47 protein-coding genes and 2 pseudogenes (1 of these 49 running past the window's edge) are annotated in these 57,671 nt (G+C 67.7%); 24 read left to right on the forward strand and 25 right to left on the reverse strand.

The features are described 5' to 3' along the window. Both ACI3KY_RS10385 and ACI3KY_RS10390 read right to left on the reverse strand, forming a co-directional pair. Window positions 1-228, reverse strand: a pseudogene (locus ACI3KY_RS10385) (phospho-sugar mutase); the annotation flags it as partial. Between the two features lie 56 nt (window positions 229-284). Next, a complete protein-coding gene (locus tag ACI3KY_RS10390; RefSeq protein WP_404930096.1) occupies window positions 285-1,118 on the reverse strand; it encodes a purine-nucleoside phosphorylase in 834 nt (277 codons plus the stop codon). Window positions 1,119-1,224: 106 nt separating this feature from the next. Between ACI3KY_RS10390 and ACI3KY_RS10395 the strand changes: the two genes are divergently transcribed. Further along, a complete protein-coding gene (locus ACI3KY_RS10395; RefSeq protein ID WP_404930097.1) occupies window positions 1,225-2,682 on the forward strand; it encodes an NAD(P)H-quinone dehydrogenase in 1,458 nt (485 codons plus the stop codon). Between the two features lie 66 nt (window positions 2,683-2,748). Here the strand turns inward: ACI3KY_RS10395 and ACI3KY_RS10400 are convergent, their stop codons facing one another. From ACI3KY_RS10400 to ACI3KY_RS10410, 3 genes are all read right to left on the reverse strand, one after another. Next, window positions 2,749-3,075: a hypothetical protein gene (locus ACI3KY_RS10400; RefSeq protein ID WP_404930098.1), complete on the reverse strand. Its 327-nt coding sequence runs from the start codon at window positions 3,073-3,075 to the stop codon at window positions 2,749-2,751. A 41-nt stretch (window positions 3,076-3,116) separates the two neighbouring features. Then, window positions 3,117-4,883: an acetyl/propionyl/methylcrotonyl-CoA carboxylase subunit alpha gene (locus ACI3KY_RS10405; protein WP_404930099.1), complete on the reverse strand. Its 1,767-nt coding sequence runs from the start codon at window positions 4,881-4,883 to the stop codon at window positions 3,117-3,119. A gap of 111 nt (window positions 4,884-4,994) precedes the next feature. Next, window positions 4,995-5,684 (reverse strand): Maf family protein, encoded by a 690-nt coding sequence (locus ACI3KY_RS10410; RefSeq protein WP_404930100.1) that lies wholly within the window; start codon window positions 5,682-5,684, stop codon window positions 4,995-4,997. A 37-nt stretch (window positions 5,685-5,721) separates the two neighbouring features. On the opposite strand from ACI3KY_RS10410, the gene ACI3KY_RS10415 reads away from it, so the two are divergent. The 4 genes from ACI3KY_RS10415 to ACI3KY_RS10430 are packed head-to-tail and all read left to right on the forward strand — an operon-like array spanning window position 5,722 to window position 10,126. Then, window positions 5,722-7,089, forward strand: coding sequence for a class I SAM-dependent RNA methyltransferase (locus tag ACI3KY_RS10415; protein WP_404930101.1), 1,368 nt, complete (start codon window positions 5,722-5,724; stop codon window positions 7,087-7,089). Between the two features lie 22 nt (window positions 7,090-7,111). Further along, window positions 7,112-7,789: a response regulator transcription factor gene (locus ACI3KY_RS10420; RefSeq protein WP_404930102.1), complete on the forward strand. Its 678-nt coding sequence runs from the start codon at window positions 7,112-7,114 to the stop codon at window positions 7,787-7,789. Next, complete coding sequence (locus ACI3KY_RS10425; protein WP_404930103.1) at window positions 7,779-9,029, forward strand: ATP-binding protein; 1,251 nt, start codon at window positions 7,779-7,781, stop codon at window positions 9,027-9,029. The genes ACI3KY_RS10420 and ACI3KY_RS10425 overlap by 11 nt, the downstream gene beginning before the upstream one ends. Continuing rightward, window positions 9,026-10,126 (forward strand): hypothetical protein, encoded by a 1,101-nt coding sequence (locus ACI3KY_RS10430; RefSeq protein WP_404930104.1) that lies wholly within the window; start codon window positions 9,026-9,028, stop codon window positions 10,124-10,126. Before ACI3KY_RS10425 ends, ACI3KY_RS10430 begins: the two co-directional genes overlap by 4 nt. 437 nt (window positions 10,127-10,563) lie before the next feature. Here the strand turns inward: ACI3KY_RS10430 and ACI3KY_RS10435 are convergent, their stop codons facing one another. Together ACI3KY_RS10435 and ACI3KY_RS10440 are read right to left on the reverse strand one after the other, a co-directional pair. After that, entirely contained in the window at window positions 10,564-10,851 is a 288-nt protein-coding gene (locus tag ACI3KY_RS10435; protein ID WP_404930105.1) for an acyl-CoA carboxylase subunit epsilon, read from the reverse strand. Then, a complete protein-coding gene (locus ACI3KY_RS10440; RefSeq protein WP_404930106.1) occupies window positions 10,848-12,437 on the reverse strand; it encodes an acyl-CoA carboxylase subunit beta in 1,590 nt (529 codons plus the stop codon). The genes ACI3KY_RS10435 and ACI3KY_RS10440 overlap by 4 nt, the downstream gene beginning before the upstream one ends. Before the next feature lie 116 nt (window positions 12,438-12,553). Here ACI3KY_RS10440 and ACI3KY_RS10445 point away from each other — a divergent pair, with 116 nt between their 5' ends. The 7 genes from ACI3KY_RS10445 to ACI3KY_RS10475 all read left to right on the forward strand — a co-directional run bounded on the left by ACI3KY_RS10445 (window position 12,554) and on the right by ACI3KY_RS10475 (window position 21,173). Next, window positions 12,554-13,393 (forward strand): biotin--[acetyl-CoA-carboxylase] ligase, encoded by an 840-nt coding sequence (locus ACI3KY_RS10445; protein WP_404930107.1) that lies wholly within the window; start codon window positions 12,554-12,556, stop codon window positions 13,391-13,393. A gap of 187 nt (window positions 13,394-13,580) precedes the next feature. Continuing rightward, on the forward strand, window positions 13,581-14,165 hold the full coding sequence (locus ACI3KY_RS10450) for a PH domain-containing protein (RefSeq protein ID WP_404930108.1): 585 nt from the start codon (window positions 13,581-13,583) through the stop codon (window positions 14,163-14,165). Window positions 14,166-14,232: 67 nt separating this feature from the next. Continuing rightward, on the forward strand, window positions 14,233-15,369 hold the full coding sequence (locus tag ACI3KY_RS10455; protein WP_404930109.1) for a 5-(carboxyamino)imidazole ribonucleotide synthase: 1,137 nt from the start codon (window positions 14,233-14,235) through the stop codon (window positions 15,367-15,369). 198 nt (window positions 15,370-15,567) lie between these two features. Then, window positions 15,568-16,035, forward strand: coding sequence for a 5-(carboxyamino)imidazole ribonucleotide mutase (purE, locus tag ACI3KY_RS10460; RefSeq protein WP_404930144.1), 468 nt, complete (start codon window positions 15,568-15,570; stop codon window positions 16,033-16,035). After that, window positions 16,032-17,504 carry an LCP family protein gene (locus ACI3KY_RS10465; protein ID WP_404930110.1) on the forward strand — a complete coding sequence of 491 codons (1,473 nt, stop codon included), beginning with the start codon at window positions 16,032-16,034 and terminating at the stop codon, window positions 17,502-17,504. Before purE ends, ACI3KY_RS10465 begins: the two co-directional genes overlap by 4 nt. Before the next feature lie 3 nt (window positions 17,505-17,507). Continuing rightward, window positions 17,508-18,635 carry a glycosyltransferase gene (locus tag ACI3KY_RS10470; RefSeq protein ID WP_404930111.1) on the forward strand — a complete coding sequence of 376 codons (1,128 nt, stop codon included), beginning with the start codon at window positions 17,508-17,510 and terminating at the stop codon, window positions 18,633-18,635. Between the two features lie 120 nt (window positions 18,636-18,755). After that, on the forward strand, window positions 18,756-21,173 hold the full coding sequence (locus tag ACI3KY_RS10475) for an SH3 domain-containing protein (protein ID WP_404930112.1): 2,418 nt from the start codon (window positions 18,756-18,758) through the stop codon (window positions 21,171-21,173). A gap of 28 nt (window positions 21,174-21,201) precedes the next feature. Here ACI3KY_RS10475 and ACI3KY_RS10480 read toward each other — a convergent pair. Both ACI3KY_RS10480 and rfbB read right to left on the reverse strand, forming a co-directional pair. Further along, window positions 21,202-21,756: pseudogene (locus ACI3KY_RS10480) on the reverse strand (dTDP-4-dehydrorhamnose 3,5-epimerase family protein); the annotation flags it as partial. Next, complete coding sequence (gene rfbB, locus ACI3KY_RS10485) at window positions 21,753-22,751, reverse strand: dTDP-glucose 4,6-dehydratase (protein ID WP_404930113.1); 999 nt, start codon at window positions 22,749-22,751, stop codon at window positions 21,753-21,755. The gene rfbB and the pseudogene ACI3KY_RS10480, both read right to left, overlap by 4 nt. Before the next feature lie 70 nt (window positions 22,752-22,821). On the opposite strand from rfbB, the gene rfbA reads away from it, so the two are divergent. The 3 genes from rfbA (at window position 22,822) to ACI3KY_RS10500 (ending at window position 27,159) form a co-directional block, all read left to right on the forward strand. Further along, complete coding sequence (gene rfbA, locus ACI3KY_RS10490) at window positions 22,822-23,697, forward strand: glucose-1-phosphate thymidylyltransferase RfbA (protein ID WP_404930114.1); 876 nt, start codon at window positions 22,822-22,824, stop codon at window positions 23,695-23,697. Between the two features lie 88 nt (window positions 23,698-23,785). After that, a complete protein-coding gene (locus ACI3KY_RS10495) occupies window positions 23,786-25,813 on the forward strand; it encodes a rhamnan synthesis F family protein (protein WP_404930115.1) in 2,028 nt (675 codons plus the stop codon). Then, window positions 25,810-27,159 carry a hypothetical protein gene (locus tag ACI3KY_RS10500; RefSeq protein WP_404930116.1) on the forward strand — a complete coding sequence of 450 codons (1,350 nt, stop codon included), beginning with the start codon at window positions 25,810-25,812 and terminating at the stop codon, window positions 27,157-27,159. The genes ACI3KY_RS10495 and ACI3KY_RS10500 overlap by 4 nt, the downstream gene beginning before the upstream one ends. 12 nt (window positions 27,160-27,171) lie before the next feature. On the opposite strand, the gene ACI3KY_RS10505 is transcribed toward ACI3KY_RS10500, so the two are convergent. After that, the gene (locus ACI3KY_RS10505) at window positions 27,172-29,094 is read right to left on the reverse strand and encodes a hypothetical protein (protein WP_404930117.1); all 1,923 of its coding nucleotides are present in this window, start codon (window positions 29,092-29,094) and stop codon (window positions 27,172-27,174) included. Window positions 29,095-29,129: 35 nt separating this feature from the next. Beyond that, a complete protein-coding gene (locus tag ACI3KY_RS10510; protein ID WP_404930118.1) occupies window positions 29,130-29,981 on the reverse strand; it encodes an NAD-dependent epimerase/dehydratase family protein in 852 nt (283 codons plus the stop codon). A 182-nt stretch (window positions 29,982-30,163) separates the two neighbouring features. Between ACI3KY_RS10510 and ACI3KY_RS10515 the strand changes: the two genes are divergently transcribed. Then, window positions 30,164-31,075, forward strand: a complete 912-nt coding sequence (locus tag ACI3KY_RS10515; protein ID WP_404930119.1) for an ABC transporter permease — start codon at window positions 30,164-30,166, stop codon at window positions 31,073-31,075. Then, entirely contained in the window at window positions 31,075-32,268 is a 1,194-nt protein-coding gene (locus tag ACI3KY_RS10520; RefSeq protein WP_404930120.1) for an ABC transporter ATP-binding protein, read from the forward strand. The genes ACI3KY_RS10515 and ACI3KY_RS10520 overlap by 1 nt, the downstream gene beginning before the upstream one ends. A 40-nt stretch (window positions 32,269-32,308) precedes the next feature. Here the strand turns inward: ACI3KY_RS10520 and ACI3KY_RS10525 are convergent, their stop codons facing one another. After that, window positions 32,309-33,241, reverse strand: coding sequence for a glycosyltransferase (locus ACI3KY_RS10525; protein WP_404930121.1), 933 nt, complete (start codon window positions 33,239-33,241; stop codon window positions 32,309-32,311). A gap of 100 nt (window positions 33,242-33,341) precedes the next feature. Here ACI3KY_RS10525 and ACI3KY_RS10530 point away from each other — a divergent pair, with 100 nt between their 5' ends. Next, complete coding sequence (locus tag ACI3KY_RS10530; protein WP_404930122.1) at window positions 33,342-33,818, forward strand: GtrA family protein; 477 nt, start codon at window positions 33,342-33,344, stop codon at window positions 33,816-33,818. Between the two features lie 19 nt (window positions 33,819-33,837). Here the strand turns inward: ACI3KY_RS10530 and ACI3KY_RS10535 are convergent, their stop codons facing one another. The 3 genes from ACI3KY_RS10535 to ACI3KY_RS10545 all read right to left on the reverse strand — a co-directional run bounded on the left by ACI3KY_RS10535 (window position 33,838) and on the right by ACI3KY_RS10545 (window position 38,017). Beyond that, window positions 33,838-34,584: a polyprenol monophosphomannose synthase gene (locus ACI3KY_RS10535; RefSeq protein WP_404930123.1), complete on the reverse strand. Its 747-nt coding sequence runs from the start codon at window positions 34,582-34,584 to the stop codon at window positions 33,838-33,840. Window positions 34,585-34,801: 217 nt separating this feature from the next. Further along, window positions 34,802-35,842, reverse strand: a complete 1,041-nt coding sequence (locus tag ACI3KY_RS10540; protein ID WP_404930124.1) for a YbhN family protein — start codon at window positions 35,840-35,842, stop codon at window positions 34,802-34,804. A gap of 9 nt (window positions 35,843-35,851) precedes the next feature. Then, window positions 35,852-38,017 (reverse strand): hypothetical protein, encoded by a 2,166-nt coding sequence (locus ACI3KY_RS10545; protein WP_404930125.1) that lies wholly within the window; start codon window positions 38,015-38,017, stop codon window positions 35,852-35,854. 76 nt (window positions 38,018-38,093) lie between these two features. Here ACI3KY_RS10545 and ACI3KY_RS10550 point away from each other — a divergent pair, with 76 nt between their 5' ends. Genes ACI3KY_RS10550 through ACI3KY_RS10565 form a run of 4 tightly spaced genes read left to right on the forward strand, consistent with a single transcriptional unit; the run spans window position 38,094 to window position 44,023 of the window. Continuing rightward, entirely contained in the window at window positions 38,094-39,002 is a 909-nt protein-coding gene (locus ACI3KY_RS10550) for a glycosyltransferase family 2 protein (RefSeq protein ID WP_404930126.1), read from the forward strand. Window positions 39,003-39,010: 8 nt separating this feature from the next. Beyond that, window positions 39,011-40,825, forward strand: coding sequence for a glycosyltransferase (locus tag ACI3KY_RS10555; protein WP_404930127.1), 1,815 nt, complete (start codon window positions 39,011-39,013; stop codon window positions 40,823-40,825). Between the two features lie 41 nt (window positions 40,826-40,866). Then, window positions 40,867-42,003, forward strand: coding sequence for a UDP-galactopyranose mutase (glf, locus tag ACI3KY_RS10560; RefSeq protein WP_404930128.1), 1,137 nt, complete (start codon window positions 40,867-40,869; stop codon window positions 42,001-42,003). 1 nt (window position 42,004) lies between these two features. Next, window positions 42,005-44,023, forward strand: a complete 2,019-nt coding sequence (locus tag ACI3KY_RS10565; RefSeq protein WP_404930129.1) for a DUF6541 family protein — start codon at window positions 42,005-42,007, stop codon at window positions 44,021-44,023. 39 nt (window positions 44,024-44,062) lie between these two features. Here ACI3KY_RS10565 and ACI3KY_RS10570 read toward each other — a convergent pair whose 3' ends face one another. From ACI3KY_RS10570 to ACI3KY_RS10600, 7 genes are all read right to left on the reverse strand, one after another. Further along, the gene (locus ACI3KY_RS10570; protein ID WP_404930130.1) at window positions 44,063-45,199 is read right to left on the reverse strand and encodes an NAD-dependent epimerase/dehydratase family protein; all 1,137 of its coding nucleotides are present in this window, start codon (window positions 45,197-45,199) and stop codon (window positions 44,063-44,065) included. A gap of 154 nt (window positions 45,200-45,353) precedes the next feature. Then, window positions 45,354-45,869 (reverse strand): GtrA family protein, encoded by a 516-nt coding sequence (locus ACI3KY_RS10575; RefSeq protein WP_404930131.1) that lies wholly within the window; start codon window positions 45,867-45,869, stop codon window positions 45,354-45,356. After that, window positions 45,866-47,473 carry a hypothetical protein gene (locus ACI3KY_RS10580; protein WP_404930132.1) on the reverse strand — a complete coding sequence of 536 codons (1,608 nt, stop codon included), beginning with the start codon at window positions 47,471-47,473 and terminating at the stop codon, window positions 45,866-45,868. Before ACI3KY_RS10580 ends, ACI3KY_RS10575 begins: the two co-directional genes overlap by 4 nt. Window positions 47,474-47,479: 6 nt before the next feature. Continuing rightward, entirely contained in the window at window positions 47,480-48,508 is a 1,029-nt protein-coding gene (locus ACI3KY_RS10585; RefSeq protein ID WP_404930133.1) for an NAD-dependent epimerase/dehydratase family protein, read from the reverse strand. Beyond that, complete coding sequence (locus ACI3KY_RS10590; protein ID WP_404930134.1) at window positions 48,508-49,245, reverse strand: glycosyltransferase family 2 protein; 738 nt, start codon at window positions 49,243-49,245, stop codon at window positions 48,508-48,510. The genes ACI3KY_RS10585 and ACI3KY_RS10590 overlap by 1 nt, the downstream gene beginning before the upstream one ends. A gap of 14 nt (window positions 49,246-49,259) precedes the next feature. Beyond that, window positions 49,260-50,633 carry a nucleotide sugar dehydrogenase gene (locus ACI3KY_RS10595; RefSeq protein ID WP_404930135.1) on the reverse strand — a complete coding sequence of 458 codons (1,374 nt, stop codon included), beginning with the start codon at window positions 50,631-50,633 and terminating at the stop codon, window positions 49,260-49,262. A 161-nt stretch (window positions 50,634-50,794) separates the two neighbouring features. Continuing rightward, window positions 50,795-52,849 carry an acyltransferase family protein gene (locus tag ACI3KY_RS10600; RefSeq protein WP_404930136.1) on the reverse strand — a complete coding sequence of 685 codons (2,055 nt, stop codon included), beginning with the start codon at window positions 52,847-52,849 and terminating at the stop codon, window positions 50,795-50,797. Window positions 52,850-53,154: 305 nt separating this feature from the next. Between ACI3KY_RS10600 and ACI3KY_RS10605 the strand changes: the two genes are divergently transcribed. After that, window positions 53,155-53,961 (forward strand): ABC transporter permease, encoded by an 807-nt coding sequence (locus ACI3KY_RS10605; protein ID WP_404930137.1) that lies wholly within the window; start codon window positions 53,155-53,157, stop codon window positions 53,959-53,961. After that, window positions 53,961-54,710, forward strand: a complete 750-nt coding sequence (locus tag ACI3KY_RS10610) for an ABC transporter ATP-binding protein (protein ID WP_404930138.1) — start codon at window positions 53,961-53,963, stop codon at window positions 54,708-54,710. Before ACI3KY_RS10605 ends, ACI3KY_RS10610 begins: the two co-directional genes overlap by 1 nt. A 2-nt stretch (window positions 54,711-54,712) precedes the next feature. On the opposite strand, the gene ACI3KY_RS10615 is transcribed toward ACI3KY_RS10610, so the two are convergent. The 3 genes in view from ACI3KY_RS10615 to ACI3KY_RS10625 are tightly spaced (at most 57 nt apart) and all read right to left on the reverse strand, a layout consistent with a single transcriptional unit that may run on beyond the window. Further along, window positions 54,713-55,702, reverse strand: coding sequence for a glycosyltransferase family 2 protein (locus tag ACI3KY_RS10615; protein ID WP_404930139.1), 990 nt, complete (start codon window positions 55,700-55,702; stop codon window positions 54,713-54,715). A gap of 57 nt (window positions 55,703-55,759) precedes the next feature. After that, window positions 55,760-57,115: an O-antigen ligase family protein gene (locus tag ACI3KY_RS10620; RefSeq protein WP_404930140.1), complete on the reverse strand. Its 1,356-nt coding sequence runs from the start codon at window positions 57,113-57,115 to the stop codon at window positions 55,760-55,762. Further along, window positions 57,112-57,671: the 3' portion of an O-antigen ligase family protein gene (locus tag ACI3KY_RS10625; RefSeq protein ID WP_404930141.1), read on the reverse strand. 1,015 nt of this gene lie beyond the right edge of the window; only the last 560 of its 1,575 coding nucleotides appear in the window; the start codon falls outside the window, past its right edge; the stop codon is at window positions 57,112-57,114. Before ACI3KY_RS10625 ends, ACI3KY_RS10620 begins: the two co-directional genes overlap by 4 nt.

Genomic DNA, 57,671 nt, shown 5'->3' on the forward strand with positions numbered 1-57,671 from the left:
GTTCATGCGGTTGCTGCCCGCGCCCAGCGCGCCACGGAGGCCCGCGGTGCCGAACGCGAGCCGCGTCGAGAAGCGGTCGGCGAGCTCCGCCGCCGCTGCCGTGTCGCCGGACTCCGCGCCCTCGATGAGCGCGCGCAGCTCGCTGCGCGTCACGCCGTCCGGGTCCTGCGCCAGCCACGAGTGTGCGCGCGCGAGCACGTCGGCTGCCGCGTCCGCGCCGGTCGGCACCTTGTCCGGTGCCGGCTCCTGTGTGTCCGGGCGGGCGGCCGGCACCTCCGCGCCGCTCACAGTGCGCCGATCACGCGGGCGAGGAGCGAGGAGATGACCGGCTCGGCCTCGCGGCCGGCGTCGAGCACCTCCTGGTGGCTGAGCGGTGTCTTCTGGATGCCGGCGGCCATGTTGGTGATGAGCGAGAAGCCGAGGATCTCCATGCCCGCCTGACGCGCGGCGATCGCCTCGAGCGCCGTCGACATGCCGACGATGTGGCCGCCGATCGCCTTGGCCATCTGCACCTCGGCCGGAGTCTCGTACTGGGGGCCGCGGAACTGGCAGTACACGCCCTCATCGAGGCTGGGGTCGATCGAGCGCGCGAGGTCGCGCAGCCGCAGCGAGTAGAGGTCGGTGAGGTCGATGAACGTCGCGCCCTCGAGCGGCGAATCGCCGGTGAGGTTGATGTGGTCGCTGATCAGCACCGGTCGGCCAGGCGTCCAGGTGTGCTTGATGCCGCCGGCTCCGTTGGTGAGCACCATCGTGCGCGCTCCCGCCGCAGCGGCGGTGCGCACGCTGTGCACCACGCGCCGCACACCGTAGCCCTCGTAGTAGTGGGTGCGGGCGCCGATCACCAGCACGCGGCGGCCCTTGGGCGTGACGACGCTGCGGAGCGTCCCGACGTGACCGCTCAGCGCCGGCGCGCTGAAGCCCGTCACCTGGGTCGCGGGGAAGGTCGCCGTCGTCTCGCCGAGGAGCTCCGCGGCCTTGCCCCAGCCGCTGCCGAGGGTCAGCGCGATGTCGTGACGCTCGACGCGGGTGATGCGGGCGATGTCCTCCGCGGCGGCGGCGGCGACCTCGAAGGGGTCGGCCGTGGGGTCGTCGAGAGGATTGCCGGTGGTGTCTGACATGCCACCACTTTAGGAACCGCCGGGGCGCAGGGCCAGCGGGGGCGGTCCGCCGCGCTTTCGGGAGTGTCGCCGGATGTGTCGTGGTCGGCGCATCCGGCAGGGGAGAATGGAATCCATGTCGATCAGCTTCGAGACCACCCAGAGTGTCGCCATCCTCGGCGGCGGACCCGGAGGCTACGACGCGGCGCTGGCCGCCGCCCAGCTCGGAGCAGAGGTGACGGTGGTCGAGCGCGCGGGCATCGGAGGCTCGGCGGTGATCACCGACGTCGTCCCCTCGAAGTCCCTCATCGCCACAGCCGACGCTGCGGTGGCCATCGCGGGCGCCGGCGATCTCGGCGTGCAGCTGTTCGCGAAGGGCAAGGACGGCAAGCCGCTGAAGCCCGAGATCGCGATCAATCTGAGCGCCGTCAACAAGCGCCTGCTGACCCTGGCCCGGCAGCAGTCCGACGACATGCGCGCATCGCTGGTCGAGGCGGGCGTCCGCATCATCTCCGGGCACGGCCGGCTCGAGGGCGACCACGCGGTCGTCGTGTCGACCGGCCCGGGCGGAACGGACTTCGACCGCATCGAGGCCGACACGCTCGTCGTCTCGACCGGCTCGTCCCCGCGCGAGCTGGCGAGTGCCAAGCCCGACGGTGTCCGCATCCTGACCTGGACACAGCTCTACAACATGAGCGCCCTTCCGGTGCACCTCATCGTCGTGGGCTCGGGCGTGACCGGCGCCGAGTTCGCCGGCGCCTACATGAACCTGGGGGCGAAGGTCACGCTGGTCTCCAGCCGTGACCAGGTGCTGCCGGGGGAGGACAAGGATGCCGCCGCCGTCCTCGAGCGCGTCTTCAAGCGCGGCGGCATGAAGGTGCTGTCGAAGTCGCGGGCCGAGAAGGTCGAGAACACCGGCGACGGCGTCGTCGTGACGATGTCGGATGGCCGCACCGTCGAAGGAAGCCACTGCCTCATGGCCGTCGGCTCCATCCCGAACACCGCGGGCATCGGACTCGAAGAGGCCGGAATCCAGATGACGGAGGCCGGCAACATCCAGGTCAACCGCGTCGCCCGTACCTCCGTGCCGAACATCTACGCCGCCGGGGACTGCACCACCTTCGTGCCGCTCGCATCGGTCGCCTCGATGCAGGGCCGCACCGCCATCTTCCACGCGCTGGGCGACATCGTCATCCCGCTCGAGCGCCGCCGCATCACCTCGAACATCTTCACCGCGCCCGAGATCGCGACGATCGGCTGGCAGGAGAAGGACATCGAGGACGGCCACATCAACGGCGTCGTGCACAAGCTGCCGCTGGCGGCCAACCCGCGCGCCAAGATGATGGGCATCAAGGACGGCTTCGTGAAGATCATCGCCCGGGAGGGCAGCGGCACCGTCATCGGCGGCGTGATCGTCGCCCCCCGTGCGTCGGAGCTCATCTACCCGATCGCGATCGCCGTCGAGCGCCGCCTCACCGTCGACCAGGTCTCGCGCGTGTTCGCGGTCTACCCGTCGCTGTCGGGCAGCATCACCGACGCGGCCCGGGCGATGCACGTCGTCGACCACAACGTCTACGGCGGCTGACCTCGAGCGGTCCCTGAGCCTGTCGATGAGCGGATGCCGCGGCCCGCGGCATCCGTCCTCGCATCGCTAACCGAGCCCGGTGTGGGCGCCCCACAGCTCCGCCGCACGGTCGGCCGCGGCGTCGACGAGGGCGCGCAGCTCGGGGCGGTCGGGCATCGCGAACGAGACGTAGGCTCCGCGTCCGCCCGCGACCGGCCGGCCGTAGGCCTTCACCGCCAGGCTGCCGTCGGGCAGCAGCCGCACGGTCAGGGTCTGCAGCTCGAACTGCTCGCCGCGGCGGGTGTCGTGCCAGCGCAGCTCGGGCGGGATCACGACGTTGACCGCCGCCGCGGTCACGTCGGGAGCGGCGCCTCCGGCCGCTGACGTCTCGGACGGTGGCGGTGTCGCATCCATCCCGCCATCCTGCCGCGGGCCGCTGCCGGAGGGAACTGCCGTCAGGAGATCGTCAGCAGCTGGTGACCGGCCGACACCGTGGTGCCGGGGTTCGCGTTGATCGCGCCGATCACGCCGTCCTTGTGCGCCTGGATCGGCTGCTCCATCTTCATGGCCTCGAGCACGACGACCAGGTCGCCCTTGACGACCTGCTGGCCCTCCTCGACCGCGATCTTGACGATCGTGGCCTGCATCGGCGACTTCACCGCGTCACCCGACGCGCCGGCGACCACGGTCGGGGCGTGCGAGCGCCGCGACGGCGGCACGGCGGCGGGGCGACCGGCGACACCGGGTGCGGCGACCACGCGGTCGGGAAGGCTCACCTCGAGGCGCTTGCCCGCGACCTCGACCACGACGGTGTGGCGCGCTTCGGACGGTGCCGGCGCGTCGAGCTCGCCGTCCCACGGCGGGATGTCGTTCACGAACTCGGTCTCGATCCAGCGCGTGTAGACGCCGAACCGGCCGTCCGCCGCGACGAACGCGGGGTCGCGGACCACGGCGCGGTGGAACGGCAGGACGGTGGGGAGCCCCGACACCTCGAACTCGTCGAGAGCGCGACGCGAGCGCTCGAGCGCTTCGGCGCGGTCGCGGCCGGTGACGATGATCTTGGCGAGCAGCGAGTCGAACGCGCCCGACACGCTGTCGCCGGCGGTGACCCCGGAGTCGAGACGGATGCCGGGGCCGCCGAACGTCTTGAACACGTGGATCGGACCGGGCTGGGGGAGGAAGCCGCGCCCGGGGTCCTCCCCGTTGATGCGGAACTCGATCGAGTGGCCCTCGGGCTTCGGATCGTCGTACCCGAGCTCTCCGCCCTCGGCGAGACGGAACTGCTCGCGCACGAGGTCGATGCCGGTGACCTCCTCCGACACCGGGTGCTCGACCTGGAGGCGCGTGTTGACCTCGAGGAACGAGATCGTGCCGTCGGCGCCGATCAGGAACTCGCAGGTGCCCGCGCCGACGTAGCCGACCTCCTTGAGGATGGCCTTCGACGCGTCGTAGAGGATCCGGTTCTGCTGGTCCGAGAGGAACGGCGCCGGTGCCTCCTCCACCAGCTTCTGGTGGCGGCGCTGCAGCGAGCAGTCGCGCGTCGAGATCACGACGACGTTGCCCGCGGCATCCGCGAGGCACTGCGTCTCGACGTGGCGCGGCTTGTCGAGGTACTTCTCGACGAAGCACTCGCCGCGGCCGAAGGCGCTGATCGCCTCGCGCGTGGCCGACTCGAACATCTCGGGCACTTCGTCGATCGTGCGGGCGACCTTGAGGCCTCGCCCGCCGCCGCCGTACGCCGCCTTGATGGCGATGGGGAGACCCACCTGCTCGGCGAACGCGACGACCTCGTCGGCGCCCGCGACGGGGCCGGGGGTGCCCGGTGCGAGGGGGGCTCCGACCTTCTCCGCCACTGCGCGGGCGGTCACCTTGTCGCCGAGCGCCTCGATCGCCTCGGGCGACGGGCCGATCCAGACCAGTCCGGCCGCGATCACGGCGCGGGCGAAGTCGGCGTTCTCGGCGAGGAACCCGTAGCCCGGGTGGACGGCGTCGGCGCCCGAGCGGCGCGCGACCGAGAGGATCTTGTCGATCGACAGGTAGGTGTCGGCGCTGGTGACGCCCTCGAGCGCGTACGCCTCGTCGGCGAGGCGGGCGTGGAGGGCGTCGCGGTCCTGGTCGGCGTAGACGGCGACGGAGGCCTTCCCCGCATCCCGAGCGGCGCGTATGACGCGTACGGCGATCTCGCCGCGGTTGGCAATGAGAACCTTGGCGATCTGGGGCATGGATGCCAGCCTACCGACGGCATCCCGAGGGCTTTTGACCGGTTCATACAAGAACCGACGAGAAACGTGGGATTCCTACTACAAGCCCCGTCCACCCCGGCGATGCCTGCGCTACAGCGCGACGGGCTCGGTCTCCGATGACCCGAGCGACGGGTCCGTGGTGTTCCACAGTGCCGTCCACTCGACGCCCAGCTCGCGGACCAGCAGGCGCACCGTCGACACTGACATGCCGACGACAGTCGAAGGGTCGCCCTCCACGCGCTCGATGAAGGCGCCGCCCAGACTGTCGACGGTGAACGCTCCGGCCACGTGCAGCGGCTCGCCGGAGGCGACGTACGCCTCGATCTCGGCATCCGTCACGTCCTCGACGAAGGAGACGGATGCCGCGGCCGTCGCATGCACCTCGCGCGGCGCTTCGCCGGGCTCGATGCGCACGACGGCGTGGCCCGAGTGCAGCACGCCGGTGCGGCCGCGCATCGCGCGCCACCGCGCGATCGCGTTCTCGGGGGTGTAGGGCTTGCCGAGCACCTCGCCGTCGAGCTCGAACATCGAGTCACCGCCGATGACGATGCCGTCGAAGTCGGGGATGTCGTCGCGCAGCCGTGCCGCCACGTCCGCGGCCTTCCGGCGAGCGAGCAGGAGCACGTGCTCGTCGGGCGCCAGGGTGCGGCTCTCCGACGCCTCGACCGTCGCGATGACGGCCTCTTCGTCGACGTCCGGGGCGACGGTCAGGGGCCGGATGCCGAACTGTCCCAGCAGCATGAGCCGGGCGGGGGAGGTCGAGGCGAGGCAGACGCGCATGCTCCCACGGTACGCGGCCGAGCCGTAGGCTCGACGGATGAGCGGAACCGGCGACCTCCTCGACCTCGACATCACGGGCGTCGCCCACGGCGGCGTCTTCGTCGCGCGGCACGAGGGGCGGGTCGTGTTCGTGCCCGACACGATTCCGGGGGAGCGCGTCCGCGTGCGTCTCACCGACACGGCGAAGTCGTCGTTCTGGCGGGCCGAGACGCTCGAGGTGCTCGATGCGTCGCCGCACCGGCAGCTGCACGTGTGGCGCCAGGCCGACGTCGACGTGCCGCCCGAGCAGCGTCCCGGCGGGGCCGACTTCGGGCACATCTCTCTCGAGCATCAGCGCCGGCTCAAGCTCGAGGTGCTGCTCGATGCGCTGCACCGGTTCGGCGGCGTCTCCGACGCCACCGCGAGTATCGAGTCGGCGCTTCCGATCCTCGGTGAGTCCACCGACGCGCTCGCCGGCGACCCGGTCGCCGAGGAGACGTTCGACGGCACCGCCTGGCGCACGCGCGTCAGCCTGCACGTGGATGCCGATGGCAATATCGGCCAGTACGCCGCTCGCAGCCACCGGGTCGTGCCGCTCGAGGACCTGCCGCTCGCGACCGCGGAGGTCGAGCAGGCCGCCCTGGAACTCCGTGGCGGCGAGCCCGGGCGCCTGGACCTGGTGCAGCCGGCGGATGGGCGGGTTCGCGTGCTGCCGCGCCCGGAGCGCCGACCGGATGCCGGTGGCCGCCGCGGCAGCGGCCGCCGTGGTCGCCGCGCCCCCGAGGCGGAGACGGTCATCGAGCGCGTCGACGGGCGCGAGTTCCGCGTCGATGCGGGCGGCTTCTGGCAGGTGCACCGTCTCGCCGCCCACTCGCTCACCCGGACGGTGACGGAGGCCCTGCAGAGTCTGCGTGCCGACGGGCCGATCCGTCAGTCCGGTGGGCTCTGGATCGACCCCGAAGCCTCCCACCTCGATCTCTACGGCGGTGTCGGACTGTTCGCCGCGACGCTCGGAACGCTCGGCGGACCTTCGACGCGGGTGACCAGCGTCGAATCCGACCCACGCGCCACGGACCACGCCGGCGAGAACCTGGTCGACTGGGTCGGCGCGCGTGCCGAGACCGGGCGCGTCGACCGGTGGCTGGCGCGGCTGGAGGCCGAGGCATCCGCTATCGAGCGCGAGCGGCTGTCGCGGGGAGTCGTCCTGCTGGACCCGCCCCGCTCCGGGGCAGGACGCGAGGTCGTGGAGCACATCACGGCGCTCGCGCCCGCGACGGTGGTGTACGTGGCGTGCGATCCCGTCGCCCTGGCGCGGGACATCGCCACCTTCCGCGCCGGCGGCTACGACCTCGCCCGCGTCGATGCGCTGGATCTTTTCCCCAACTCGCATCACGTCGAAGCCGTGGCGGTTCTCACCCGCGGGTGACGCACGTGGCTAGGCTGGCCGAATGACACGGGTGGCCTTCATCGACGACCACGAGTCGGTTCGGCTCGGGCTCGAGGCGGCCTGCCTCCGTGCCGAGGCGATGAACGTCGCCTTCTCGGGAAGCACGGTGACGGAGTACGTGGACTGGCGCGCGTTCTCGCGCCACCCCCCGGCAGACGTCGTGGTGCTCGACCTCACGCTCGGCGACGGCACCACGGTGACCGAGAACGTGCGACGCCTGGTGCTCGACGGGTCGAGCGTGATCATCCACAGCGTCGCCGACCGGCCCGCGGCGGTGCGCGAGGCCCTCGCGGCCGGGGCGGCCGGCGTGGTGAGCAAGTCCTCGCCCATCGGCGACGTCATCGCGGCGGTGCGCACCGTGGCGCGGGGCGAGCCGCTCAACAACGTCGAGTGGGCCAGCGCCGTCGAGGGCGACCGTGCCTTCGCCGACGCCCAGCTGTCGGCCCGCGAGCGGGACGTGCTGCGGCTCTACGCCGCCGGCCTGCCGCTGAAGGTCGTCGCCGACCGGCTCGGAGTCGCCTACTCCACGGCGAAGGAGAACATCACGCGCATCCGCGTCAAATACGTCGAGGTCGGGCGCCCCGCGCCAACCAAGATCGACCTGCTGCACCGCGCCGTCGAGGACGGCATCCTCGTCGAACCGTCCGCCGACCCGGGAGACAGCACGCGTGGCCGTTGACGCGCAGACCGGCCTGCTCGACACGGCGTGGGGTCAGATCCCTCACTCCCCGCAGGTCACGGTCGGCATCGGGTCGTTCACGCGATCCCGCGTCGAGCGCATCATCTCGCTCGTCGGCGGCGCCTTCGGCTCGCTGATCCTGGGCCTCCAGGCCTTCCTGACCGCCCTCGGATCGACCGACGAGCGACCCGGCTGGCACGAGGCCCTGATGATCTCGGTGTTCGGCACGCTCGCCGTCATGATCCTCGCGTGCGTCATCGGGCGCGGCGTGCGGGTGGCGGCGGGCGTCTTCGCCCTCGTCTACGTGCTCGCGCTCGTCGCCTGGCCGATCGCCACCGACGGCGTCGTGTCGGCGTCCATCGACGAGCCGTGGATCTGGTACCTCCTGAACGTGGCCACGCTCGCCGCCGTCCTGGCCTTCCCCTTCCCGCTGCAGATCGGATGGACGATCCTCGCGCCCGTCCTCTTCGGCGTGGTCAGGCTCATGCAGGTCGGCTTCGCGAGCGAGTACTGGTTCACCGTCGGTCTCGACGTGTCATTCGCCCTGATCCTGGGCGGCGTCATCCTGACCCTCGGCTGGCTGTTCCGCTCGATGGCGGTGAACGTCGACGAGACGCGCGCTCGCGCGGTCGCCTCGTACGCCCGGGCGGCGGCGGCGGATGCGGCCGAACAGGAGCGCGTCGCCGTCGCCGCGCTGATGCACGACAGCGTGCTGGCTGCGCTCATCGCCGCCGAGCGGGCCAGCACGCCCCGTGAGCGGACGCTGGCCGCGTCGATGGCGCGAGAGGCGCTCACGCGGCTGGCCAACACCGAACAGGACGCGCACGAGGGAACAGACGAGCCGTGGGATGTCGCGGCGCTCGCGGCAGAGATCGACGCCGCGGCCGGTGAGCTCGGCGTGGATGTCGACATCCAGCGCGAGTTCGACGGTGCGGGACCGCCGATCCCCGGCCGGGTGGCGCGCGCGCTGGCGCTCGCCGCCACGCAGGCGGTGGCCAACGCCCTCCAGCACGCCGGGGGAGCGGGGCTCGGTATCGCCGTCATGGAGACGGGTGGGAGGGTGCGCGTCGAAGTGCACGACGCGGGCGAAGGCTTCGACCTCGACGCCGTCCCGGACGACCGGCTGGGCATCCGCGCGTCGATCATGGCCCGGGTCGCCGCGGTCGGCGGTCATGCGGATCTCGAGACCGGCCCGCACGGCACCGTCGTGCGACTCACCTGGCAGGAGTCCACGGCATGATCAGCGTGAAGAACGTGCTGCTCGTGCTGGCCGTGGCCTTCACGGCGTACCTCGCCGCGCGCGGTCTGTCGTGGGCCGGATCGGTTGCGCAGCCGCTCGTCGTCGTTGTCGCGCTGGCGTTCTACCTGGCGACCACGTGGCTCTGCATCTTCTGGGAGCCGGCGTCGACCCGCTCGACACCCGCGACGGATGCAGCGGCGGCCGCGACGGCAGCGGGTACGGAGGGCGATGCGAAGACGCTGGTCGACGGCATCCGTGGTCCTGTGCCGCTCCCCGCGATCGCTCAGATCCTGGCGCTCGCCTGCGCGGTGATCGTGCCCAGCGCGATCTCGGTCGCCGTGGGACCGGCGTCGCGGACCGAGCCGTTCGCGACGTGGTACCTCGGAGGAATCGGCGCGCTCATGACGATCGTCATGGTGCGGCGTCGGCCGTGGACCGCGTGGACCGGCATCGTCGCGCTCACAGTGGCCTCCATGGTCTGGATGGGTCCGCTCAACGCGCTCGCGCTCGGCCTCGTGGGTTCCATCGTGTGGGTGACGTGCGCGCAGCTGCTCGTGTTCTCGATGGACCGGGCCGCGCGCGACACCTCGCGCCTCACGCGGTTGCAGCGCGCCGCCAGCGGGTGGCAGACGTCGCAGGTCGTGCGCCAGCGCGAACGTCGGGTGCAGGTGCAGAAGGCGCTGGCGGTCGCCGGGCCGGTGCTGACGCGCACGGTCGCCCAGGCAGGCCGATTGACCGACGCCGACCGGCTGGAGGCGAGGATCGCCGAGGGCAAGCTCCGAGACGAGATGCGAGGGCCCAGGCTGCTCGACGATGCGGTGCGTGGCGAGCTCGAGCGCGCGCGGCGCCGGGGCGCCAATGTCACGGTTCTCGACGAGGGCGGGCTCGACGGCGTGGACGACGAGCAGCTCGGCGTGATCCGGGGCCAGCTTGCGGACGCACTGCGGTCGGCCGCCTCGGACCGGCTGTATATCCGCACCTCGCCTGATGAGCGGGTCGCGGTCACCGTCGTGGGACGCTCGCCGTCGACGGGCGGACCCAGCGACGAGGACTCCGTCGACCTGTGGCTGGAGATTCCGCACCCGGGCAGGGCCTGAGGAGCGTAGCGCACGACGCCGTCCGGAGTGAGACCGGGGTGCGCCTCGGTCCATGATCCCGGGCGTGCTCGCTCCCCGCCCGGAGGGGGAGGGGATACCAGGCGGGGAACGGGGATCGAAGGAGGCGAGGGGCGGCGAAGCCGCCCGCCCCTCGCCTGCGCGGACGGTTACCCGAAAACCGTCCGCATGGCCGGACCCGAAGCAGCCGCAAAGCGGAGTCGGATCGGCCGAACGCAGAAGCGTTCCAGCGAGTCAAGTATCTCTGGGCTGCAACACGTGTGTCTGTAGGTATTTCGGGGGACAAAACCGTCCGGTCCGTGAGCGAGCGAGGAACGAGCGAGACGAAAGGGCTCGAGGATGTCTCGCGCGTCGGGCGAGGGCGGGCGGTCGCGCTCCGCTCAACGATCCGTGCCGCGGCGCGCACGCGCGCGCATGACTTAGCCGAACCGGCCCCAGCCCAGGTCCCTGTTGAGCGGCTCGCGGAGCGAGCGCTGCGACAGCTCCCACGCGGTGCGGCGCGAGCGATCGTCGGCGACAGCCTCGGCCGCCTCACCCGTGTAGGCCTCGGTGACGACGGCGATCAGTGCCGCGAGCTCCTCCTCGGTGGCGGCGCCGCGCAGGATGTCGATCGTCACGCTGTCGCCCGACGGCTCCGAGTGCTCCGAGCCGGGCAGTGCCTGTCCACCGCCGCCGCCGGGCGGAGTCCGGCCGTCCGCGATGCTCACAGCGGGATGTTCCCGTGCTTCTTGGGCGGCAGGCTGGCACGCTTGCCCCGCAGCGCCCGCAGCGCCTTGGCGATCGACACGCGCGTCTGCGCCGGCTCGATGATGCCGTCGAGCTCGCCGCGCTCGGCGGCGAGGAACGGCGAAGCCACGTTGTAGGTGTACTCGTTGGCCAGGCGGGTGCGCACGGCCGCGACATCCTCTCCCGCCTCTTCTGCCCGCTTGATCTCGCCGCGGTAGAGGATGTTGACCGCCCCCTGGCCGCCCATGACGGCGATCTCGGCGGTCGGCCATGCGAGGTTCACGTCAGCACCCAGCTGCTTGGACCCCATGACGATGTAGGCGCCGCCGTACGCCTTGCGAAGGATGACCGTGACCAGGGGCACGGTCGCCTCGGCGTAGGCGTAGAGCAGCTTCGCGCCGCGTCGGATGACGCCGGTCCACTCCTGGTCGGTTCCCGGCAGGTAGCCCGGCACGTCGACCAGGGTGACGATCGGGATCGAGAACGCGTCGCAGAATCGCACGAAGCGGCTGGCCTTCTCGCCGGCCTCGATGTTCAGCGTGCCCGCCATCTGCGAGGGCTGGTTGGCGATGATGCCGACCGAGCGGCCCTCGATGCGGCCGAAGCCGATGACGATGTTCGGTGCGAACAGCGGCTGCACCTCGAGGAAGTCCTCGGCGTCGACGATGCCGCGGATCACCTGGTGGATGTCGTACGGCTGGTTCGGCGAGTCGGGGATGATCGCGTTCAGCGCGCGGTCGGCATCCGTCGTCTCGAACTCGAAGCCGCTCTCGTAGACGGGCAGCTCCGCCATGTTGTTGTCGGGGAGGAACCCGAGCATCGAGCGCACGTAGTCGATCGCGTCGTCCTCGTCCTCGGCGAGGTAGTGCGCGACGCCCGAGCGGGTGTTGTGCGTGTACGCGCCGCCCAGCTCCTCCATGCCGACGTCCTCGCCGGTCACGGTCTTGATGACGTCGGGACCGGTCACGAACATCTGACTCGTCTTGTCGACCATGACGACGAAGTCGGTGAGGGCGGGGGAGTAGACGGCACCGCCGGCCGCAGGGCCCATGATGATCGAGATCTGCGGGATCACCCCTGACGCACGGGTGTTGAGGCGGAAGATCTCGCCGTACTTGCCGAGGGCGACCACCCCCTCCTGGATGCGGGCGCCGCCGGAGTCCAGGATTCCGACGATGGGGATGCCGGAGCGCAGCGCGAACTCCATGACCTTGATGATCTTCTCGCCGGCGACCTCGCCGAGCGACCCGCCGAACGTCGAGAAGTCCTGCGAGTACACCGCCACCGTGCGGCCGTGGATCGTGCCGACGCCGCTGACGACCGAGTCACCGTAGGGGCGGGAGCGGTCCATGCCGAACGCGGTCGTGCGATGGCGCACGTACTCGTCGAGCTCGACGAAGCTGCCGGTGTCGAGGAGCATCTCGATGCGCTCGCGCGCGGTGCCCTTGCCCTTCGCGTGCTGCTTCTCCTTCGCGACCTCCTCGGGATCGAGGACGGCCTCCTGGAAGCGTGCGCGGAGGTCGGCGATCTTGCCGGCGGTCGTCGAGAGGTCGGGCTGATCGGTCACGGATTCCACCCTATCGGCGGGCTCGGGGGATCTGTTGGAGGGTTCGCACAAGGGGTCGCGGCATCCGCTGTGGGTCCTCGGGGTCCGCAGGCAGCGATGGGCGTAGCGTGAGCAGCATGACGCACTCATCGTCGTACTCGTTGTCTCACTCGCACCCGGGGTTCCCGCTCACCGCCGCCGTGAGCCCGCGCGTGCAGGTCGTGGAGACCACCGACTCCACCAACGCCGATGTCGTGCGCCACGTCGTCGACGCGCCGCACGAATGGCCCCACCTGTCGCTCCTGCTGACCACCGACCAGCGCGCCGGGCGCGGTCGCCTCGATCGCACCTGGGTGACGCCTCCGGGATCCGCGCTCGCCGCCTCGGTTGCCGTCGACGCGGCGGCTATTCCGGCGGCGGCGCGCGGCTGGATCCCGCTCCTGGCAGGCGCGGCCATGACACGTGCGATCGCCGCTCAGCTGGCCGGCAGCGTGCACACTGCCACGCTGAAGTGGCCGAACGATGTGCTCGTCGACGGCGGCAAGATCTGCGGCATCCTCGCCGAAGTCGTGCCTGGGCATCCCGACGTCGTCGTCATCGGATCGGGAGTGAACACGCGGATGCCGCAGGGCGACCTCCCCGTCGACACGGCGACGTCGTTCGCGGTCGTGGGTGTGACGTGCGACGAAGACCGCCTCCTCGCCGACTACCTCAGCGCCCTCGATGAGCAGCTCACGGCGCTCGCCGCTGCAGGAGGGGATGCCGCGGCGTCGGGCGTGCTCGCCGAGGTCGAAGCGCTTTGCAGCACGCTGGGCAGCGAGGTGGCGGTGTCGCTGCCGGACGGCCAGACCCTGTGGGGCCGTGCCCAGCGCATCGACCACGACGGGCGCCTGGTCGTGGAACAGGACGGCGAGTACGAGAGCGTCGTGTCGGCCGGCGACGTCGTCCACGTGAGGCCCCGCCCGTCGGGGTCCTGACGGGGAGGTATCTCGGCCCAACCCTTCGGGTTCGGGGCGCATCGTGAGCATTCGGGGCGCACCGCCTCCGCCCCGCGCGTGCGCGATGCGCCCCAAACCCCCGTCCACCGGGCCTTTGCGCGAGCCTGCATGACGGAAAACGGCGGGTGCACCGCGAACTGTCGGCGGCTCGCCGCACAATGGGTGCATGACGCAGCCGACGAGCTACGGCGGCAGACCGCTCACGCCGGCCCCCGGTGCTCCCACGCCGGAGCTGCTCGTCGCGCGCTTCCGCCCGCACGCCCGGCGGCTCGCCTGGTCGGCGCTGGTGCTCATCGTCGTCGCCGCCGCCTGCGGATACTTCTACGGCAACCTCCCGGCGCCGTTCGAGAATTGGATGCTGCTGGCCGCCGCCGCTGCCGTGGTGCTGCTGCTCGTGCTCCTTCCGTACCTGGCCTGGGCCGGCCACGTGTACACGATCACGACGCGTCGTGTGATGGAGCGTCGCGGGGTGTTCGCCGCGAAGCGACGGGAGCTGGCGCACGTGCGGGGGTACACCCTCAAGGTGCATCGCGGCGTGCTCCAGCGCATGTGGGGTGCCGGCACGATCACCCTCAGCAACGGGGTCGACGAGCCGCTGCGGCTCGCCAACATCCCGAGCGCCGAGCTCGTGCACGAGGCCCTGGTCGATCAGGTCGAGGTCAACCAGATCCTCGCGCATCGCGACGCGCAGCCCCTCCCACCCGGCCCGCCGCCGGCCGTTCCTCCCCGGCCGCCGCTTCCGCAGGCCTGACCCCGGCTCGTCCGTCTCCGCGCGGTGCGGGATGATGGAGGGGTCTTGAGGCAAGAGGGAGATGTGCATGGCGCTGCGAGTCGGAGTCGTCGGAGGGGGCCAGCTGGCCCGCATGATGATCGCGCCGGCGGTCGAGCTCGGTGTCGAGCTGCGCGTGCTCGCCGAGGACGAGGGGATGTCGGCATCCCTCGCCGCCACCGCCGTCGGCGACTACCGTGATGCGGCGACCGTGCTCGCGTTCGCGCGCGACGTCGACGTCGTCACCTTCGACCACGAGCACGTGCCGCAGGACGTCCTGGCGGGCCTCGTGGCCCAAGGCGTCGCGGTTCATCCCGGCCCCGACGCGCTGAGGTTCGCGCAGGACAAGCTGGTCATGCGCGCACGTCTGCAGGAGCTCGGGATGCCGCAGCCCGACTGGGCGGCCGTCACGAACACCGAGGAGCTGCAGGCCTTCATCGACGACCACGGGGGCCGCGCTGTCGTCAAGACGCCGCGCGGCGGGTACGACGGCAAGGGCGTGCGCGTGGTGTCGGCCGGCACCGAGGCCGAGGACTGGTTCGCGACGTTGGCCGAAGACGCCCACGGCGGTGCACTCCTCGTCGAGGAGCTCGTCGACTTCACACGAGAGCTCGCCCAGCAGGTCGCGCGGCGACCCTCCGGGGCGATGAGGGCGTACCCGGTCGTCGAGACGGTGCAGCGCGATGGTGTCTGCGCCGAGGTGATCGCGCCCGCCCCACACTCGAGCGGGCGGCTGCAGGAGGTCGCATCCGGCATCGGCGTGTCGATCGCCGAGGGCTTGGGTGTGACCGGGATGCTGGCGGTCGAGCTCTTCGAGACCACCGACGAACGGCTGCTCGTGAACGAGCTGGCCATGCGTCCGCACAACAGCGGCCACTGGAGCCAGGACGGCGCGGTGACGAGCCAGTTCGAGCAGCACCTGCGCGCCGTGCTCGATCTGCCTCTCGGCGGGACGGAACCGGTCGCGGAGTGGGCCGTCATGGTGAACATCCTGGGCGGACCGACGGAGGACTCGCTCGACGACCGCTTCCCCGCGGCGATGGCGGAGCATCCGCAGGCGAAGGTGCACACGTACGGCAAGACGCCCCGCCCCGGACGCAAGGTCGGTCACGTCAACGTCATCGGCGACGACCTCGACGACGTGGCGTACCGGGCGCGGGCCGCGGCATCCTTCTTCCTGGACTGAACGTCAGCCACGCCTCGACAGGCTCGGCGCCGGGGATCGCAGTGTCGATGGGCTGTCCCACCGGTCTCTGAGCTTGTCGAAGGGTCCGCGCCGTTGCGGGGATCTTCCAGCCTTCGCCCCTACCCTTGACGAGTGACTGCGCCCTCTGCTGATCCGCGGCCCCTCCATTCCTCCGAGGCGCCGCTCGTCGGCGTCGTGATGGGCTCCGATTCCGACTGGCGCGTCATGAGCGATGCCTCCCAGGCGCTCACGGACTTCGGAATTCCGCACGAGGTCGAGGTCGTCTCGGCGCACCGCACTCCCGACAAGCTCCTGCGCTACGGCCGCGAAGCTCGCTCCCGCGGTCTGCGAGCGATCATCGCCGGCGCCGGCGGAGCTGCCCATCTTCCCGGCATGCTGGCCTCGCTCACCGCGCTGCCGGTGATCGGCGTCCCCGTGCAGCTGGCCACCCTTGACGGGATGGACTCGCTGCTGAGCATCGTGCAGATGCCTGCCGGCATCCCGGTCGCCACCGTCTCGATCAACGGCGCCAAGAACGCCGGCCTCCTCGCCGCGCGGATCCTCGGCGCCTCCGACCCGGCCGTCGCGGACCGCATCGAGGCCTACGCCCGCGACCTCGAAGCGCAGGTCGAGCAGAAGAACCGGCGGCTCAAGGAGTCGCTGTGAGCGTCATGAGCCCACCCAGCGCGAAGGCTCGACCGATCAGGCCGAGCGTCGTCGAAGAGCGCCCGATGCGGTATCCGGATGCCTCGTCCCGCGCTGTCATGACCCGCCGCGGTTGGTGGCTGGTCGTGCTGAACTTCCTGATCCCCGGCTCGGCACAGGTGCTCGCCGGCAATCGCCGGCTCGGCCGTTTCGGCATCGGCGCGACGCTCGTGATGTGGGTGCTCCTCGTGATCGCGCTGCTGTTCGCGCTGCTCGCGCCGACCGCCGGACTCAGCATCGTGACGAGCGCGTGGCTGCCCGACTGGCTGGCGCTGCTGCGTCCCCTCCCGCTGCTGCTGGCGCAGGCACTGCTGATCGCATACGCCGTGCTCTGGGCCGTGCTCACGATCGACACGCTGCGGCTCGTGCGTCTCGTGAAGACCGGGCGCGGTGCCCGCTTCGCCATCGCCCTGGTCGCCGTCGGGCTGATGGTGGTCGCCAGCGGCACCGCCGCGTACGCATCGACCGCCGTGGGCGCCGTCCGCAGCACCATCAGCACGATCTTCGGGGCGAGCGGACCCACCGTCGAGCCGTCCGACGGGTACTACAACATCCTGCTGCTGGGCGCCGACAGCGGCGAGGGCCGTGACTCGATGAGATTCGACAGCATCTCGGTCGTGTCGGTCAACGCTCAGACGGGCGCGACCACGATCACCGGCATCCCTCGCGACATGCCCCATTTCCCGTTCGCGGAGGGGCCCATGCAGGACACCTACCCGAACGGACACGACGGGCACGCCGACCCCGACTGCGGGTGGGGGAGCGGCATCAATCAGCTGCGGACCGAGGTCGAGGTCTGCCAGGACGGTGCCACGCTGTATCCGGATGCCGAGGCCAACGGCTCCGAGCCGGGCATCGAGGCGACGAAGGATGCCGCCGAGGGGATCCTCGGCATCGAGATCCCGTACTACGTCTTCGTCGACATGCACGGGTTCGCCGCGCTCGTGGATGCGCTCGGCGGCGTCGACATCAACGTGACCGAGCGTCTGCCGAAGGGTGGACCGCCCGACGGCGTCGACCCCCACGATGTCGACAGCTGGGCGATCGGCTGGATCGAGCCGGGCCAGCAGCACATGGACGGCGACACGGCGCAGTGGTACGCGCGTTCGCGCTACACCACGAGCGACTTCGATCGCATGCGACGCCAGCGCGAGCTGCAGGAGGCGATCCTCGCCCAGTTCACGCCGCAGGTCGTGCTGACGCGGTTCCAGGATGTCGCCACCGCCGGGTCGGACCTGATCAAGACCGATCTGCCGCAGTCGTTCATCCCGACGCTCGTCGACCTCGGCCTGAAGGCCAAGGAGCAGCCGGTGCAGACGATCGAGTTGACGCCCGCGGAGGGGATCGACGAGTTCAATCCCGACTACGCGTACATCGCTGAGCTCATCCAGACGACGCTCCATCCGCCGACCCCGACGCCCGAGGGCTGACCCGTGGTCGCCACTCTGCGCGTCGTGCTGGATCAGCTCGTCGCACCGACCGAGCCCGAGCTCGCTGAGGCGTCACGAGAGCTCGCGCGGGCCCTCGTGATCGCGGCGCCGTCCGGCTGCGAGGTCGAGGCCGTCGCCCCCGCCGGTGGAGCGGATGACGCCTTGGCGGCGGTGCCGGGGCTGGCCGGAGTGCGTCGCACCGCGCTGCAGCGCCGCGAGTTGTCGGCCGCGCTGCAGCTCGGTGTGGGAACCGGCATCGGGGGCGGCATGATCCACTCGCCGTCGCTGTTCGCGCCGCTCGTGCGCCACGACCGCCTCCACGACAACGACCAGACGGTCGTCACCGTCTGGGATCTGCGTCCGTGGGAGTCGCCCGCGGAGCTGCCCCGGGCCGTCGTCGCCTGGCACAAGGCGATGCTCAAGCGCGCCGTCAAGCACGCGGACGCCGTCGTGGTGCCCACCCACTCGCTGGCCGCGCGGCTGCTGGAGATCGCACCGCTGGGCGACCGGCTCCGCGTGATCGCGGGTGCCTCCCCGTCCGGGTTCTCGGTGCCCGTCGACGAGGTCGGCCGCCGTCGCGAGCTGGGGCTGCCCGAGGGCTTCGTACTGCTGGCGGGCGGACCGCTGGCTTCGGAGGGCTTGGATGCCGGACTCGCCGCGGTCGCGGCATCCCGCGTCGACCTGCCCGTCGTCGTCATCGACGTCGAAGAGGGTCATGAGCCGGCGGTCGTTGAGTTGGCCTCAGCGGCAGGTCTGCCCGAGCGGCGCATACACGTGCGTGGGGTGCTGTCGGCGGAGGATCGCGCCGCGGTGTTCGGCGCCGCAGTGGCGTTCGTCGCGCCGTCACGGCGCGCCGCGTTCCCGTGGCGCGTCGTCGACGCCCTCACGCTCGGCGTGCCGGTGATCGCTGCGTCGTCCGCCGTGCACGCCGAAGTGGTCGTCGAAGGCGGGGTCCTCATCGCGGGCAGCGACGCGTCGAGTCTCGTCGACGGGCTCGCGGCCGCGCTGGCGGCGTCGCTCGGCTCGACCGCCGCGGCGGAGCGGTTGGGCGTGCTGGCGGGGGACCGGGGACGGGCGTTCTCGTGGCGCGAGGCCGCCGACAAGGTCTGGATGCTCCACGCCGAGCTGTAGCGGTTTGGCGTGCCAGCCGGGGCTTCTGCGGCGAGGCGCCTCGAAACCGGACATCGAATCGGCAAGACTGTGGTCGTGGTCGCACGCAATCGGGGGGTTCCGCGAGCTTCAACGCGGAGAATGGTCGGCGTTGTAGCCGCGGTGTTCGGTCTTGCCGGAGCCCTTCTGCTGGCACCGGCGGTGGCGCAGACCGACGTCTCGGCGGCGACATCGAAGGTCGCGGCAGTGGATGCGGCTGGCTTCGCCGTGGCCACGGAGTCTGTGCCCGCCGGCGTCGTAAAGGCGGCTGACCTATCGCAGTTCCAGGCGGGCAACATCATCAGCGACGCGAAGTTCTTCGATCGCGGCACGATGGGCGAGGCCCAGATCCAGCAGTTCCTGCAGTCCAAGGTGCCGAGCTGCCAGTCAGGCTATGTGTGCTTGAAGGACTGGTACGACACGTCGCGCGCGACGAATGCTGACGCGATGTGCGGCGCCTACCCCGGGGGTTACCGCGAGCGCGCATCGGCGATCATCTACAAGGTCGCACAGGCGTGCGGAATCAATCCACAGGTGCTGATCGTGATGCTGCAGAAGGAGCAGCGGCTGGTCACTCACACGTGGCCCTCCGAGTGGCGCTATACGATCGCGATGGGGCAGGGGTGCCCTGACACGGCGGCGTGCGACACCAGGTACTACGGATTCTTCAACCAGGTCTACGGCGCTGCCTGGCAGCTCAAGCGCTACGGGAACCCGCCCGGAACGAGCCAGTACTTCACGTGGTACGCGCCGGGGAAGACGTGGAACGTTCGCTGGCACCCGGACGCCTCGTGCGGCTCGTCGCCCGTGTACATCCAGAACCAGGCGACCGCGGACCTCTACTACTACACCCCTTATCAGCCCAACGCGGCCTCGCTACGGGCGGGCTACGGCGAAGCAAGCGATCCTTGCTCGTCCTACGGCAACCGCAACTTTTTCCAGTACTTCACTGACTGGTTCGGCTCTACAACGGACTCTTGTGCTCAACCTCCCTTCGAACAGGTTCGCAGCGCGTCGGGCATCATGACCGCCGCCACCGCGGTCCCGGCACGAATCGCGCCTAGCGAGGGCTGCAACCCAGACGCCCTGTGGCTTCCGCCCGGGCTCGCAGTCAGCGTCCAAGCGGAATGGAGCAGTTGGTACTGGGTGAACGTCGGCGGCAACATGCGCTGGATGCTGAAGTCGCATCTCGTCGCGACCGACCCATGTGCGCAACCGCCATACACGCAGGTGCGCTCCGCGAGCGGAATCATGGTCACCGCTGGCACGGTGACTGCGAGATCGACAGCGAACTCGGGATGTGAGGCGGGGGCCGTTCAAATTGCAGCCGGCGCGCGCGTCGTCATCGCAGCCGAATGGGCTGAGTGGTACTGGGTCGATCATCGGGGAACGATGGTGTGGGTCCTCAAGAACCAGGTCAAGGATCCATGCACCCAGCCGCCTTATGCCGAGGTTCGCAGCGCCACAGGGACGATGGTGACGTCGACGATCGTCACGGCTCGTGCCGCAGCGAATGTCGACTGCGCGACGGGGTCGGTCACGCTTGCCCAGGGGACGAAAGTGACTCTCACGGCCCAGTGGGCCGATTGGTACTGGGTGAATGCGAACGGCGCCATGCTGTGGGTGCCGAAGACCCAACTTGTCGCATCGGTGGATCCGTGTACGCAGCCGCCATTCGAACAGGTTCGCAGCGCATCCGGGACAATGGTGACCGCCCGCGATGTCAGCGGGAGAGGGGCTCCAGCGGCATCCTGCAACGTGGGTCTGAAAGCGCTTGTCGAGGGCGCGAAGATCGTGCTGTCAGCAGAGTGGTCGGACTGGTACTGGGTGAACGCGGGCGGATCCATGGTGTGGATCCTCAAGTCCGATCTGAAAGCATATGTGCCCTGTGCCCAGCCTCCGTTCTCACAGGTGTCGAGCGCCTCGGGAATCCTCTACGCGGCAGCGACGATCACCGCCCGCCTGGCTCCCGACGATGCCTGCGTAGCCAGCTCGACGCAGCTCTCGCCCGGAGCGCAGGTCTCCGTCCTCGCGAAGTGGTCGGACTGGTATTGGGTCGAGTACGGAACCGCGCACCTGTGGGTTCGCGCGTCCGATCTCGTGAGCGTGGCACCGTCGACCTGTGTGCAGCCGCGATACGAAGAGGTCGTCAGTGCTTCCGGGAGCGCCACCGTCAGAAGCGGCGCGGTGGCACGCCCAGCGCCCTCATCATCGTGCACCGCCGGTGCGATCTCGCCCGCGGCTGGGGCCACGGTGACGCTTCACGCGCGCTGGTCGCAGTGGTACTGGGTTGAGGTCGGCGGGCAGATGCTCTGGATCACAGGGGAGGGATTGCAGCTCCAGGCCACGGTGACGACCACGGTTTCCGTGAATCTTCGCGCTTCCGCGTCGACCGCGGCCCCAGTGATGGCGGTCATTCCAAGCGGGACGACGCTCTCGGTGCGATCGCAGACGACGGGCTGGTATGAAGTGTCATACCAGAGCCGTACGGGTTGGGTGAGCAGCGACTACGTGCGCTGACCCATCGGGCGGAACAGCGTCAGGACGATATCGGGACGACGTCGGCGAGCCGGGGGTGGGCACGATCCTTGTCGGATAGTTCAGCATCGTCGAGAGAAATCGGCCACGGGATCGCGACCGTCTCATCGGCGAGGTTCAGGAAGCTGTACTCGGCCGTGGAAGACCAATGATCATTCACCAGGTAGCTGTACGCCGTTGCATCTTCCAGCGTCTGGAACGCGTTCCCGACACCCCTGGGCACGAAGATCGCCACGGACGGATCGATGACCGCGGTGTACACAGATCCGAATCCCGGTCCCTTCCTGAGGTCCACCCACGCGCCGAACACGCTGCCGGTCGCCACCGAAATGTACTTGTCCCAGGGTTCGGCGTGAATTCCTCGCGTCGTTCCGGCCGTGCGGTTGAACGAGACGTTGTTCTGCACGGGGCCCAGGTCGGGGAGGCCGAGTTCGACCATCTTTTCGCGTTGCCAGTTCTCCTTGAACCATCCGCGGTTGTCGCCGTGGACCGGCACATCCCAGCGCTGCAGCCCGGTGATGGGCGTTTCCTCGACGGCAAGCGGCAGGCCGAAGCGAATGCTCATTGCCCCACCTTCGCGTACTTGCTCTCGGTCTCGGCCTTCTGGGGCCGCCACCACTCCTCGTTGGCGCGGTACCAGGCGATCGTGTCCCGCAGTCCAGCCGTGAAATCGCGGAACTGCGGTTGCCATCCCAGCTCGTCCCGAAGCTTGGACCAGTCGATGGCGTACCGCTTGTCGTGCCCGGGGCGGTCGGTCACGAGATCGTAGGCATCGCTGCGCTGACCCATCTCCTCGAGGATCAACTCCACGACCTCGCGGTTGGTCTTCTCGCCATCGGCGCCGATGAGGTACGTGTCGCCGATTACCCCGGCGTCGAGGATCCGCAGCACCGCAGACGAGTGATCGTCGGCATGGATCCAGTCGCGGACGTTCAGCCCGTCGCCGTAAAGCCGGGGCCGAATGCCGTCGATGACGTTGGTGATCTGCCGCGGAATGAACTTCTCGACGTGCTGTCGCGGTCCGTAGTTGTTAGAACAATTGCTTATCGTCGCGCGGACTCCGAACGAGCGAACCCACGCGCGTACGAGCAGGTCGGATCCGGCCTTCGTCGACGAGTAGGGGCTCGACGGGTTGTAAGGGGTTGTCTCGGTGAATCGTTCGGGGTCGTCGAACTCAAGGTCGCCGTATACCTCGTCGGTCGAGATGTGGTGGAAGCGGATCCCGGTGCGACGGGCGGACTCCAGCAGAGTGAAGGTGCCCACGACGTTCGTCTGGACGAACGGTGCGGGCCCCGCGAGTGAGTTGTCGTTGTGCGACTCGGCCGCGTAATGGACGACCGCATCGTGCTCGGCGAAGAGGCTGTCGACGAGCTTCTCGTCGCAGATGTCGCCCTCGACCAGACGGAAGCGCTCGGCGGGGAGATCCTGCAGCGACGCTGTGTTCCCCGCGTACGTCAGCTTGTCGAGAACTGTGACGGAGTCGTCGGTGTGCTCGAGCACGTAATGGACGAAATCGGATCCGATGAAGCCGGCGCCTCCGGTCACGAGAAGTCTGCGCATCCGTCCAGCCTACTGTGCGCGAACCTTCCGAGTTTGGACCGATCGCCACCGATAGTCGAGACTAGAGGGCATGCGTGGCATCATCCTGGCTGGCGGTACCGGTTCGCGGCTGCACCCAATCACCCTTGGAGTCTCCAAGCAGCTTGTACCGGTCTATGACAAGCCGATGATCTACTACCCGTTGACGACGCTGATGCTCGCCGGTATCCGCGACATTCTGATCATCACCACGCCGCACGACGCCGACCAGTTCGAGCGGTTGCTCGGTGATGGCTCCCGCTTCGGCATCTCGCTGACTTACGCCCAGCAGCCTTCGCCCGACGGCCTCGCGCAGGCGTTCGTCATCGGCGAGCACCACATCGGGTCCGACAGCGCGGCATTGGTGCTCGGCGACAACATCTTCTACGGCCCGGGCATGGGGACCAGGCTACGTCGCTACCGCGACCTGGACGGCGCCGCGGTCTTCGGCTATTGGGTCGCGGACCCGAGCGCCTACGGCGTCGTGGAGTTCGACGCGCAAGGTCGGGCGCTTTCGCTGGAGGAGAAGCCGACATCGCCGCGTAGTCACTATGCGATTCCGGGTCTGTACTTCTACGACAACGAAGTGGTCTCGATTGCAAAGGATCTTCGCCCCTCGGCGCGCGGCGAGCTCGAGATCACCGACCTGAATCGGGTGTACCTGGATCGGGGCGCGTTGCAGGTCGAGATGCTGCCTCGCGGCATGGCATGGCTCGACACCGGTACGTTCGATTCCCTGCGAGAGGCGACGGAGTTCATCGCCACCGTGCAGAAGCGGCAGGGTCTGTCGATCGGCTGTCCGGAAGAGGTGGCGTGGCGGTTGGGTTTCCTCACCGACGACGAGCTGCGCGTGCGCGCAGAACCGCTCGTGAAGAGCGGGTACGGGCGCTATCTTCTGGAGATCCTGGCTCAAGGCCTCCACAGTTAGGCAGGTACAATCGCACGGGCCTATTCGAAGTACGTGGGCGGGTTCAGGTGCGCACGAGAGATGTGCCTGCCATGTCGAGGAGTGAGTTTTGCAGATCGAGCACCGCGCTGACGTATTGAGTCCTGCCCCTTTTCCGGCCGGTGGTCGCCGGGTCATCTTCTACTTCGTTTACGACCACCGAGGTGAGATCGACGACTACATCCCCTACAAGCTCGAAGCGCTGCGGGAGCATTCCGATCACATCTTCGTGGTCGTCAACGGCGATCTGACGGAGGCAGGACGAGCACGACTCGAGGCAGTCGCCGACACCGTTTGGCAACGAGAGAACACCGGCTTCGATGTTTGGGCCTATAAGACGGCGATGGAGGAGTTCGGCGAGGGGAGGCTTGCCGAGTACGACGAGCTCGTACTCATGAACTACACCTTCTTCGGCCCTGTTCGTCCGTTCGGCCCGGTCTTCGACCGCATGAACGCGGAGCCCGTCCACTTCTGGGGCATGACGGACTACGGCGAGGAGAAGCCGAACCCTTTCACCAAGGAGGGCGTCCTTCATCGACACAACCAGTCCCACTGGAATGTCGTGCGTCGAGAGCTCTTCCTCTCCCAGCAGTGGCGAGACTACTGGCGGGACATGCCGACGATCACCACGTACGTTGACTCGATCCTGAACCACGAGTCCCGGTTCACTCATCACTTCGAGGAACTGGGTTTCACCTCGGGGGTGGCCTTCCCCGAAGCTGACTATCCGTCTGGGCATCCCGCATTGATCAATGCGGATCTGCTTCTCGACGACGGATGCCCGGTGCTGAAGCGGCGCCCGTTCTTCCACTATCCGCCGTACCTGGATCAGCACGCGGTCATCGGGCGCTGGACCATCGAGAAGGCGGAGAGTTATGGCTATCCAGTAGCCATGCTCTGGAGCAACCTGGTCCGCAATTCGCCGCCCAAGACGTTGCACGCGGATGCCGCGATGCTCGAAGTGCTTCCGGATGTGGACGTCTCTTATGACGGGGAGAATCCTCTGCGGATCGCTGCGATCGTGCACATCTTCTATGAGGACATGACCGACGAACTGATGGATCGCCTGGTGATGCTCCCGTCCGCCTTCGATCTCTTCGTGACCACCACGGACGAAGAGAAGGCCGCCGTCATCTCGGCCACGCTGGAGCGGCGCGCCGACGCTCGCGTCGCCCATGCTGAGGTCCGGGTTCTCCCCTCCAACCGTGGCCGCGACCTGAGCGCGTTCTTCATCGGATGTCGTGACGTTCTCGAGGTCGGGCGCTACGACCTCGTCGTGAAGGTCCACTCGAAGAAGACGGTCCAGGACTCCTTCAATGCCGGGCGCTGGTTCAAGCTCCAGCAGCTCGACAACGTGCTGAACTCACCCGGCTTCGCCGCGAACGCGGTGGCTCTGTTCCAGCGAGAGCCGGGACTCGGCCTTGCCTTTCCCCCAATGATCCACATCGGGTACCCGACGATGGGTCGCGGCTGGTACGCGAACAAGGAACCGGCGCAGAAGCTGTGCGACGAACTCGGCATCAGCGTCCCCTTCGACGAGGTCTCTCCGCTCGCCCCGTTCGGGTGTATGTGGTTCGCTCGACCGGAGGCTCTGAAGATCCTCACTGATCGCGAGTGGCGCTACGAGGAGTACGCGCCCCCGAACCGCCATAGGGACGGGAGCCTCGCACACGTTCAGGAGAGAATCATCGCCTACGCCGCCGCGGAGCGGGGATATCACACGCGGACCATTGCAAGCCTCGAGCAGATGTCGATCAGTCACACCGCCTTGGACTTCAAGCTCGACCAAATGGGTGCCACGATGCCGGGGTATCCTATCGACCAGATCCAATTCCTCCATCGAGCGGGTTGGCTGGGACATGGCGGGATCGTGGCGCTCACCCGCGTGTACCTCAAGCTGAACCACCCCCGCATCGCCCGTCTGCTGAAGCCTCTCGACCGCCCTGCGCGCGTTCTCCACCACTGGCTGTGGCGCATGCGGCATCCGGGTGAATGGCGAGAGATCGAGCGCCGCGAGCGAGAGGACGCCGCGGAGGAGGCGCTGGACGGCGTCGCGCAGACCGGCAGCGGCTGGGATCGGGGCACAACGCCCCCGTGACCGGCATTCTCAGCTGCGACGCTGACAGGCGCGTGCGTGCACGGGAGTTGCTCATCGCGACGGCGGTCGGTGTTCTCGGCCTTGCTATCGTCTTGTTCCGCGTGCCTAGCGGGGAGTACGACGTGCCGTGGGCCGAGGACGGGTTCCTGTTCCTCTCGGAGTTTCTGCGCCTGGGGCCGGCTTCACTCGTCGAAGGCTACGCCGGCTATCAACATCTGCTCCCGCGCTCGATGACCGCAGTCATCGTCTCGTCGGTGCCGCTCGACCACTACGCGGTGACTGTCTTCATAGCGTGCGCTGTCGTCACAGCGGTGATCGCGTCCGCGGTCTATCTCCTCGCAGGTGCCATCGTTCCGTTTCCTCCGGCTAGGTTTGCGATCGCGCTCATCACCGCGCTCGTTCCGCTGGCCGGCCAGGAGGTGCTCGGTAACATGGCGGACATCCACACATACGCCATGTGGCTCGGGCTCTGGTTGCTGTTTGCCCGACCGCGGACATGGTGGAGCAGTGCGTTTCTCGCGGGCGGCATGTTCGTGATGGCGGCCACTGAGGTCCAACTCGCTCTCTACATCCTGGTCGCGCCCCTTCTCGTGCTGCGCGACCGTCGCCGCCTTCCGCTTGCCGGCGCATTGCTCGCCGGGGTCATCTGGCAAGTCATCACCTTCTTCACGGTTCCGCGACCCGGGTCCGGGTTCGAGTGGATCGGTTTCGCATCCCTCGTCAAGGGCTGGCTGCTTAACGTCATGCTGCCTTTGGTGGTCCCTCATCTGGTGACGCAACGGGAAGTCGTCGCGACAACGGGCATCCTCGTGCCGCTTCTCGCAGTCATCCCGTTCGCCGCCGCGATCATCTACGTCGCGACCAAGGGCACGACGGACCAGCGCATACTGCTCGGGTTGCTTCTGCTCACCGCTGCCGTTGTCTACAGCGCGGGCGCCATCGTGGACGGAACTGACGCGTTCCGGTACGCCGATGGATCGATAGGTCTGGACGAGCGCGCCCAAAACGCCCGCTACGGCGTCCTCCCGCAAATGGCCATGCTCACGACGATCCCACTCGCTGTCGCGGTGTGGGTGCAGGCCCGCCGGGTGCGCGGTCGACCCGCGCTTGCGACCGCGATCGTTTCGACATCGATGCTGGCGGCCCTGATCGTCGCCATGGCAATCGCGTCGGCGTCGACCGTGTCCATCCGCGGCTGGACCGCGTCGCAGTGGTCGTACGGGGTGACCGTCGCGTTGGACGCGTGCCGAGAGCTCGACGACTCAGCCATCCAGGCGATCCCGATCGCTCCTTTTCGCACAGCCGAGGTGTTGTGCGGTGACCTGCGAGACCGGACGACCCGCTGACGTCTGCGGGGTTCAGTCGGTGAGCGCGTAGATGTAGTGCTCCGAGCCTGACCACTCATAGGTGCCTGCGGGCTCGAGACACGACAGGTCGAGCGAATGCGTCGAGCTGATGTAGGCAAGCTCGGGAATGCGCTCTGCAACCGTACAAGGCGATGCGGACATCACGAGCACGTCGAGGTTCGGGTTCGTGAAGTCAATCCCCGGCTCCTCTCGCCAGTCGAACCGGTAGTACATCCCACCGCGATTCCATGCGTGCTCGTTCTCGCCGGTCGGGTCGAGTCGCAGCCATTCCTCGGTGTCCGGCCCCATTTGCTGGCGGGCGGAGAGCGACGGCGTGCCGGTCGCGGTCATCAGCGCGTCGACGTAGCTGTCGTCGCTCGCCCAGAGCGTGCCGGTCGCACGCGCCTCCTCGCCGTACGTGAGGAACTGACGTGCCGTGTCGCTTGCTCGCAGGTCGCCGAGCCCGAAGAGGATCGGGACGACCGTGATCGTCATTGCGGCCGCGGCCAGTCCGGCCGCAGCCATGGACCAGACCTGTCCGGGCCAATACAGGAGCGCGAACACCACTGCTCCGGTGACCACGGCACCGAGAGCGACCATCCAGTTCGCCAGGGCGGGCAGGTACCCGAGCTGAAGTGAAGCGCCGGCGTACGCGGAGAGGAATGCGGCCATTGACGCGATCACAACCGGAACGGCGAGACGCTTCGGGCGCTTCCAGGTCGTCATGTAGAGACAGAATGCGATCGTGGCGATGAATCCGATGGCGTTGGTGGCGCGATAGGAGGGGACGCGATTCGCGAGCGGGATCATCTCGCCGATCGCACCCCAGTTGATGGTGCACCACGCCAGCCAGAAGACCCCGAGAGCCACAAGCGGGACCAACGCGGCCGCTGTGGCGCGCCCCGCGTTCCATCGCTGTGCGACGAAGGCCATTGCGAGCACCACGAGGAGGACGGTGAAGGAGCTGGCGATCTCGGTCTCGTTGGTGGCCACCGCTTCTGCGCCGATCTTGTCGAGGCCCCCGAGATTCGTCGCACCGAACACCCGACCGATGGTGTGCGATTCGCCTGTCGAGCGGCGGTCACCGGGGTAGATGGTGCCGAACGTCGCCTGGAGCGACTGCCAGTTCTCGAGGATGAGCAGACCGGTCCACAGTGCGCCTGACACTGCAAGGGGGAGAATCGCGATGAGGCGATCTCGCCAGGTCGTGTATCGGAAGAGGAGGTAGCCCGCCGTGGCCAGAACGACAGGCGTTCCGACGATGATGGCCAGCGGCTGGTAGTAGGTCGGGAACCGGGCGAGAAGGATTCCCGCGCCCAAGATCGCGATCACGCCTAGCGGGTATCGGCGCTCGACCAACTTCGCCGCGCCGTAAATTCCGAGCGCGCAGCCGGCTGCGATGAAGCCGATCGTGTTGACTGGACGTCCGGACCACCACATGGACGACGGAGCGAGGAATACGAGGAACGCGGCCAGATAGCCCCAGCGCAGCGAGCCCGTGATCTGACGGAACCACACCGGAAGCCCGATGAAGAGCAGCAGCGTGGGCAGCCACCACTTCATCGCGAAGAGCATGCTGTGCGGGATCACCTGGCCGAGCATGAGCAGGGACCCGTCGAGGAAGACGATGCCCGAGATCGGACCAACGGGAAGCTGAGCAAAGAACCCGGGGAACACGCTGAGCGGATCGATCAGGTGGCCGAACCCGACCGCCATCTGACCCAGCCACAGTGCGGACTCGGTGTTGTACTCGTCCGAGCGGATCCCCTGGGACGCGCCGAACTGGAAGCCCAGAGGAGCGGTCGGATCCTGTCGGAGGAAGTCGACGCCGATGCTCGATGTGGTGACGCCGAAGACGATCAAGACCAGGTAGACCGCGAGAGGCCCGACGAACACGGCGTGTCCCGTCGCCCAGATCCCGACGCGCCGCACCATGGATCCTCGCGGGGCTGAGGCGATCGACGCGTCGCTCATGCGCGATCGGACCCGAGGATCTCCTGGATGCGCTGCGCATCCCCCCATGTCGCGGGGGAGTCATACGGTCGATCAGGGAAGGCTCCATACTCCAGAGCGATCGGAAGACCGTTTTCGGCGATGAACTCTTCGACCTTGTCGGCGAGCGAGACGGGCTCACCGGAGCTGCAGTTGACGATTCCGCTCACGTCGTCGGCATCGGTGAGCGCTGCGATCTGTCGGCCGAGCTCCTCGACCCGGATGAAGTCGTACTTGTTCTTGCCCGTCGTGAAAGGGAACGTTGACCGTCCGTCGTCGACGGCGTCCAGCAGGCGGGCGAAGATCGATCGATTGCGGCGGTCGTCTCCGTAAATGTAGTAGCAGCGTGCCCAGGCGAGACTCGTCGTCTCGGGCAGGGCGAGGGCGAGCGACTTGCGCAGTGCGTCCTTGGCGACGCCGTACAGCGAGAGCGGGGAGGTGGGGGTGTCCGCGTCGACGGCGCCCTCCCAGTACCCGACCTCGTGCATCGTGCCCAGTGCGACGATGCGGCTCACCCCGCGGGCGGCCAGCGCATTCAGTAGAACGTAGTGCGCCGACAGCTGGGACATGTGCGCGGGCGAGTTGTGCGTGAACCCGTCCTTCCAGGCGAGGTGGACGAGAGTCGTGCCGGCGTCGGAGAGAACCGCAGGGTCGAAGTCTCGCGCGAGGATGTCTGCCTCGAGGCGCACGGCGCGGGGATCGATCACGGTCTCGTTCCCTGGCCTCACCACGGCCACCACGTCGCGGCCACGATCCAACAGACCGCGGACGACGTGTGGACCGATGTAACCGCCTGCACCTGTGACGACGACGGTCGGTCGTGCGCTCATCAATTGACTCCTGGTGTCGAGTGCTCGCGCCGTGAATCCGAGGGGCTTTAGATCAGCCGGACCTCGGGTGCTCCGGATGGCCGGAGGGGCGCTCTCAGAGCCTACCGCGAGGCCGCCCGTGGACCGGATTGTTGGGACGCGGCGGGTATAGTGAGGAAGTTGACCGCAAGTAATGGAGCCTCTTGGACACGACTGCCCGATTCACACGTCTTGCGGCGACCCCCTTCACGACCACGGACTCCCGCGGCCTGAACGGCCCCGCCCGCGGGGGGAAGATCGCCGAGATATTCGCCCGTCGCGATCTGCTCATGCTGCTGATTCGACGAGATCTGCAAGCGCGCTACCGCGACAGCGTCCTCGGCTTCCTGTGGACCCTGATCCGTCCGATCGTCCAGTTCCTCATGTACTACCTGGTCCTCGGTCAGTTCCTGCGCGCCGCCGAGGGGGTCCCGCAGTTCGCGATCTACCTCTTCTCGGGACTGACCCTCTATGCGTTCTTCTCTGACATGGTGTTCGGTGCGACGTCGTCGATCCTCACCAATGCCGGGCTCGTCAAGAAGATCTACCTTCCGCGAGAGGTCTTCCCGCTCGCGAGCATCGGCGCCGCGGGATTCATGTTCTTCGTCCAGACGGCGGTACTCCTCATCGGCGCGATCCTGTTCCAGGCGCTGCCGAGCCCCGAGCAGATGCTCTGGTTCTTTCCCTCGGTCCTGCTGATCCTGATCTACGGACTTGCGATGGGCCTGCTCCTGGCAGCGTTGAACGTCTACCTGCGTGACATCCAATACATCATCGACGTCGTCATGATGCTCGCGATGTGGGGCTCGCCCATCGTCTACACGTGGACGATGGTGACCCAGACCTTCCAGCAGTTCGGATTGCCGGCGTGGGTTCTCGAGATCTACACGAACAACCCGGTCACGCTGGGGGTTCTCGGCTTCCACAAAGCCTTCTGGGGCGCTGGCACAGCCGCGGACTATCCGCCGGATCTCCTTCTGCGCATGGGGATCGCCGGCGTCATCGGACTGGTCCTCGTCGTCATCGCGCACCGTGTCTTCAGCCGCCTGCAAGGTAATTTCGCACAGGAGTTGTGATGGTCGTCACGTCCCGCACCGGTCCCGACGTCGTCCGGGTTCAGAACGTCACCAAGCACTTTGTGGTGCGCAAGGACAACTCGCTGAAGGAACGCGTCGTTCACTTCGGGAGGCGGGGTCGCGCCCACCGTGAGCAGTTCACCGCCGTGTCCGACGTCGACCTGGTGATCAAGGCCGGCACCACGGTCGGCTTGCTGGGTCCGAATGGCTCGGGCAAGAGTACGTTGCTCAAGCTCATCGGCGGGATCGTCTCCCCAACCTCCGGGGAAGTGCTCACACGAGGCCGCATGGCGGCTCTCCTCGAGCTCGGGGCCGGTTTCCACCCCGATCTCAGTGGGCGTGAGAACGTGTATCTGAACGCATCCATCATGGGGATGTCTCGAGCGGACACCGATGAGCGCTTCACGGAGATCGTCGAGTTCAGCGGTATCGGCGACTTCATCGATACGCAGGTCAAGTTCTATTCGTCGGGGATGTTCGTCCGACTCGCATTCGCGGTCGCGGTCCACACCGACCCCGACGTCCTGCTCGTGGACGAGGTGCTCGCGGTGGGTGACGAGGCCTTCCAGAGGAAGTGCATGGAGCGCATCGCGCGGTTCCGCCAGGAGGGGAGGACCATCATCCTGGTGTCGCACTCGGCGGCACAGGTCGCGGAGCTCTGCGAGCGGGGCATCGTTCTGAAGGACGGTGAAGTGATCTTCGACGGTGAGACCAACGAGGCCATCGGCGCGCTGCGCGATGTCCTGGAGGGGCGTCGAGTCGGCGAGAAGCCGCTCGAGGACGCGGACAAGCCCATCCAGCTCCAGCGGATTCAGCTCCTCGACGATCAGGAGCGGCCGGTCACCGTCGTCGAGACGGGAAAACCCCTGACGATCCGGCTGCACGTACGCGCCCACCAAGACCTGCCGACGTGGGCCGCCGGCTTCAGCATCGACACGCCCACCGGGCAGATGGTGCTCGCGTCGAATACGGAGCGGCTGTCGAAGGACCTCCCCGCGATCGCCAAGGGAGACGCGCACGTCGACTTCAACATCTCGAGCACGGGATTCGGTGCCGGCCAGTACTTCGTCAACGCCAACGTCTCAGAGGTCATCGACATTGACTCGCACATCCTGTGGCAGGGCGCCCGCTTCACCGTGAAGTCCCACGAGGAGAACCTCGGCACGGTCGCCGCGGCGATCACCGTCGCCTGAACGGTGCCGAGGCGCCCGGCATTCGCGGGCTCGACACCGTTCACATCGGTGGCGCGGCGTAGGTCAGGTAGTTCAGTCTGCTCAGCTCGCGGCGTGCTTTTAGCACTCCGTCAAGGATGAGGCCGATCATCCACGACAAGAACGCGAGGATGGTGATGCCGAGCGCGAGAACCGCCGTGGGCAGGCGCGGGACGAGGCCGGTCTCGAAGAACTCGACGACTACGGGAAGGCCGATGACTACGCCGATGATCGCCAGCAGCACGCCAACCAGGCCATAGAACAGCATCGGGCGTTCGTGTCGGATCAGGCCGACGATCAGCGACAGGATACGGAATCCGTCGTGGTAGGTGCGCAGCTTGCTCTCGCTGCCCGCAGGACGATCCTTGAAGCCGACCGGAACCTCGATCTGAGGCACGCGCAGGCTCATCGCATGCACGGTGAGCTCTGTCTCGATCTCGAACTCGCGCGCAAGTGCGGGGAAGCTCTTCACGAACCGGCGGGAGAACACCCGATAGCCGCTGAGCATGTCATTGACCGGAGATTTGAAGACGCTGCTGACGAACCAGTTGAAGCCGCGGTTGCCGAGCTCGTGACCGGGTCGGTATGCGCTCTCTGTCGTCTGCCGGCGCACGCCCAGCACGTGGTCGTACGGGCCGGATCGCAGCGCCGCGATCATGTCGGGCAGATCCGCGGCGGCGTACGTGTCGTCGCCGTCGATGAGGACGTAGACGTCCGCGTCCACGTCTGCGAAGGCGCGCCGGACGACGTTCCCCTTGCCCTTGGTCGTTTCGCTCCGGACGACTGCGCCGGCCCCCGCCGCGATCCGGGCCGTCTCATCCGTGCTGTTGTTGTCGTACACGAAGATGGTCATTTCGGGAACCGCAGCGCGCAGGTCGGCGATCACCTGACCGATCGCAGTCTCTTCGTTGTAGCAGGGCACGATCGCCGCAATGGTCGGCGGTGGGGTGGTCAAGCACTTCTCCTCGGTCGTCGGTGCCGGAAACCGGCAGAAGCGGCATCCAAGCTATCATGGGCTGTCGGCGCGCCGACTCCCGCGGGCCAGGAGGAGTGCCATGACCGACCCGACCCGCCTGGGCGCGTTCCTGCGCAAGAGCGGAGCGTTCCTCGCCGTCGGCGGAGTGGCATTCGTGGTGGACGCCGTGACGTTCAACCTGCTGGTCTTCGGGTTCGGCGGTGACGGGCCGATGTACGACGAGCCGCTTCTCGCGAAGGTCATCGCGATCGTGGTGGCCACCGTCGTCACCTATGTCGGCAACCGATATTGGACGTTCGGCACCCGCACGCTGCAGCGTCGCTTCTCGCGATATGTGATCTTCGTCGCGCTGAATCTCGCGGCGATCCTCATACAACTCGGATGCCTGGCCTTCTCCCGATACGTCCTCGGGTTCGAGGGGATCGTCGCAGACAACATCGCCGGGACGTTCATCGGCCAGGCGCTCGCGACGATCTTCCGGTTCTTCACCTACGACCGATGGGTGTTCCCCGACGACCAGGAGCAGGCCGCCCAGACAGCTCTCGAGTCCGCCTGACAGACCCGACGGCGCCGACTCAGCCTCGTCGCATCCATCGCGTCAGGCCGAGTGCGGCACGCTGGAAGCCCCAGACCGTGACCCGCCATATCGCCTCGACCACGATCTCGCCGCTCATCTTGGAGTGCCCGAGCTCGCGCTCGCGGAACTCGATCGGTACCTCGACGATCCGCAGGCCCGAGGCATCGATGCGACGCGTCATGTCGATCTGGAAGCAGTAGCCGCGCGACTCGATGGTGTCCAGGGTGAGCCCGGCGAGGACCACGGTCGGATAGACGCGGAAGCCGGCGGTGACGTCTCGTACGGGGACCCCCAGCATGACGCGCGCGTAAAGGCTCCCGGCCCGGCTGATGAAGCGGCGATGTGCCGGCCAGTTGACGACGCTGCCGCCTTTCACCCACCGCGAGCCCACCACGCAGCCGAGAAGGGGCGGGTCGTTGTCGAACTGAGCGATCATCGCCGGGAGGCGCTCGGGAGGGTGGGAGCCGTCGGCGTCCATCTCGACGGCGAGCGCGTACTCTCGCTCGCGCGCGCAGGCGAACCCGGCAATGTAGGCGGCGCCGAGTCCTCCCTTTCCGGAACGTCGCATCAGTGTGATGCGGTGGTCGTCGTGGGCCATCCGCTCCACGATGTCGGCCGTGCCGTCCGGGCTTCCGTCGTCCACGACGAGCACATCCACCGGCGCCGCATCCAGGGTGCGCCGGATGATGTGCTCAATGTTCTCGCGTTCGTCGTAGGTCGGGATGATCACGAGTGTGCGGTTCATCGGCGCTCCCACGAACCGGTGCCGGCTGGGACTCGCGTACGCACGAGGCATGAGGTGGTGTGCACGTGTGGAACTGTTCTCCGGTCGGGTCCGCCTCGCCGGCGCGGGTGGGGACGGGGCGCGATCGATGATCGACGTCGATGCCCCAGCGCCGGGGCCGGGGCCGCGCCCATCCTAGCCGAGCGACTCTCCCCGGCCCGAGGCATCCTGCTGTGGATCAGCTCCCCGCCACGTCGGAGTACTCGGTCGTGCGGACATCCTGCGCGTGCAGGCGCCGGTGCATCACTGCCGCAGCGAGGGCGGCCGCGCCGGCCATGAGTAGATCGCCCGCGGTGAACATGCCGCGCGAGACGAGCGAGACGGCGGATGCCTCGGCTACGGGCATGACCGTGCCGAGCAGTCCGATCAGCACCGCTTCGCGCACGCCGACCCCCGAGGGCAGGACGAAGGCAAGCAGTCCAGCCGTGAAGCCGACGCCGATTGCGGCGGCCATGAGGAGCACCGTCGTGAACGGCACTCCCGCGTCGCTCAGCAGCCACAGGTGCACACCGTAGGTGGCGTACGAGGCGAGACACAAGAGCACCGCCCGAGCGATCGTACGCAGCTCGACGCGGTGATCGAGAGGTGGGCGCCGGAACACGCGGAGCGCGAGGTTGGCCATCCAGGTCATCACTGCAGGGTGGAGGCAGACGAGCCCGATCGGAAGGAGGACGAACAGCCAAAGGAGCTGGGGGTGCTCCACCGAGATCTGGGGCAGGGCGAGCGCCCCGAGGATCAGCGAACATACGACGCCGATTCCCGCGGCGTACAGCGAGGTCACGAGCACGCGGGCCCGTGCGACTCCATACTGGCGCCCGAGCTCCATCTGCGCGAGGTACGCCCATACCGACCCGGGGATGTACTTGCCGAGTTGCCCGACCAGCATGATCTGGGCGCCGCGGACGACCGGGACGGGGTGTCCGAGCCCCCGGAGAATCGTCGTCCAGCTGAGGACGTTCAGGGCGAGTCCGACGAGCAACACCGCGAACGACGCGATGACGCGCCACGGTTGCATCTGGAGGAGCGCCTGCTGCACGTCGTCCCACATCCGCACGAAGTACCAGATCGCTGAGGCGACGACTGCGGTGATCAGGAGCCACCGGACGGCGACGAGAGCGATCGACAGGCTGCGGCGACGCGGCCACGAACGTGACTTCGACGACTGCGGCGCCGGGGCTTCGATCTCGGTCGACCGGGGCTCGTGGGCGTCCGCTGGCATCGGTTCAGTCTACGCGCCGTGCTCGGGCGCCTTCGAAGGCACCCGCTCGGCGGTCGCGTCCGCCGCGTTGATCAGCGCGCGTGCCCGCGCATCGAAGGAGTCCCGCTCCCGAACGACCGCACTCAGGCGTGCCAACTCGGGTGCAGGTGGGAACAGGCCCTCGATGTCTCCCTCGAGCATCGACACGAGGTCTTCGGGGCTCTGGAAGGTCTGCACCGCACCGCCGAAGATCTGGTCGATGCCGTCAACGTCGTCGGAGATCGCGCGCCCACCGGCGGCGACGACGTCGTAGAGGCGATTCGACACGAACCCCTCGCGCTTCATCGCCGGCCAATGGTCGTTGAGTACGACCCCGGCGCCTTCGTACAGCCGGGGCAGCTTCGCGTTGGGGATGCCCGTCGCGGCGATCGCGGCCGCGGGGATGTAGCCGCGCCAATCCGGGCCGTAGACCCGTATCGGGACACCGGCCCGCACCGGCGTCACGACGACGGGCCGCGCGATGCCACGAGCCGTTCCGACGAAGACGATCTCATCGCTTCTCGGGGTGCCCTCAGGGTGGAATCGTCTCGTGTCGGTGCACTGCAGCAACGGCTCGATGGGCCGGGCGAATCGCGAGGCCGCACGAGCGGCCCACGGTGTCGACGCGGCAAACACTGCATCGAACGCATGGACCTCATCGCGAGTGATCTCGTCGGGGTGGCTGATGATCCACAGGATGCGCCGACCGTGGAGTGGGGGGTCGATGCGTTGAGGCCCACGGAGCACGAGCGTCACGTCGTCGAGCGAATTCGTCGCCCGATCGCGCGCGTCGTAGGCGTCGATGACGACGTCCTGCCCCAGACGCCGCAGCGCGTCCGCGATTCCGCGGGCGAAGTGAGTCTCGCCCCACGATTCGCCGGCCGCCCCGGCGGGGGCCGAGGTCTTGATCGCCCATCGGCGGGCGATCCGTCCGCCGGATGACGGAAGGGAGACGCGCCGGTACTCCGGTTCGCCGGAGCCGCGACGGGTGATCGCGAGGCCTGCCCGCGCGAGAAGCGTGTCCGTGTCGCTGTCGGTGGCCCCCGCGCTGTCTGCGTCGGTCGGCACCGACGATGGCGGCGCGGTCACGGTGATCGCGGTCATCGTCCGTCCCGGATCCGTCGGCGACGAGCCCGCCGGCCAGGCCCGTGCCGGACCGGCGAGCGCGGGCACCTCGATGCCGTCGCCGAGCCGCTGCGCGTCCTCCATCGGCAGACCATCGAGGAGCGGGACGGCCGCACCGTGTAGGAAGACGGTTCCCGCCGAGGCGATCACGCCGGCGGGGGTGAGCCAGAGCGCGGCCGCAGGGCGCTGCGATCCCGCTTCCGCGAGCGCGTGCAGACCGGCAGCCGTCAACTCAGCGTCCGGGCCGCGGAAGACCGTCTGGCCCGCGCGCGGATCATGTGGTGGCGTTGCCACGAGGTGCAGGGGCCCACGGCGGACGGTGACGTGCGGGTTGTGCAGCGCGAGAATCGCCGCCTGGGCGGTCTGGTCGAAGGAGTCGCCCGTGAGGACGAGGTCGACCTCAGCGGACAGATCGTGCGCCGCGTCGCGGGCGAGAGAGAGCGCGCGATCCGGGTCCGCCTCTTCGGGGCCGAGAACACAGACGAACAGCCGGCGCGACCCTGCGTCGGGCGATGCGGCCAGCGGGGGAGGGGTAGTGGCGGTGCGCAGCAGGTCGGCCCATGGGACGCGCACGGGGATGGACGCACGCCCGAGCTCGACCCAGCCGCGCTCGCGGGCACGGCGCCATGCGTGACCAAGAGGACCCGCCGGGTCGGCGAGGGAATCGGGCTCGAGCGCCGCGAGCGCGGGGGCGTCCCAGTTCGGGCTGACCTGCAGGACCCGCCGGTCGTTGACGAGGTATGCGTATAAGGCGGGGACACGGTCCGAGTCCGAAAGCTGTCTGGAGACGGGGCGCTCCATGAACAAGGGATTGAGTGTGAAGCCAGTACGGAATCCTCCGCGCACGTAGCGCCTGACTGCGGCACGCGCGGAGATCCGCCGGCCCGCCTGGGCGGCGACGAAGTCGAGGTCGACGATGTCGGCACGACGGATGGTGCGGGCCCACCACACACGATCGGCGGCGGCCAGCAGCGCCCCGAACACGACGGTCTCTCGCGCGGCGCGCCACAGCACGCGGACACGGCTCAGCATCACCCCGATTATAGGGACCTGGCCGGCGGTCAGCCCGGTGGTAGGGTCGGGCGGGAAACCGGGGCGAGAGGAAGCGATGACGGATCAGGTTCACCGCGGTCGCCGCGTCGGCATCGTCGTGCGCACCAAGAACCGTCCGTGGTTCCTTCGGCGGACGCTGCGTGACATCGCTGCCCAGCAGTTCGCGGACTGGGAGATCTGCATCGTCAACGACGGCGGTGATCCGGCAGCTGTCGACGAAGCCGTGTTGAAGCTGCCTGACGCGACCCGCGAGCGAGTGCGCGTCCACCACAACCGGCAGCCCACCGGGCGATCCGCGGCCGCCAATCAGGGCATGCGCGACCTCGACACCGAGTTCGCCGTCCTGCACGATGACGACGATCTCTGGCATCCGGCATTCCTCGAACGCGCGGTGAGCCACCTCGACGCGCACGCCGAGGACATCGGTGTGATGGCGCGCACCGAAATCGTGTACGAATCCGCCGACGGTGACGGGTTCGTCGAGGTGGGGCGCGCGCCGTTCTGGCCGCAGCTCGCGGAGATCACCTACGCCGACCTGCTTCAGGTGAACCGGGCCGTGCCCATCTCGTATCTCTATCGGCGCGTCCTGCACGACGAGATCGGCTTCTACCGCGAGGACCTTCACGCGGCGGAGGACTGGGAGTTCAACCTGCGCACCGCACTGCGCTACCACATCGGCTTCATCGACGGCGAACCGCTGGCGTATTGGATGCAGCGCCGGGGCGTGGACGGCGAACTCGGGAACAGCATGTTCGCCCTCGCCGCGGAGCACGACCACTACGACAGGCTGGTGCGGGACGAAGCGCTGCGCGCCCACGTCATCGCTCAGGGGCCGGGCCTCGCCCTCTATCTGACGCGTTTCATCCAGGACGAGGTCGCCCGCCAGCTGGACGAGCGCCGCTCCCTCGGGCAGCACCTCGCGTCCGCTGTCAGGGACTGGCGTCGAGGCCGGCGGACACGGTAGCGACGTCGATGGTCGATCAGGTGAACGATGTCGTCTGGCGCGCGGTGTTCCCGCACCCGGGCGACGAAGATGCTGCGGCGCTCTACTTCCGGAGCACGGGTGCCACGGCGACTCGTCACGGCATCGTGCTCGACGCGGGCGCCGAGCTCTCGCTCGCCACGTACTTCGGAGCCTTCCCCGCGGGTTATTGGAGGCACTCGACAGGGCTGTCGGAGGTGCGGCTCGAGCTCGAGATCGGCGGTAGCGCCGACATCGTGGTGCGCCGTTCCGCCGCGGACGGTCGTGTGACGGACGTGGCCCGCCTGCCCTCGAGCACCGGCGCGGTCGGGGTGGACGTCGGCGTTGCGGACGACGAAGGCTGGATCTGGCTCGAAGCAACGGCGACGGACGCGGGAGCCGAACTGCGCAATATCGTCTGGCGTTCGCCCGCCCCCGTGCGGCGCGGGACGACCGCGACGGTCGCGATCACCACCTTCGATCGCGAGGCCGACTGTCTCGCCCTCCTCGAGCGCTTCACTTCCGACAGCTCGTGGGAGACGTTCGTCGACCGCATCCTCGTCGTCGATCAGGGCACTCGTCCGCTCTCCGCGTCGGCCGGCTTCGAGCGCGTCGAAGCGATGCTCGGCGAACGGCTACGCATCGTCCGGCAGTCGAACCTCGGTGGATCGGGAGGATTCAGCAGGGGCATGGTGGATGCCGTCGAGGAGACCGACTCCCCTTTCGTGCTCCTGCTGGACGATGACGTGCGGCTCGAACCGGAGGCGATCGCGCGGCTGTTGTCGTTCGCATCCCGCACTCGCGAGTCGACGATAGTCGGCGCCCACATGCTCAGCCTCGTCGATCGCACCCGCCTGCACTCATTCGGTGAGCGGATCTCGCGGCGGGGCTTCTGGTGGGGACCTGTCGAACCCGCGCTCTCGGGGATCGACCTCGCCGTGCACACCGTCGACAACACGCCCGCACTGAGCCGCCGCATCGACGTCGACTTCAACGGATGGTGGATGTGCCTGCTGCCGGCGCACCTGATTCGTGAAAGCGGAGCCTCACTGCCCTTCTTCATCAAGTGGGACGATGCAGAGGTCGGGCTCCGTGCGGCGACAGAGGGTGTGTCCACCGTCACCCTTCCGGGTACGGCGCTCTGGCACATGCCATGGACGGCCAAGGACGACGGGCTCGACTGGCAGGCCTACTTCCAGCTGCGCAACCGCATCGTCACCGCACTGCTGCACGGCGGGCGAGGGGTACTTGCGCACTCTCTCGCACAGGACATCAATCACGTGCTGTGTGCGCAGTACGGGTCTGCACGCGTGCGCAACACCGCTCTACGCGACGTGCTCAGCGGTCCGGCACACCTCGATCCGGTCCTGTTCGCGGGCCCAGGGCGTGCGAGCGCGATCCTGGCTGGTGTGGGCCAGCGCATCATCCCCGCTGACCACGCGCCGGCAGGCGCGAATGCGACGCCGCAGCGCCCGGTCGGGCTCGCCGCGACGGCCGGTCGCGTGGTCCGCGTGCTCGGCCACCAGCTGCGATCCACCCGCCGACCCGCAGCGGCCACGAGGCTGTCCCGTACGCAGGGCAAGTGGTGGTCGATCGGAGTTAGCGACGTGGCCGTGGTCGAGTCCGCCGCCGCCGGACGTGTCTTCGTCTTCCGACGGGACCGGACCTTGGCGCGCATCGAGCTCTGGGCCGCGATCCGTCTGCGCGTGCGTCTCTGGCGGAACTGGCGGCGGCTGACCCGTCAGTACGGTGAGGCGGCATCGTCGCTGGCATCGACCCGGGCCTGGCGGGCGAGGTTCGCAGAATCGGATTCCCGCGCTCCGTAGACTGTCTTCGGCGCCGCAGCGCCGGAAAGGCACCGCACCCTATGGATCTCCTCATCGTCGGTTCCGGCTTCTTCGGGCTCACCATCGCGGAACGCGCCGCAGCATCCGGACGCAAAGTGACGGTCATCGATCGACGTCACCACATCGGCGGCAATGCGTACAGCGAAGCCGAGTCGAACACGGGAATCGAGGTGCACAAATACGGCGCGCACCTGTTCCACACCTCCAATGCGACTGTGTGGGAGTACGTCAATCGCTTCACCGACTTCACCCGCTACGTGCACAGGGTATACACCACCCACCGAGGCGTCGTCTTTCCGCTCCCGATCAACCTCGGGACCATCAACCAGTTCTTCCAGGCCGCGTACACGCCGGATCAGGCCAGGGCCCTCGTGCAGGAGCTCGCCGGCGAGTTCGATGCGAAGAATGCCGGTAACCTCGAGGAACGCGCCATAGGACTGATCGGCCGCCCCCTTTATGAGGCGTTCATACGCGACTACACGGCCAAGCAATGGCAGACCGCGCCCACCGACCTCCCAGCCGAAGTCATCAGCCGGCTCCCGGTGCGGTACACCTACGACAACCGCTACTTCAACGACACGTGGGAGGGCCTACCCGTCGACGGGTACACCGCGTGGCTGGAACGGATGGCGGACCACCCGAACATCGAGGTGAAGCTGAGCACCGACTACTTCGACGCCTCGCAGCCGCTCAACAAGGCCGACACGGTCGGCCGGGTTCCGGTCGTGTACACCGGGCCGATCGACCGCTACTTCGACTATGCGGAGGGAGCGCTCGGCTGGCGCACGCTCGACTTCGAGCAGGAGGTGCTTGAGATCGGGGACTTCCAGGGCACCAGCGTCATGAACTACGCCGACGCGGACACCCCGTACACACGCATCCACGAGTTCAAGCACTTTCACCCCGAACGGGCAGACCGTTACCCGGCCGACAAGACGGTGATCGTCCGCGAGTTCTCGCGCTTCGCGACTCGCGACGACGAGCCCTATTACCCGGTCAACGCGCCGCAGGACCGTGCGCGGGTGCGGGCGTATCGGGACCTCGCGGCGGGGGAGAGAAGCGTCCACTTCGGTGGTCGTCTGGGAACGTACCTGTACCTCGACATGCACATGGCTATCGGGTCTGCGCTCTCGATGTGGAACAACCAGCTCGCCTGACGTGACCGGACTCAGCTGGCTCGCGGTGCTGCCCGCGTTTCTCATGGCGGTCATCGTGCTCGTCGTCCCCGGGCTGATCGTCCTCGCTCAGCTGCGACTCGGCGTCGCCGCGAAGGCGGCGCTCGCGGGTGCCGTCTCGGTGGTCGCGATCGGTGTCGCCGGCATGGTGTTCTCAGCGCTCGACCTGCCGTTCGCGATGTGGCAGCCCCTCGTCGTCGCAGTAGTGGCGGCCGCGGGCGTCACGCTCGTGCGCCGGTCCGCGCCGACCCTCGGGCCGCGCGGCTGGTCGCTGGCGCCCCTCGGCGGGGTGTGGGCGCTGGCGATCATCGTCATCGGCCTCGTCGCGTTCATCGCGGTCCAGAACCCAGCTCTGGTAAGCCAGACTTACGACAACGTCTTCCACCTCTCCGCGGTGGCCGCCATCCTCGAGCACGGAGATGCCTCGTCGCTCACGCTGCGGACGCTCATCGAAACCGATCGATCGCTTGCGTTCTATCCGTCGGCGTGGCATTCGCTGGTGGCGCTCGTCGCGCAGTCGACCGGCGCCGCCATCGGGCTGTCGGCGAACGCCACGTGGCTCGCCGTCTGCGCTGTGGTCTGGCTGCCGGGGGTGGCGTGGCTCTCGCATATCCTGTTGCCGCGATTCCCCCCGACGGAGGTCGCCCTCGTCGCGCTTCCGCTCGCTGCAGCCTTCGGTGCAATGCCCTACCCGTTGCTGGCATGGGGTGCGCTGTATCCTACGTTCCTGGCGACCGCGCTGCTCCCGGTCGCGGTCGGTCTGCCGGTGCTCGGCTGGCGCGCCTGGCGCGCTGCCCGAGCCAGCAGCCGAGCATGGGTGCTCCTCTGGGCGTCCGGTGGGACGATCTCCGCGCTCGCCGCGATCACGTTCGCCCAGCCCCGGGTGCTCGCGACTTGGGGATTGCTGATGGCGGTCCCGTTCGTCGCCGTAGTCGCCGGGTCGGTGCGGCGCGGATGGCGAGCCGGCGGCGCATCCCGGCGCCGCACCGGCCGACTACTGGTTCTGGGCGCCCTGCTGACGCCGCTGACGTGCGCGGCCGGGATCTGGTATCTCGTTACCTGCCTCGGGCTCTTCGAGCGGCCGCTGAGCGATCGGCTCGACGGTCCCCAGGCTCAGGCCGTCCAACCGGTCTGGGCGGGGCTGTGGCAGGTGCTGTCGCAGTCGTGGCTCACGGGTGTCGGAACGTCAGCGACCTGGCCATCGCTTCTGCTCGCGGGCGCCGTGATGCTGGGGGCGGTGGCGGCGTGGCGGACGCGTCGCGTGCGATGGGTGGTGGTCGCCTTCGCGCTGCTGGCCATCATGTTCGCTCTCGCGGCAGGTTCCGACGACATCCTGACGAAGCTCGTCGCGGGGCTCTGGTACAAGGACAAGTACCGGCTCAGCTCCGCACTGCCGGTACTCGGCGTTCCGCTCGCGACACTCGGCGTGCTGACTGCCGTTCGTTGGCGCCGGCCGCAGGTCGACGCTCGACGTCGGGTCCTCGCCAGTGCTGTCGCCTGGGTCGTCGCCGGGACGTCTGCCCTGACGCTCGCGCTGACCGGCACCTCCGGGGCAGTGGCTCACGCCTTTCGGATGCCCGAGGTCGATGCCGGCGATGCGGTCGTGTCGCAGCGACAGGCGGAGTTCTTCGGGGATCTGGAACTCCGGGTGCCCGCCGATCAGCGCGTGCTGGGCGATCCCTGGGACGGCTCTGCGTGGACGCTTGTCTTCGGCGCTCGTGAACCGGTGTTCCCACATGTCAACGGGCAATGGGACGCCGATCGGCTGACGGTGGCGTTCCATCTGGCCGACATCGAGTCAGACCCCGCCGTCTGCGCGGCCCTGGACAGACTTCGCGTGCGCTACGTGGTGCACGACCCGCACGAGTTCGGTGGGGGAGACCCCTCTGGCAACCACTTCCCGGGCCCCCACGCCGCCGTGGACGCGGGTCTGTTGACCCTGGTGGAGTCTGCCGGCACCACAGGTCTGTATCGCATCGACCAGTGCGGTGCTCTGGAATGACATCGCGTCAAAGGTCGGGTCGCGGTGACGGCGCGCGCCTCAACTGAGGAGCCGGCGGGATGCCATCTCGTCGAGCGAGCGCTCGTACGCATCGGACTCGACTGATTCACTGCGGACCCACTCGGCGAACGCGCGAACACCGGTCTCGAACGGGACCGAGGCCGCGAAGCCCAGAAGGTGCCGGGCGCGTTCGACGTCGGCGACGTTGTGGCGTATGTCTCCGACCCGGTATCTGCCGGAGACATGCGTCGGCACATCGCTACCGTAGGCGTCGAGAAGTGCGGCGACCACGTCGCGCACTGTCACCGAAGCGCCGGTACCGATGTTGAGCACGGCGCCGTCCGCCCTCGGATCGAGGGTCGCGCGATACGTCGCTTCGACGACGTCGTCGATGTAGATGAAGTCGCGGGACTCAAGGCCGTCCTCAAAGATGTTGATGTCCTTGCCCAACCGGATGAGCGTAGAAAAGATCGACAGAATGCCCGTATACGGGTTCTTGAGGGACTGGCCGGGGCCGTATACGTTCTGATACCGCAACGTCACAGGTTCCACGCCGAGCGCGGGTGCCACCGTCATCACGAGCGACTCCTGAGCGTGCTTGGTGATCCCGTAGACGCTCGACGGATGAACGAGGGCGTCCTCGGACGTCGGGATCACCGTGAGCGGGCCCTCACCAGACATGGTGACGTCGAAGCGTCCCGCGGCCATCTCAGTCGCGGAACGGTGGGGAGGGTACACGACGCGGCCATCAGCCGTCCTGTACGATCCCTCGCCGTAGACGGCGCGCGAGGAGGCGAGCACAATTCGTCGAACGGCGTGCGCGCCTTCCCCCAGGACATCGAGCAGCTTCGCAGTTCCGCCCACATTCGTCGCGACGTAGCGGTCGATCTCGTACATCGACTGACCGGTCCCAGTCTCGGCAGCGAGATGGATGACAATCGTCGCGTCTCGGATCGCCTGGCGGATGTGCTCAACGGACTCGACCGTGCCCCGGATGACGTGAGCGACCTCCTCGAGTCGCCTCACCGTGTCTGCGACGGCGTCCGGGTTGCCGTGCACCTGGGGGGTGAACGCGTCCAGCACCGTGACCCGGTGTCCGGCCGCGTGAAAGCGCCGCGTGAGATGCGAGCCGATGAAACCGGCGCCCCCGGTGATCAGAACATGCTCCGTCATCATTCTCCTACGCGCCTATCGCCTCGATCGATGGGGCGGGAGTGGGATGCCATCGATCGGTCCGATCCTAGTGTGCCCCGCGCAACGATGCCCGCCGCGACCCCGTCGTGGAAGAACGCCTGCGGTCCCGCTGGTCGCCGGCTACGAGGCGGTGTGCCTACGAGGCGGTGTGATGATCCGGATGTTCGACGTGCTCCTCGACAAGCGTGATGGGGTCGGGACCAGGCGAATGTGGGAACACCCAGAGCGTGTAGAGGACGTAACGGAACCCCGTCGCCAGCGTCTGCCCGATAAGCGTTCCGGCGATGTTGTCGGCCAAGAGGCTGTCGAATCCGAGCACATATCTCGAGAACGCGAGGCACCCGAGCTGCAGCGCGATCGCGGCGACGTTGACGACGGCATACCTCCCGACTTGCGTGAAACTGATCGGCGCTTTGCGATCACGGTATGTGAGCAGCTTGTTGCCGAGGTAGGTCACGACCAGGCCCGCAACGACGGCGATCGTCTTGGCAATAAGCGGTGCATCGAAGAGGGGCCCGTGTCCACCCGCGAAGACGAGCAGGTTGTACACGACCGCATCCACGACGAAGCCCAGTCCACCGATCGCAAGAAAGATCGATCCTCGGCGGAGATTCCGTACGAAGAACTCCTGCCGATGCGTGCGCGCACTCATGATGTCGTCGCCTCCCCGTCCACACACAAGGGGACATTCGGGGGCCCTGTGATGATCAGGGACGATCCGTCGAGGGTTTCGACGGTGTACGCACCGTCTTTCACTTCGAGCTCGCGAGGCTGTCCCTGGCGCCCGTCGTCGTCGACCGCCGCGATCCACACAGCACCGCTGCCGTCCGCATCGAGGACGGATCCCGAGGGAACGACCGTCCCCTGCCCGACCGGTGTGCAGCGAGCCGGTTCGTCGGCGCGTGCGACGGTTACGCCCAGGTTGACCAGTGCCGTGAGTCTCGCCTCGTCGCTGAATTCGATCACCGGGAGGCCGTCACGCTCGTGGAGGGTCTGCAGAGCGGAGATCGAGGGCGTCACGTAGACGGGCTCCGGGCTGGCTTCCAAGTCGATCTGCGAAGGGAACTCCTCAGCCAGAGCGATTCCCGCGGAGATCGCCTGGTGCCCGAAATTCTCGCGAACGGCGTCCGACCTTGCGGTCGTGACGAGCGTTCCGAGGTTGTAGATGCCGACGAAGGCGACCAGGCCGAGTGCGAGCAGCAGTCGCGCATCGGACGCGGCAATCGCGCGTGTCACCATGAGCGCCACCGCGGCGGCCAGTGCGACGAAGAGGAAGTAGACATAGCGGTTGGAACTCGCCGACGCCAGCGAGGTGCCCCATCTGCTGTAACCGGTCATGGCGGCGAACACTACGCCTGCTCCCACCATGCCGATCGCGGCGAGCAGCTCGGCGGTGAGCTTGCGACCGAGCGATCGGAGAGTCCAGAGGCCGATCAGCGCGACGATCACGGCACCGATGTACGGCAGCGGGATAATGCGCCCCAGGCCCTCGACGAACATGAATCCCATGTACTGGGGCACGAGCAGAATTTCGGCGCCGGTCGCGCGGAGGTAGGCGTTTCCGTTCGGGCCGGCGATCGCGAAGTACCACGAGAGGTATGCGAGCATCGGGACGCCGACGGTGATCATCAGCTTCCGCCACCCGTGCATGCGCCAGACGACGAGCGCGACTGGGACGAAAAGAGGGAGCGCGGTGCCCGATGTAGCTGCGCCTACGAGGAGCAGTGCGGTCACACCTGCCACGCCGCCGACGCCGAGTCCAGGTCGGAGGGCGATGAGAACGGCACCGAGCCCGCACGCGATCGCGCCAATGTAGCCGAACTGGAACCCCCAGAGAAGGTTCTCAGCGCCCGCTCCGAGCACGAGGAAGACGGCGACCAGCCCTGTCGACACCCACCTGGCGCTGCCCACGCGATTCAGGAGCCGCCACAGCAGGTGGGCGGCGATGACGTGCGTGAGGATCTCGAGCAGGAGGAACGGCCAGTAGCTCGATAATCCGAACACCGCCTGGAGCGCCATCCAGACGAGCACCGGGACGGTGCTCCAGTGTCCGGCGTGCCCTCCCCAGAGCGTCTCCGCAGGTTCCCACATGAACCGCCACTCGTCGTAGAAGAACCACTGGGTGCGCGCGATGAACGCGACGGTGGCGAAGCCGACGACGAGGGAGGCGTAATGCGCGATGGTCGCTGAGCGGTCGCTCCGCAGCGCGTCCAACGCGCGCTGCGGAGTGCTGAGCCGGGTCGTCGCGTCGACCATGTCGAACTAGATTGTCCCCTCGTCGATCGCGTTGGCGATCCAGGGGATGACCTCGTCGAGCATGTCCTCGAGCGTCGTCGTCGCCTCGAACCCGAGGACTTCCTTCGCTTTCGTGACATCGGGAACCCGCTTCTGCACGTCGTACTCGAAAGCAGGGTCGTTGACCAGGTTCAGAGGCACATCGGCACCCTTGATCTTGCGCCAGATCACTTCGGCGAGTTCGACGACCGTGTGACCGGCGGCGGTCGAGATGTTGAAGTCATTATTGAGCGCCGCTGGGTGATCCAGGCTCAGCACGATCCCACGGGCGAGATCGCCGCCATAGGTGTAGTGGCGGACCTGGTTTCCTTCACCGAGGATATGCAGCGGGTCCTGGCCCTTGAGTACCTTCTGGACCAGGTCGGGGACGACATGGCTCATGGCGAGCTGGACGTTGCCCGAGTGGATCTCGACGTCGCCGAGCGCACGCGACTCGCCGATGCCCACGCAATTGAACGGGCGAAGGATGGTGTAATCGATGTCGTACTGCCCTTTCGCGGCGCGCGCGAAGTACTCGACCGCCAGCTTCTGGAAACCGTAGGAGGACAGCGGGGGAGGGACGATCAGCTCATCGCCCTCCTTCGACGGCCAGCGGTCGGTCGACTCGAAGACCATCGATGACGACATATAGGTGACCTTCTTCAGCTTGCCGCCCGCCTTCTTCGAGGCGATCGCGGCGTCGCACGACGAGGCGATGATGCGCTCGTTCGCGGCGATGAGGTCGTACTGATACGTGTGGAAGTACGAGATGCCACCGATGAGCGCCGCGCCGGCGATGAAGTGGTCGCAGTCCATGAGCAGCTCGGTCATGCGCGCCGTGTCGGTGACGTCGGCGATGACCAGCTCGTAGTTCGGGTTGTCGTCGTACGACTTCTTAACGGGGCCGTACTTGGAGTAATTGTCGACTCCGACGACCTGGTAGCCCTGTCGAAGCAGTTCTTCGACCACGTACCCACCGATGAAGCCGGCAGAGCCGGTGATCAGGACCTTTTCCATTACCTGTTTCCCTTCGTGCCGCGTGCGGCGTCTGCAACGTCCGCGACGGCCAATGGGCGGCCGAACGCGAAGAAGTACCAGCGCAAGTACTTGGGGATCCACTTGCGCAACTGGAAGTTCGAGGCCCCCGCGGTGCGGTCGAGCCAGATCGTGGGCAGTTCGGCGACGGGAAGGCGCGCGCGGCGCGCCTTCGCCGTCAGCTCGAGGCCGATCTCGAAGCCGTCACGGGACTGGATCTGCACCGTACGGACGAAGTCCGCGTTGTAGGCCTTGAACGAGTTTGTCGCGTCGCGCGTGCCGATGCCCGCGAACAGGTGGAGCGAGTTTCCGGCGAGGCGCGAGAGCGTGCGCTTCAAGCGCGGCCCCCCGATCTGCTGGCCGCCGGCCATGTATCGGCTGCCCGCGGCGACAACGACCCCCCGCTCGACGAGAACGGTGAGCTCGTCGATCTGGCGGGGGTCGTCGCTTCCATCCGCCATGGTGACCACTACGGTCGGGGCGGCGGCGGTGTCGAATCCGTACCGAAGTGCGTGCGCTGGACCCCGACCGTAGGAGCTGATAACGCAGCGGATGCGGTCGTCCGTGGACGAGAACCTTTCCACGACGGGGATGGTTGTGTCTTCTGGCGTGTCGACGACCACAAGGAGCTCGAAGGGGAGCGTGACCGTTGCCGCGACACGCGACAAGAACGGGGCGATCTCCTCGCCCTCGTTGTACGCGGGGACGACGATCGACACGCGCGGCTCACTGCTCAAATGAGCACTCCGTTGCCCAGAATGTTCCAGACGTCGGCCACCGGCTTGTCCGTTTCTATGTCGCGGTACTCCTTGTGCGGCGTTGCGACGATGAGGATGTCAGCGCGGCCGAGGACCTCGTCCAGGGAGAGAAGCGAGGAGTCGATGGATGCCGGAACGTGAGGGTCGGTCGCGATGACCTCGTGTGCCTTGAAGCGGAGAACACGCTGGAGCTTGTAGGAGAGGCTCGAGCGGATGTCGTCGGAGCCTGCCTTGAATGCCATGCCGAGGATACCCACCGTCTTGTCGGAGAGATCGTGGCTCTGCTCGAGCTGGCTGGCGATGTACAGCGGCAGCCCCTCGTTGACGAGCATCGCGGCGTGACCGAGTTGGAACGTGTTGTCGCTGAACGCGGCGAGTTGCATCGTGTCCTTGAACAGGCAAGGACCGGCGGCGAACCCGGGACCGGGCATGTCCTGCGCGCGGGGATAGTCATGCGTGAGGCCGGCACGAACTCGCTCGAAGTCGACGCCCTTCGAGTTCGCCATCATGTAGAACTGGTTCACCGCGGCGAACTTGATGTATCGCCACGTGTTGGTGAACAGCTTCGCAAGCTCGGCTTCTTCGGGCGTCAGCTCGACGATCGAATCGGTGAGGCATCCGAAGAGGACGCCGGCGCGCTCGATCGCCCGCGGCGTGTAGCCGGAGACGATCTGGGGCAGTTCGAAGAGCTCTGTCATCGCCTTGTGCTCGGCGATCCGCTCCGGGCAGAAGGCGACATCCATGTCGATGCCCATCTGCTCCACCATCTCCCGCACGAGGGCGGTGACACCGGGATAAATGGTGCTGCGCAGCGCCAGGAGCTGACCGTCGCGGAAGAACGGGGCGCACGTCGACAATGCGCGCGGAATCGCATTGGGATCGGGGTTCAGGTGCTCGTCGACAGGGGTGCCGATCACGACGATGACGTTCTCGGCCGAGGCGACCGCCGAGGGGTCGGTGGTCGCCGTGAGCATGCCCTCGGCGACGACCTTCGCCAGTACCTCGTCGGCCCCGGGCTCGATGAACGGCATCTGGGCGTGCCGGATCCGTGAGACTGCCGCTTCCGCGACGTCGTACACCACGGTGCGCTGTCCGCGACTCGCTAGGGCAATGGCAAGGGGCAGACCTACGTGCCCGCCACCACCTACGACGACGACGTCATTTTCGAACGACACCCTGGATACCTGCCTTCTCGCACTGACAACCTTGGAATCATATCCCGATGCTTTGTGATGCCCATGCTCGGTGTCTCGTGGGCGATGGAGCCCCGCAGACCCCTGCGCCTCGGCCCGTCTGCAAAGGTGCCGGGACCTTGTGCGGCGCCGTGGTGGCGTGAGCTGGCCGCCCACCGACTTCAGGTCAGCGCTGGACGCGGTATGACCGGCAGCACGTGCTCGTGAGACAGGACTTGGGGCAGCCACACGGACGAGCCGTCGAAACCTGCTCACAGCTTTGTGCGGGCCACCGCAATCACCAGCGCGATCGCCGTGGAATGTCACGATCTTGTCCGCTACCGGCTCGTCGGTGTGACAAGTATCGCATCCAGCGCTTCGCCAAGCGGCTCTGCGAGGATCGTCGAGAGGGTGTTCGTGAGGTGTGAACCGGGCGTGTCCTGATACGCCACGACGTTTCCGAGGACCACCTTGCAGCCGGAGTCGTCGCAGAAGTTGTCGGTCAGATCGACCAAGGGTACGTCGAGTTCTGTGCTGAGCGTCTGGATTGTGTCCGGATAGGCATCCAGAGCGTCTGCTCGTGAGGTTGTGCAACTCGCTGCAACGGCGGCAGACCCCCCACTGTTGTCAACGCACTCCTGTGACTCGGCGGGGTTGAAAGGGACATCCGCAACGAGAACCAATGGCACGCCGGCGTCCCTCAGCGCCGCTACATACGCCGCCCGATCATCTGCCGGCGTCGCCGAGTTCCGGTACGCGCTGTAGAGCACGAGGTCGTAATTCCCACCGGCAATCGAGCCCAACCACTCGGGGCTACCAGCGCAGGACTCTCGAAGGCCGTCGTCGCAACTCATGCCGACGTACGTGGTGAGGCGCCACCCGCGCTGTTCGACAAGCGACTTCACCGCGGGAATCAGGTGGGCGGCGTGGGAATCGCCCACGATCGCGACGGAGAACTCGGAGTCGGGACTCCCGTACTCGCAGGACGAGGGCTCCTTACCCGCCATGTCGAAGCAGTCATACATGACGCCGAAGTCTTGTTTGCGATCGGTGATGAGGGGAGTGAGCGGGGTTTCAGGAGCCGTAGTCGCAGCAATGCTCGGCGCCGGCATCGCAGCCTGTTGCCGAGCTGCCGCAGCCGACGTTTGGTCCATGCCAATGATGACGGATCCCGTAAGCGCGGTTACAGCGAGCATCCCGACTGCGGCGGGATAGAAGGATCGGCGCACCGTGACTCGCCACATCGCACCGAATCTGAACGGATCCTCGATCGTCGCTTTGCTGATTGCGGCGAGCGCGATCGTGAGCGCGATGACAGCCAGCTTGCCCAACGTGTCCAGCGGCGCGCCCAGAACGAAGGGGGCGACGATGATCAACGGCCAGTGCCAAAGGTAGATGCCGTACGAGATATCACCGAGATAGGTGAGTGGGCGTATGCGCGATGTCGCTGCGGGGGATAGCGGACCTGGAACGTTGCCTGCCCAGAGAAACAGCATCGTCCCCAGCACCGGCACGAGCGCGGCGGTCCCAGGGAATGGCGTCGTCTCGGTGATGAGGAAGGCAGAGCCGAATATGAGGACGACCGAGACCCATGATGCCGCCGTCCGCACCGCCAGGGCGCGCCGAGGCGATGCGGCTTCAAAGCCAGCGTGAGGGACGAAGGCAAGCAGGCCGCCAGCCGCGAACTCCCATGCGCGGCTTGTCGTGGCAAAGTAGGCGAGACCCGGCTCGGCGTCGGTGAGCCACAGTGAACCGAGCAGCGATGCCACGAAGATCAATCCGATGGCGACGAGGGCGCAGAGACGGATGCGCGTTGCGAGCGGGGTGCCTGCGGCGTCGAACGTCGATCGTCGACCAACGCCACCGCTGGTTTTCTTTGCCACAATAATCGCGAGCAGCAGTACGAGAGGCCACGCAATATAGAACTGCTCCTCGGCTGAGAGTGACCAGAAGTGCTGCGAGATCACGGCCTGCTGGTCCTGCTCGAGGTAATTCACAGAGCTGCTGGCCAGCGCCCAGTTCTCGACATACAACGCTGAGGCGATGATGTTTCGCAGGTTCGCGCGCCACTCGGATTGGGGGAGAAACGCCAAGACCAGGGCGACTGAGACGAGCAGCACCACGCTTGCAAGCGGAAGCAGGCGGCGTGCGCGATTTCCCCAGAACGAGAAGAGGCGCAGTCCGTCCGGTCGCAGACTGCTGCGCAGAAGGTGGGAGGTGATCAGGTAGCCGGAGATAACAAAGAAAACGTCGACCCCGATGAAGCCGCCGGAAAGGCGACCCGGCCATAGGTGGTACACCACCACGAGGCCGACCGCGATGGCACGCAACACCTGGATCTCGGGTCGCAAACCCGACTTGGCCGCTTTGCCCCTTTGAATACGTTCACTCACGGTCGGAACAACACGCTTCCACCTCGGGCACAACGTATTGGGCTACCGGTGAGCATCACCATCACGTCCCTCCGGCCTTCCGCTTCGCGTCACCGAGCGGAATGCGCGGGTTCGTCCTACCGACAGGGATTCTAGCCGAGGAGATTCTGGGAGAAGACACGGACCGCCGGCGACCTGCGAGGTAGCGCGCAACGCTCGAGATCGGCGGAGAGGACCGGGAGGGCGATGGTTGAATGCGGCACGTCGACGAGGTCGCCGCTGTCCCCGAGCGGCCTGGTCGTCGACCGCCCAATAGACTCGTGTCCGTGACAACAGCCGCCGTCGGCGCTCCCGGATCGGCCCGGCGCTATCTCCACTCGTTGTGGCTGCTGTCGGCGCGCGATCTCAAGGTGCGCTACTCCACGAGCGCACTCGGCTACCTCTGGTCGGTCCTCGACCCGCTGGTCATGAGCGCGATCTACTGGTTCGTGTTCACGCAGGTGTTCCAACGCACGGTGGGGCACGAGCCGTACATCGTTTTCCTCATCACAGCGCTGCTTCCGTGGGTGTGGTTCAACTCGTCGGTCTCGGACTTCACACGAGCCTTCAACAAGGACGCACGCCTCGTCCGCTCGACCGCGATACCTCGCTCCATCTGGGTCAACCGCATCGTGCTCAGCAAGGGCATCGAGTTCCTGTGCTCGTTGCCCGTGCTGGCACTGTTCGTGATCGTCTCCCAATTCACCAACACCCCGGCTCAGCTCAACTGGGGGCTGTTGTGGGTGCCGGTCGCCGTCCTCCTGCAGACGGTCCTGCTTGTGGGCCTTGGTCTGCTCGTCGCTCCGCTGTGTGTGCTGTGGACAGACCTGGAGCGCACCACCAAGCTCATCCTGCGCGCCCTCTTCTATGCGTCGCCCGTCATCTATGGTGTCGAGGACCTGCCGGGCGCGTTCGAGACGCTCGCCGCATTCAACCCCCTCTCCGGGATATTCGCCCTCTACCGCGTCGGGTTCTTTGCGGACGAGTGGGACGCCTGGGTCATCGGCGTCGGCGCCGTCATGTCTTTCCTCTTCCTCGCCCTTGGTGTCTACATCTTCCGACGGCTCGAACGACCTATGTTGAAGGAGCTCTGATGACGGCATCCGATCTCGCGATCGAGGTGCAGGATCTCGGCGTGCGCTTCCGCCGCAATCGGAGGGGCCGCCGCAGCATCAAGGACCTGTTCTCCGACTCGTCTCGACGCGCGAAACCGGGGGAGTTCTGGGCGCTGCGCGAGGTCAGCTTCGATGTGAAGCCGGGCGAGTCGATCGGCGTCGTCGGGCGCAATGGGCAGGGCAAGTCGACGCTCCTCAAGCTCGTCGCCGGAGTTCTCCTCGCCGACGAAGGAACGGTCTCGGTCAACGGTGGCGTGGCTCCGCTGATCGAGATCACAGGCGGGTTCGTCGGTGATCTCACCGTGCGCGAGAACGTGCGTCTCACCTCGGGTCTGCATGGGATGTCGAAGGCCGAGGTCTCGCGACGCTTCGACGGCATCATCGACTTCGCCGAGCTCGAGGACTTCATCGACACGCCCTACAAGCACCTCAGCAACGGCATGAAGGTGCGGCTGGCGTTCGCCGTCGTCTCGCAGCTCGAAGAGCCGATCCTGCTGGTCGACGAGGTTCTTGCCGTGGGCGACAAGGCGTTCCGCGAGAAGTGCTACCGGCGCATCGATGAACTCCTTGCCGATGGGCGCACGCTCTTCTTCGTCTCGCACAGCGAACGCGACCTGCGTCGCTTCTGCACGCGAGGGCTTTACCTCGACAAGCACCGGCTGGCGATGGATGCCCCGATCGGCGAAGTCCTCGACCGGTACAACGCCGACTACCCGACGGGCTCCTGAGGTCAGGCCTGTGCCGTCGCCGCCTCGAGTGGCGGCATGGGCTGCCACGAGGCATCCTTCGCGATCCTGTGTCCGTCACGCAGGCCGCGGAAAAGGTTCGAGGTGCCCCGCACTGTGCGCTCGACGAGCAGCAGGCGAATCAGCTCCTTGCCGAACGTCAGGCTGGTACCGATCCCAAACAGCACCGGGTTGTAGACACCGAGCGAGCGGTAGTACTTCTTGATGTATGCCCGGTTGCGCATGATGTAGTAGCGGTACGCGTTGCTCGACGCGTTCATGTGGCGGATGCCCATGTCCCACTGCTTGATCTCCCGCGTGCGGCGCAGCACGAACTCGTCGACGATGACCGACTTCGTCTTGCGTGACGCCAACCAGCCGTACATCTGGTCGTCCCAGTAGATGAAGAACCGGGGGTCGGGCAGGCCGATCTGCTGAACGATGTCGCGGTGGATGAACATGCCCTCGAAGCATCCGGAGTTCATGGGCTTGTAGCCGGAGCCGTCGAACTCCGCGGGTGCGAAGGGAATCGGGATGGCAAGGGGCTCGGCCACACGGTACTGCCAGTAGAACGCGCTGCCGTCGTAGTCGTAGCGGCGGCCCTGAATGCTCTTGAACCGAGGCGCCCACTTGCCCATCTTCGCGAGACCGTCCGGCAGCACCTCGACGTCGTCGTCCATGAGCCAGATCCACTGGGAGCCGAGCTCGTAGGCGACGCGCATCCCCTCGCTGAATCCGCCCGAGCCGCCCGTGTTGGTCTCCATACGACGGTAGACGAGCGTCGCAGGCTCGAGGCGCTCGCGGAACGATTCGACCACATCGGTCGTATCGTCGGTCGAGGCGTTGTCGATCACGACGATGTGTCCCGGCTTCGGGTCCATCTCGGTGATGCTGGTCAGCAGTCGCGTGAGCAGCCCCGACCGGTTGTAGGTCACGACGGCGATCGTTGCGGTGGTCGGATCGAACTGCGCGGAGGCGGACGAATCGTGGGTCACGGGGGCTGATCTCCGGAGAAAGGCGGCGGGCGCCGAGACGTCGGGCCGGAGGAAAGCCTACCCTGCCGCCCCGTCGTCTCCCTGGGCGTGGGGGAGCCCCGTCGCCTCCGCAGCGCCGTCGCCCGCGGCATCCGTTCCGCTGCCGAGGCTCTCGCGCCAGGAGCGTGACTGACCCGCCCGCACCGCACAGAGCACGAGCATGAGCCAGCCGAGCCCGGTCAGGGCGAAGCTCTCGAACATCGAGTCGATGAGGATCGTGACGAGGATGAGCGGCGTCCACGCGTAGACGACCGAACGGCGTTCGCCGGCGACGAGCCACGAACGCGCCAGCGCCAGCGCCGACATTGCGACGAAGAGCACCAGGCCGACCCAGCCGAGCTGCAGGGCGACGTCGAAGTACGCGTTGAGGCCGGTCGCGTGGTCGGTGCGGAGCCAGAAGTTGATGGCGTTGAACGGGTACTCCTGCTGTTCCCAGACGCCGAACCACCCGAAGCCCTGCACCGGCTTCTGGCGGAGGATGTCGACCATGAAGTTCCACAGTTCGACGCGCATGGAGAAGTCGGTGCCGGCGCCGAGGAGGGCAATGATCGGATGCCGTGCCACGTAGCCGACGAACACGCCGACGACGACGAGGGCACCGAGTGCGAGCTGCAGACCGGCTCGACGCTCGGCCCGGGCGTGGCGCACCAGCGCGAGGGCTCCGACGGCCAGGCCGACGCCCAGCGCCAGCACGACGACGGTGGGGGAGTCGCTGAGCGCGGCCATGCCGCCGGCCAGCACCACGGAGGCGACGGACAGCCCCGGTCGTACCGACTGAGTGCGGTACTCGATGAGGAAGGTGATGAGCGCGATCACGGCGACGAAGCCGAGCAGGTTGCGCGTGCCGAAGATGCCCTGCACGGGACCGAGCTGGGCGATGTTGCCCTGGATGCCGAGGAAGGTGAAGGGGATGTCGAGCAGGATCCCCGACAGCAGTTCGAGCGCGAGCGACACGCCGAGGAGCACGCGCAGCACGTCGCCGAGCGCCCGGACGGTCTGCAGGGTGTCGCGCACGTGGCCGATGACGACGGCGAGGAACGCGAGCGCCGCCATCGACACCCAGCTCCAGAACGATGTGGCGGGGTCGCCGCTCCAGGCGATGCTGGCGAGCGCCCACCCGACGAACACGAGGACGGTCGTCGGTACGAGCCTCAGCAGCGCGATCTCCCGCCTGCGCGCCACCATGACGGCCACGCCGAGGACGCAGAGCCCGGCCACGATGGTGACGTAGGTGACGTGCCCGGCGATGCGCTCGATCGCGTACGCCGAGAAGACGGTGGCGAAGACGACGAGCGTGAAAGCGCGGGCGAAGGATGCCGAGTCCAGCAGTGCACCCAACCACCCGAGCGGTGCGGAGCGCGGTGTGTCGGTCACGCGTCGCGCCCTGCCGGGCCGCCCTCGGCGGTGGCCCCGGTGGCCCCGGTGACGCCGGTGGCCCCGGTGGCCCCGGTGGCTGCGGCGGCGGCACTCGGCTCGGCGTCAGCGGCGCGGCCGCGCGCCTGCCGTGCTCGTAGGCCGCGCCGGCCACCGGGCTCGCGGCGTGCGGACTCGTGGCTGTCGACGGCGTCGCCGCGTTCGATCGCGGCGCTCTGCTCGGCGGGGCCGACCCCGACGTGCGGCGACTGCTTGATCTTCGCGCCGAGCATGACGACGAAGAGCCAGCCCCACAGCAGCAGGGGAGTCGACTCGGCGAGACCCTGCACGAGGAGGATCGCACCCACGAGAGTGGGCAGCAGCGTCAGCGGCGAGTAGGGACGATCGGCCCGGAGATCCCAGCGGGGCCGGTCCACGGCGAAGAACCACGCCCGCCACACGAACGCCAAGTAGAGGAGCGCCAGCAGCAGCACCCCGATGATGCCGAGCTGCATAGCGACGTCGACCCACATGTTATGGGCCTGCATGACCGTCTGGCCGTGGTCGATGATCCACT

The sequence above is a fragment of the Microbacterium sp. ZW T2_14 genome, assembly GCF_044987405.1.
In the GTDB taxonomy this organism is placed as follows: domain Bacteria; phylum Actinomycetota; class Actinomycetes; order Actinomycetales; family Microbacteriaceae; genus Microbacterium.

Bases quoted from the DNA above. Each gene is read 5' to 3' on its own strand.
- ACI3KY_RS10390 (WP_404930096.1), bottom strand. From the start codon at position 1,118: ATGTCAGACACCACCGGCAATCCTCTCGACGACCCCACGGCCGACCCC.
- ACI3KY_RS10395 (WP_404930097.1), top strand. From the start codon at position 1,225: ATGGAATCCATGTCGATCAGCTTCGAGACCACCCAGAGTGTCGCCATC.
- ACI3KY_RS10400 (WP_404930098.1), bottom strand. From the start codon at position 3,075: ATGGATGCGACACCGCCACCGTCCGAGACGTCAGCGGCCGGAGGCGCC.
- ACI3KY_RS10405 (WP_404930099.1), bottom strand. From the start codon at position 4,883: ATGCCCCAGATCGCCAAGGTTCTCATTGCCAACCGCGGCGAGATCGCC.
- ACI3KY_RS10410 (WP_404930100.1), bottom strand. From the start codon at position 5,684: ATGCGCGTCTGCCTCGCCTCGACCTCCCCCGCCCGGCTCATGCTGCTG.
- ACI3KY_RS10415 (WP_404930101.1), top strand. From the start codon at position 5,722: ATGAGCGGAACCGGCGACCTCCTCGACCTCGACATCACGGGCGTCGCC.
- ACI3KY_RS10420 (WP_404930102.1), top strand. From the start codon at position 7,112: ATGACACGGGTGGCCTTCATCGACGACCACGAGTCGGTTCGGCTCGGG.
- ACI3KY_RS10430 (WP_404930104.1), top strand. From the start codon at position 9,026: ATGATCAGCGTGAAGAACGTGCTGCTCGTGCTGGCCGTGGCCTTCACG.
- ACI3KY_RS10445 (WP_404930107.1), top strand. From the start codon at position 12,554: ATGACGCACTCATCGTCGTACTCGTTGTCTCACTCGCACCCGGGGTTC.
- ACI3KY_RS10450 (WP_404930108.1), top strand. From the start codon at position 13,581: ATGACGCAGCCGACGAGCTACGGCGGCAGACCGCTCACGCCGGCCCCC.
- ACI3KY_RS10455 (WP_404930109.1), top strand. From the start codon at position 14,233: ATGGCGCTGCGAGTCGGAGTCGTCGGAGGGGGCCAGCTGGCCCGCATG.
- purE (WP_404930144.1), top strand. From the start codon at position 15,568: ATGGGCTCCGATTCCGACTGGCGCGTCATGAGCGATGCCTCCCAGGCG.
- ACI3KY_RS10475 (WP_404930112.1), top strand. From the start codon at position 18,756: ATGGTCGGCGTTGTAGCCGCGGTGTTCGGTCTTGCCGGAGCCCTTCTG.
- rfbB (WP_404930113.1), bottom strand. From the start codon at position 22,751: ATGCGCAGACTTCTCGTGACCGGAGGCGCCGGCTTCATCGGATCCGAT.
- rfbA (WP_404930114.1), top strand. From the start codon at position 22,822: ATGCGTGGCATCATCCTGGCTGGCGGTACCGGTTCGCGGCTGCACCCA.
- ACI3KY_RS10505 (WP_404930117.1), bottom strand. From the start codon at position 29,094: ATGGTGCGGCGCGTCGGGATCTGGGCGACGGGACACGCCGTGTTCGTC.
- ACI3KY_RS10510 (WP_404930118.1), bottom strand. From the start codon at position 29,981: ATGAGCGCACGACCGACCGTCGTCGTCACAGGTGCAGGCGGTTACATC.
- ACI3KY_RS10520 (WP_404930120.1), top strand. From the start codon at position 31,075: ATGGTCGTCACGTCCCGCACCGGTCCCGACGTCGTCCGGGTTCAGAAC.
- ACI3KY_RS10530 (WP_404930122.1), top strand. From the start codon at position 33,342: ATGACCGACCCGACCCGCCTGGGCGCGTTCCTGCGCAAGAGCGGAGCG.
- ACI3KY_RS10535 (WP_404930123.1), bottom strand. From the start codon at position 34,584: ATGAACCGCACACTCGTGATCATCCCGACCTACGACGAACGCGAGAAC.
- ACI3KY_RS10540 (WP_404930124.1), bottom strand. From the start codon at position 35,842: ATGCCAGCGGACGCCCACGAGCCCCGGTCGACCGAGATCGAAGCCCCG.
- ACI3KY_RS10545 (WP_404930125.1), bottom strand. From the start codon at position 38,017: ATGCTGAGCCGTGTCCGCGTGCTGTGGCGCGCCGCGCGAGAGACCGTC.
- ACI3KY_RS10550 (WP_404930126.1), top strand. From the start codon at position 38,094: ATGACGGATCAGGTTCACCGCGGTCGCCGCGTCGGCATCGTCGTGCGC.
- ACI3KY_RS10555 (WP_404930127.1), top strand. From the start codon at position 39,011: ATGGTCGATCAGGTGAACGATGTCGTCTGGCGCGCGGTGTTCCCGCAC.
- glf (WP_404930128.1), top strand. From the start codon at position 40,867: ATGGATCTCCTCATCGTCGGTTCCGGCTTCTTCGGGCTCACCATCGCG.
- ACI3KY_RS10570 (WP_404930130.1), bottom strand. From the start codon at position 45,199: ATGATGACGGAGCATGTTCTGATCACCGGGGGCGCCGGTTTCATCGGC.
- ACI3KY_RS10575 (WP_404930131.1), bottom strand. From the start codon at position 45,869: ATGAGTGCGCGCACGCATCGGCAGGAGTTCTTCGTACGGAATCTCCGC.
- ACI3KY_RS10580 (WP_404930132.1), bottom strand. From the start codon at position 47,473: ATGGTCGACGCGACGACCCGGCTCAGCACTCCGCAGCGCGCGTTGGAC.
- ACI3KY_RS10585 (WP_404930133.1), bottom strand. From the start codon at position 48,508: ATGGAAAAGGTCCTGATCACCGGCTCTGCCGGCTTCATCGGTGGGTAC.
- ACI3KY_RS10610 (WP_404930138.1), top strand. From the start codon at position 53,961: ATGACGGCATCCGATCTCGCGATCGAGGTGCAGGATCTCGGCGTGCGC.